Consider the following 54,824-nt stretch of genomic DNA (forward strand, 5'->3'; position numbering starts at 1 on the left):
GGCTGGGCGGGGTCAATGCCCTGGCTCGGCAGATTGCCGACATGTTGGATGTGGCCCCTGCGATCACTACCAGCGGTGAGCTGCGCTTTGGCACGTGCCTGCTCGACCCGCCTGAAGGGTACGTTCTGGCCGATCTGGAACAGGGCAAGCATTTTGTTTCCGATGTGCTGGCCGGCCAGCACGTGCGCGTGGAAGGGGATGCCCCCTGGCTGGCGGCAATCGAACTGCCGCGGGCAAACGACGCCGCGCTAGCGATACGCATAACCCCACGCCAGGTGCAGGCGCCTGGCGACCTGGTGATTCATCCGCGCAGCGTGATTGCGCGGGTGGAAACCGCCGGTGGCGACGTAGCGGCACGGGTAACCGCAGCCATGAACGAAGCAGGGCTGGCGCCAGCAGCGCTGGCCTGCCTGCTCGCCCCTCGGGGCCTGATGGGCGCTGGGGTACTGGCCAGGGCGGCGGAAGCCTTGGGCGCCGAGCTTCGTTTTATTCCTGAAGGCGCGGCCGAAAGCGCCTTCGATCAACTGCCGTCCATCATTCAGGCGGGGGAGCAGGGGGTCGCTCTGGCGATCAGCCCTTCCCCGGTCTGCGCCGATGATGTCGGCCAGCGCCGTGGGCGGCTGGCGGTGGTGGGGCTTGGGCCCGGCGAGCGGGCCTTCATGGTGCCCGCGGTACAGGAGGAGCTTGCACGGGCCGAGGACGTACTGGGGTACGAAACCTATGTGAACATGGCAGGGCCGTTCCGCCCGGATCAAGTGCTGCACCGCACCGACAACCGCGAGGAATTGCAACGTGCCCGGCACGCCCTGGAACTGGCTGCCAGCGGCCGTAATGTGGTGGTGGTGTCCTCTGGCGACCCGGGGGTATTCGCCATGGCGTCGGCGGTGCTCGAAGCGCTGGAGGCTGGGAGCGATGAAGCCTGGCATTCGGTGGACCTGGCCATCCTGCCGGGCGTTTCTGCCTGCCTGGCGACCGCGGCACTGTCGGGCGCGCCGCTGGGCCACGATTTCTGCGTGATCTCCCTCTCGGATAACCTCAAGCCGTGGTCGGTCATCGAAGATCGCCTGGATCTGGCGGGCAGGGCAGACCTGGCCATGGCCTTCTATAACCCGATCTCGCGCTCCCGGCCATGGCAGCTAGGCCAGGCACTTGACGTGGTGCGCCGGCATCGCGCGCCTGACACGCCAGTAGTACTGGGCCGTGACGTGGCGCGGCCTGGCCAGCGGTTGAGCGTGGTTCCGCTGGGCGCCCTCACGCCAGAAATGGTGGACATGCGCACCATGGTGATTGTGGGCTCTTCCACGACCAGGACCATTGCCCGGAGTGATGGCACGTCGTGGGTCTATACCCCACGCTGGTATCCACAGCCGATTAGCCGGGAAGGCGTTCAGCCCTGACCTGCCAGGCCTTTGAAGCTATCTTGCGCGGCGAGCCCACCGAGGGCTCCCCGCCATTCTTCAAAGGACTCGTGGATCATGACGATCAACTCTCAAGACATCAGTCTTCAACAAGCTGCCGTCATCGGCAGCAACCTGCTCGGTTTCGGTAGCGGCATGTCGGCGCAAGAGCAGGACGATGTACGCAATGCGTTCCAGCTCGCCACCCTCGTCGCCAACAAGCTCCACGACAAGGACACACAGGCACAGGCCTGGTTTGGCAAGTTCGCCAGTGTGCTCGTAGACACGGGCTGGCTGCGGCTGACCTCGCGTTACGGCAAGCGCAGCGATGTTTCCCAATCCCTGAAAGTGGCCAATGTGCTTATAAGCCTGGTGCAAGGGGCGGTAGCCACAGCGATGTCCGGCACCCCGCTGGCAGCCGTGCTGGGCAAATTGGCGGGAGATGCACTGAGCAACCTGCCCAAAACGGGGGAGGCATTCAATCTGTTCGAGCGGGTCAGCAAGACGGACCGGGGCTCCATGGTAGGCGTGGCCTCCTGCTTGAAAACGCCGGACGGTGAGATTTTGCTCGCCCTGGGTGTGGTTGACCTCTCCACCGCCCGCCATGACTACGACGTGCTGTTCTTCGACTGGGACAGTAACGACGTGCAGGTGTACGAGGCTGCCGTTGTACTGAGCGTGAATGCCAGCCTTATCGCGCAGAACCGCGACAAGATCATGACCGCCCTGGGCGCGCGCGTGAAAGACAACATCCAGATCTACCTGGACCTGCTGGCCGATTGACCCCCCGCCAGGCCGCCGTTTGGCCTGGCATCCTTTCAAGGACGATTTCGAGATGATCAACGATGCTTCGGTAGCCGGTTCCGGCTTATTGACCTTTGCGCCGGAAATCAGCGAGCGCGAGCGAGTTTCAGTGATTTACGCGTTACGTTTTGCGCAGCAGGCGGCGAGCGATTTGTACGGTGAGCAAGCAGAAGATGATTGGTTTACCCACTTCTATCGCCAACTTCGGTTCATGGGCTGGGATGCTGAACCGCCCACCAGCGTGTACAGGCCAAGCCTGGAGCGCCAAGGCATACTGCATGCTGCATCAGAGGCGGTCGGCCGCGAGCAGCCGCGCTTTCATGACCTGGCGGAGGCGGGAGTGGAGGCGCTGACAGGAGATGGAGAAGGCTTGGTGCTGTTCGAACGCTACGCCAGGCGCCACCAGCATGGGATGTTTCAGCTGTTGCCCTGCGCTCGAAGCCGCCTGGCCAGCGGCGTTGGGGTAGTAGACATGCTTGTGTATCACGAGGAACTGGACATGACGAAGTCAAGCCCGGGATGCTTCGTGACCTATGCTCCGATACCGCATATCCAGTCCCGGATCGGGTTGATCCGCTTTGATACGCGGGCCTTTGAAACCACGCATTTGCCGAAGATCAAGGCGCGGTTCAACAAACCTTGGGAGGACGGTACTTACCTGCGCCTGCTTGGGACTCAAGACGGCAACAAATAACCCCGCACGCCGGTGAAGATAATCTGTGCAGCCAGAGCGCAGACAAATAACCCCATCAGCCGGCTTACGATCTGCAAGCCTTGCTCTCCGAGCAAGGCTTCGATCCGATTGGCTACGTACAGCATTGCGCCTACGGTGAAGGCTGCCAAGGCGATGCTGACAATGGCCAGCAACTTGTCATCCCAGTGAGGCTGCCCAACGCCCATCACCAACAGTGCGCCGATGGTGCCCGGGCCCACGGTGAGCGGGATGGTGAGGGGCACAATAGTCACGTCCTGCTGAACGCTGTCGGTCTGGACCGCCGATTTACCCTGCGCCATGCCCAGCGCGGAAATGAACAGCACGCTACCGGCCCCGATACGGAAGGCATCGGCCGTGATGCCAAACACCGAGAAAATGACCCGGCCGAACAGATAAAGCAGCACGCTGGACACCAGCACGCCCAAGGCCACCCGCCATGCCAGGCGCTTGCGCTCCTTGAGTGAATAGCCCCGCGATAGCCCGATGAAGCAGGACAGCACGAAGAACGGGCTATAGAGCACGAGCATCTTCAGATAAACGCTGAACAACTGATGCAGCATGGCTAACCTCGACCACAGTAGGCGCAGCTGGGCAGGGCGTGAGCTATCAACTGGGTTCAACCTCGTTGCGACGGCTGTCGCGGTGGGCGACCCAATGATCGATCAGCTCCCTCAACTGCGACATTTCCACCGGCTTTGCCATATGGCCATCCATGCCTGCCTGCCGCGCGCGCTCTTTGTGTTCACTGAGAATATGCGCGGTAAGCGCTACCACAGGAGTGCGATCTCGGTGCATACCTTGTTCCCACGCCCGCAATTGTTCGGTTGCGCTGAACCCGTCGAGTATGGGCATTTCGCAATCCATCAGCACCAGATCGTAGCGGTGGCTCTTCATGGCCTTCAGCGCTTCTTCACCGTTGCTGGCGGTGTCAGGTTGCAGGTTGAGCTTGCCCAGCATGCCGCGGATCACCTTGGTGGAAATGCTGTTGTCCTCGGCGACCAGAATCTTAAAATCCGCCGGCACGCCCGGTTGTTCCCCAGCGCGGGCAGGCCCGGGAAGAGGCGGGGGGTTGGCTTCGGCCAAGGTACGGTGGGCCAACTCGTCGGCCAGGGTGGTGCGCAAGGTGTAACCGGCGACCGGTTTGGCCAGGATCCGTTTCACGCCGGCATTGCGTGCGATGATCTTGCTGGGGGCATTGCTGATGCCGGTCAGCATGATGATCAGAATATCGTGGTTGAGGCTGGGGTCTTCCTTGATCTTCGCCGCCAGTTGCATCCCGGTCATCCCAGGCATGTTCTGGTCCAGCAGCACCACGTCGAAGTAGTCCCGCAGGTGCGCCTTGGTACGCAGCATTGCCAGGGCTTCCTTTCCGGAAGATGCCGCGCTCACGTTCAGCCCCCAGGCGCTGCACTGTTGTACCAGCACCTTGCGGCAGGTGTCGTTGTCATCTACCACCAGCACGCGGGCATCCTTGAGGCTACCGTCCAGGTCGGGCAGCGATTGCTCCAGGCGCTGAGGGTCGAGCGGGAGGGTGAGCCAGAAGGTGCTGCCTTGGTGCGCGCCGCTTTTTATCCCGAACTCACCGTTCATCAGGGTGATCAGTTGGCGCGCTATCAGCAAGCCCAGGTGGCTGCTGCCTGGCTTGTTGGTAGTAAGCAGGTCCTGACTGCGCAGCTCGGTGTTCAGTAACGCTTCGCGCTCCTCGGCTGGCAAGGGTTCGCCGCTGTCCTGCACGGCGATGCGCAAGCGTGGTTGCCCGCTGCGCTGGTCCAACGCGGCAGCCACCAGTACTTCGCCTCCCGTGGTCTTTTTCAAGGCATTGTCCAGCATGGCCAGCAGTGCCTGGCGCAGGCGCATCGGGTCGCCGCTGATCACCCTGGGTACCTGTGGCTGGGTAAAGCTGATCAGTTCCACGTTCTGTTGTTCGGCGCGGGCCCGGTAGATGCTCAGGCATTCCTCGATCAGGGCGTTCAGGTCGAACTGAACGTCATCAAGCTCGATCTGGCCAGATTCGATCTTTGAGATGTCGAGGATTTCGTTGATCAGCGTCAGCAGTTCGTTGCCTGCGCTGTGGATGGTCTGGACATAATCGCGCTGTTTTACCGAGAGCGGCGTGCCGAGCAGCAGTTCGGTCATGCCCAGCACCCCATTCATGGGAGTACGTATTTCGTGGCTGAGCTTGGCCAGGAATTCAGCCTTGGCATTGGTTTCAGCGGTGCTCGCCGCCAGCTCACGGCTGGCGCTGTAGCGATCCTCGCTGATACGCCGCAGGCGGGTGGTGAGCGCCAGGTTGAGCATGGCGCCACCACACACGGCGCACCCAAGCATGCCGAAGATCAGCCATTGAACCGGCGTACGGGTGAGGCCCAGCAGCGCGGGCAATACCACCAGGAAGCCCAGGCTGCACAGCCCCATTGCCACGGTGAACAGGCGGGCCGGCGGGTATCCTCTGTACCAATGCCTGGCAGACACTACCAGCATGCACACGCAGGTGACCGCCACAGCGGCGTAGGCGGTGAAATTGAGCGGCAGCGTGTTGAGAAACAGCAACAGCACGCCGGCAAGGGCGATTAACCCGATCAGCGTTACCACCATGCGGTTGAGGCGAGGGGAGGGGCGGGCGGCAAAGAACCGCAAGGTATACATGAGCGCGCACTCAGCCCCCAGCAGCATGGCAAAGTATGCAGCAGGCGTACGCGCCGCGCTCCAGGACGCCATCCAGGCGTTACCGAGGTTGACCAGGATCATCGCGCTGGCCAGCACCATCGCCTGGCATCCCGCCAGCCAGAGGCTGCTTGTAGATCGGGCCAGCGCATAACGCGCAAGGTTGTGAAGGATCAGCATGATCATGCTGCCCAGCAGCAGACCGAACAGCAGCGTCTGGCCCTGGTGCGCTGCGGCTTGGATGGCGGGCTCGAGGATGATGCCTGGGCGAACCTGGTGTTCTGTGACCAGGCGCAGGTAAATGTCTACCGGGGCCTGGCTCATCGAAACCGGCAGCAGCAGGTCACCGCTGCGCGGCAGCGGTGAGTCGGCAAGTGGGTCGTAGCCGCTGCGAAGGTGCTGCAACTGATCGTCACCGGCGAAGGTGTAGAGGTCATAGCGCGAGAGGTCTGGTGCGAACAGGCGGATAACCTGCTCATGCGCCGACGGCATGAGCCTGTAGTGCAGCCACACGGCGCTGTGGGGCGGCGCGGCGTCGAGCTGGCGCAGGTCGATAGGGGCGAACTGGCTCTGGTAGCGATCCGAGCGTACGTCGCTGATCTGCAGGCCGCTCTGGTCATCCACGAGCACGGACCAGCCGCTGCCCTGATCGCCATAAGCCGGGGTAAGGCAGGCGAACAGCAACGCAACGAGAAACAGCAAGGCAGTCCTGAGCCGGTGCACGGGGATGTCCCTGTCCTGAATAAGCATTAGCTGAGTATAACCGTGCCGGAGCCAGACAGGTTGGCGGGGTGCCCGAATACTCGGCATGTGCCCCGAAACCGAAGTAACGGGGCACTATTTACGGTGACAGGCGGTCAGCCCTCGCCGCGCTCCCGGGCGATGGCGCGGTAGCCGATATCGTTGCGATAGAAGCCGCCGTTCCATTCGATCTTGCGGGCCAGGGCATAGGCCTGTGCCTGTGCCTCGCCTACCGTATCGCCCAGCGCGGTGGCGCATAGCACCCTGCCGCCTGCCGTCACGACGTCACCGTCGACCAGCGCCGTACCCGCATGGAACACCTTGCCGGTCAGGCTGGCCGCCGCGGCCAGGCCGTTGATCACGTCGCCCTTGGCGTAGTCGCCCGGGTAGCCACCAGCTGCCAGCACCACGCCGAGGCTGGGGCGCGGGTCCCACTGGGCTTCGATCTTGTTCAACGCCTTGGCCAGCGCGGCTTCGACCAGCAGAATCAGGCTGGACTGCAGGCGCAGCATTACCGGTTGGGTTTCCGGGTCGCCGAAGCGGCAATTGAACTCGATGACCTTGGGGTTACCCGCGGTGTCGATCATCAGCCCCGCATAGAGGAAGCCGGTGTAGGTGTTGCCTTCGTCGGCCATGCCGCGCACGGTGGGCCAGATCACCTGGTCCATCACGCGCTGGTGAACGTCGTCAGTCACTACCGGTGCCGGGGAGTAAGCCCCCATGCCGCCGGTGTTTGGGCCGGTATCGCCGTCACCCACGCGTTTATGGTCCTGGCTGGTCGCCATCGGCAGCACGTTCTGGCCATCGACCATCACGATGAAGCTTGCTTCCTCGCCCTCAAGGAACTCCTCGATCACCACGCGCGAACCGGCGTCGCCGAAAGCGTTACCGGCCAGCATGTCGCGCACGGCCGCTTCGGCTTCTTCCAGGGTCATCGCCACGATCACGCCTTTGCCGGCAGCCAGGCCATCGGCCTTGATCACGATGGGCGCGCCCTGCTCACGCAGGTAGGCCAGCGCGGGCTCGATCTCGGTGAAGTTCTGATAGGCGGCGGTGGGGATGTTGTGGCGGGCAAGGAAGTCCTTGGTGAAGGCCTTGGAACCTTCGAGTTGCGCGGCACCGGCAGTAGGGCCGAAGCAATCCAGGCCACGTTCGCGGAACAGGTCGACCACACCGGCCACCAGCGGCGCCTCGGGGCCAACGATGGTCAGTTGCACGTTCTGCGCGGCGAAGTCAGCCAGTTGCTCTAGCGCCAGCACGTCGATCGCCACGTTCTCGCACTTGGCTTCGGTCGCGGTACCGGCATTGCCCGGGGCCACGAATACCTTTTCAACGCGCGGATCCTGCGCGACCTTCCAGGCCAGCGCATGCTCACGCCCGCCACTGCCGATGATCAAAACCTTCATGTCAAAACCTCGAATTCGGGGGTTCGCGGGCTATGCCCGCTCTCATGGAACAGAGTTGTTCCCGGTGCGACAGCGGACCTGTGGGAAGCGGGCGCTAGCTCGCGAATTGTCGATCTTTTCGCGAGCTGACGCCCGCTTCCCACAGAGTTAGAGGCCTCCTACAGGGGGCACCCTATGAGGTCGCGATGCCTGCGCCAGCGCGGCCGTATCAGTGCCTGAAATGGCGCATACCGGTGAATACCATCGCAATACCGGCTTCATCGGCGGCGGCGATCACCTCGGCGTCGCGCATCGAACCGCCAGGCTGGATCACCGCGCGGATGCCTACCTTGGCGGCATTGTCGATGCCATCGCGGAAGGGGAAGAACGCATCGGAGGCCATGACCGCACCTTCCACCGGCAGCCCGGCGTGTTCGGCCTTGATGGCTGCGATACGGGCGGAGTTCACGCGGCTCATCTGGCCTGCGCCTACGCCGATGGTCTGGCGATTGCGGGCGTAAACGATAGCGTTGGATTTGACGAACTTGGCGACCTTCCAGGCGAAAATCAGGTCGTGGATTTCCTGCTCGGTCGGCGCCCGACGGGTGACCACTTTCAGGTCATCGGCGCTGATCATGCCGATGTCACGGCTTTGTACCAGCAAGCCGCCGTTCACCCGCTTGAAGTCCCAGCCGGAAGAACGCTCGGCTGGCCACTGACCGCAGGCCAGCAGGCGCACGTTGGCCTTGGCAGCCACGACGGCGCGGGCTTCGTCGCTCACGCTTGGCGCGATGATCACTTCGACGAACTGGCGCTCGACAATGGCCTGGGCGGTAGCGGCGTCCAGTTCGCGGTTGAAGGCGATGATGCCGCCGAAAGCCGATTCGCTGTCGGTAGCGTAGGCCAGCTCGTAGGCTTGACGAATGCCGCCTTCGGCGTCAGGGCAAACGGCCACCCCACAGGGGTTGGCGTGCTTGACGATCACGCAGGCCGGCTTGGTGAAGCTTTTGACGCATTCCAACGCGGCGTCTGTGTCTGCCACGTTGTTGTAGGACAGTTCCTTGCCTTGCAACTGAACCGCCGTAGCGATCCCGGCTTCGGCCGGCTTGGCCTCGACGTAGAACGCGGCACTCTGGTGCGGGTTCTCGCCGTACCGCATGCCCTGCGCCTTGATGAACTGGCTGTTGAACGTGCGTGGGAACTCGCCCCGGGACTCGGTGGACAGCGTTTCGGCCTGCTGGTCGAGGGTACCGAAATAGTTGGCGATCATGCCGTCGTAGGCCGAGGTGTGCTCGAAGGCCTTAAGCATCAGGTCGAAACGCTGAGCGTAAGTGAGGCCACCGGCCTTCAGGCCTTCGATCACAGAGGCGTAATCGCTGGCATTCACCACGATCGCCACGTCTTTGTGGTTTTTCGCGGCGGACCGGACCATGGTTGGCCCGCCGATGTCGATGTTTTCAACGGCAGTCGCCAGGTCGCAACCCGGTTTGGCCACCGTGGCTTCGAACGGATAAAGGTTGACCGCTACCAGATCGATCGGGCGAATAGCGTGTTCGGCCATGACTGCGTCATCCATGCCGCGCCGCCCCAGAATCCCACCGTGGATCTTCGGATGCAGGGTTTTCACCCGGCCGTCCATCATCTCGGGGAAACCGGTGTAGTCCGCTACCTCGATAGCGGCCACGCCATTGTCACGCAGCAGCTTGAAGGTGCCGCCTGTGGAAAGGATTTCCACGCCGAGGGCTTCGAGCTCGCGGGCAAACTCCAGGATGCCGGTCTTGTCGGACACGCTGATCAGGGCGCGGCGGATCGGCAGGCGGGTGGTCTGGTCGGTCATTTCAGTTTCCATTCAGAGCGGTTAGCAAAAAAGGCGAGCTGCATGCAGTCGCCTTTTCGGAATGTCGTTTGGTTAAAGCAGATCGTACTGCTTCAGCTTCTTGCGCAAGGTGCCCCGGTTGAGCCCCAGCATTTCGCTGGCCTTGGTCTGGTTGCCCTTGACGTAGTTCATGACGGTTTCGAGCAGAGGGGCTTCGACTTCGGACAACACGAGGTTGTAGACATCGGTGACCGAGGCGCCTTCGAGGTGCGCGAAATAATTGTGCAGCGCCTTCTCGACACTCCCGCGTAGTGTCTGCCCTTCTTCGGAGGGCGTATTGAGGTGCTGCTTGAGGTTGACGTTGTCGCTCACGGGCGTTGTTCCACTCACTAATGTCTCGGTCATCATCGTCATGCGGCCACCCCTTCTCCGTCCTCTGCAACAAGGCTCTCGTAGCGTTCGCGGAAGAATTCGCGAACGTTGGCGCACTGCGCTGCCGTATCGTCCAAACAGTTGAAGCTGGCGCGGAACTCCCTGGCGCCGGGCAGCGTTGCCAGGTACCAGCCCACGTGTTTACGGGCGATGCGAACACCCATCACATCACCATAAAACGCATGCAGCGCGGCCAGGTGATCCAGCAGAATTTGCTCTACTTCTTCGAGCTTTGGCGCCGGCAGGTATTCGCCGGTGCGCAGGTAATGCTCGACCTCTCGGAAGATCCACGGCCGACCTTGCGCGGCGCGCCCGATCAGCAGGCCGTCCGCCCCTGTGTGCCGGAGCACCTCGGCTGCCTTGGCTGGCGAGGTGATGTCGCCATTGGCAAACACCGGTATGGACACCGCCTGCTTGATGGCGGCGATGGTGTCGTACTCGGCTTCACCGGTGTACAGGTCGGCACGTGTGCGCCCGTGTACTGCCAGAGCAGCGATACCCGACTGCTCGGCGATTTTCGCCACGGTCAGGCCGTTGCGGTTGTCGCGGTCCCAGCCGGTGCGAATTTTCAAGGTGACCGGCACATCCACCGCGGCTACCACGGCTTCGAGGATGTCCGCCACCAGGGCCTCGTCGCGCAGCAGGGCAGACCCCGCCGCTTTGTTGCATACCTTTTTCGCCGGGCATCCCATGTTGATGTCGATGATCTGCGCGCCGGCCTCCACATTCGCCCGAGCGGCCGCTGCCAGCATCTGCGCGTCGCCACCGGCGATCTGCACGGAACGTGGCTCCGGGTCGCCCGCATGAACCATGCGCAGGCGGGACTTGCGGCTGTTCCACAGGGACATGTCCGCGGTGACCATTTCAGATACCACGAGGCCCGCGCCCAGCCGCCGGCATAGCTGGCGAAATGGCTGGTCGGTGACACCCGCCATCGGGGCGAGGATCAGGCCATTGCTGAGTGTGTAGGGGCCGATGCGTACCGCCGACATAGGTGTGTTACCCGTGATAAGGCCGGATTCGTACGAAGCCTGAGTTCGAAAAAGGGATCGCATGATACCCGCTCTCGATGACCGGATAAAGGTCAAACTGGATAAAATCTGAGCAGTGACAGGCTTAGACCGAACCGATCGGATAACCGGCTTCACTCCGGAGAATGGAAGGACAAACTGTAGTTCACGGCGCGCTTGCCCGGGTCGAGAATATCGAGTGCGATATGAATAGGGATCTGTGGTGGCATTTCGCTTTGCCCGGCCAGGTCCCCACTGAGGTATTCCGACGGTTTGAACCGCCGACTGGCGATCAGCTTGTTATTGAGGTCGGCGAAGCGCAGCTCCAGCAACGGGAACGGCTGGCTGAAAGGTGCGCGGTTATAAATGATCGCGTCGACCACCAGGGCTCCGGCGAAGGTGGGGTGGCTGCGCACCACAAGATTGCTGCTGCGGATCAGCCTTATGTCCACGCGCGATGGAACGGTGCAACCCAGTGGCGGGCAAAGGCTCACAAACCATGGCCGGTAGGCGTCCTGGCGGGCCAGTTCGTCGAAATGGAACACCACGTACTGGCCCAACAGCGCTAGCGCCGCCAGCAACGCCAGCCCAGCCCAGAGCAGGCGCTTGCCCAGAGAGCGGCGGGGTTTTTCCCATTGCAGCTGGAGCGGGTCGTCTTGCAGGTCCAGCAAATGGTCGTCACGCAGCTCCGGCTCGTTGCGCTTGCCGCGGCGAGCAGGCGGGTGGTCGGCCTGATGGGCCTCATCGTCCTCATTGTAGGTACGCGTTACCGCGTCTTCGCGTTCGGCGGTGAGCCCTTGACGTTCGCTCGATGCCGAACGCTCCGGTTTCGGTGACCGTGCCGGTCGAGCAGGAAACTCGTCGTCATCCAGCGCCGGCTCGCGGTCCAGGCCAAATACAGGCTCCGCTCGTGTGCCCAGAGATGGAACGCTAGCGGGTGCGGTGGCTGGCGCCGTAGCCGGTTCCTCATCCTCATGCTCGCCGAACGGCTTGCCGAACGGCTCGTCGAGCCAGTCTTCGCTCTGGTCACGCTGGGCGCTCAGCCCCGGTGCCTCGCCGTCTCCCGCTCGAGGTGTGCCGGCACGGCGCTCCAGCCGGGCCAGCTCCTGGTCCAGGTCCAGATGCTCAAGGTGCGCATTGGTGGCCTGCCACTCAGCCTGGCTCATGGGCTGGCGGGGCGCTTCGGCGGGAAGGGCAGCCACCGAGGCGGGCACGCCCGGCAGGTTGGGTTGCCCGGTGTGCTGCTCGAGCAACTGACGCGCCGCGTTGAATACCTGCTTGCACGCGCCGCAGCGCACAGCACCACGGGCCACGCTCAATTGATTGTGGCTCACCTTGAAACTGGTGTGGCAATGCGGGCACTGAGTGACGAAGCTTTCGGTCATGCGGGGATCCGGTTCGAGCGAGCAAGCATTCTAGGTTGGAAAAAACGGGGCTGCTATGCGCGGCGACGTCCGCTGATACGCGCCCAGCCCTCGCGCTCTGCGATCGGGTCCAGGTCGAACATGCCGGCGTAGGCCGCGGCGACTTCCTCGCCCTGTTCGGCGAGAATCCCCGAGAGCGCCAGCAAACCGCCTGGGCGCACCCGAGACGCCAGCTCGGGCGCCAGCGAAACCAACGGGCCGGCCAGGATGTTCGCAACCAGCACGTCCGCCTCGAAAGCGGGCAGGTCCTGGGGAAGATACAGAGCGAGCTTGTGCTCGGGAATGCCGTTTCGGCCGGCATTGTCCCGAGAGGCTTCCAGCGCCTGCACGTCGATATCGGTGCCTGTCGCGGATTCGGCGCCAAGCAGCAGCGCTGCGATGGCCAAGATACCCGAGCCGCAGCCGAAATCCAGCACTCGGGTGCCGCTCAATGCCTGGCCATCCAGCCATTCCAGGCAAAGCGCGGTGGTGGGGTGTGTGCCTGTGCCAAACGCCAGCCCTGGGTCCAGCAGCAGGTTTACCGCATCGGGCTGCGGCGCTTCGTGCCAGCTGGGCACGATCCACAGGCGTTGACCGAAACGCATGGGCTGGAAAGCGTCCATCCAGCTGCGCTCCCAGTCCTGGTCTTCGATCACTTCGGCATGGTGTTCGGGCAGGGTGTCGCCAGTCAGCAGGCGCAGGTGCGCAAACACCGCGTCGGCCTCTGTATCGGCTTCAAACAATGCCAACAGGTGGGTATGGCTCCACAAGGGCGTGGTGTTCAGGTCTGGCTCGAAAATCGGCTGGTCTTCGGCATCCATGAAGGTAACCGACACCGCGCCGATTTCCAGCAGGGCATCTTCATAGGTTTCGGCCTGTTCTGGGCCGATGGCCAGGCGGACTTGAAGCCAGGGCATGATTAAGTTCCTTTGGGCTTGCCGCGCGACAGCGTGGCGAATAAAGCGCGCCAGTGTACTGCACCCGCCCGGCCTTGGGGTATCGGGCAGGCGGGGCCTTGCGTTATTTACCCTCATGGTCGTCGGGCTTTCCCTAAGCTTGCGACCTTTGAACCCAAGGAGGGGAACCATGGACGCGCTAAAATCCGCAACGTTGCGAACACCGCCACAGACCAGCGTCACCGAGGGCGCTGTCGAATTGATCGAGCGCCAGCGGCGGTGGGCGCAACTTCTATGTGTACGCAGTCAGGGGCTGCCATCCTTCAGCCAGGTCGCGCGTGGCTTGCTGGTACAGGCAGTACGGGTACATTGCCCGCAGGGGAACGTCGATGAGGGCTTCATCGAGGAGCTGCTGCTCGTGCAGGTACGCCGCCTGCTCAGTGGCACGCCGCTGGGTACGAAGTTGCTCGAAGCCGAAGGGGAGCAGGACGAAGACAGCCTCTACCCAGCGCTTTCCAATGAGCGCTGGCGCACTGTGGTTGAAGTGACTGAAGCCGTGGCCCCAGAGCTCCCCGACCTATGGAAGGCAGTTATCCGGGTGCATCTGCTGGCGCCGACGGACGAGGTACCACACGCTTCACAGTTGCTGAACCTGATCGAAACCGCGCTTGGCGCCTGGGAGGCTGAGCTTGACGCCTTGTTCACTCGACAGCCGCTGCTGAACGCCCACGAAGCACTCGAGGCGCTTGCCACTGCCCACGACACGCTGGTCGATAGCCTGACCCTCAGCAGCTTGCTGCCGCTGGAGGACAGCGAGCGTCTGGGCGACGCCGTGGCGAGAAACCTGCCGCACTGGCTCCGTTTTGCCAGCGCCGAGGATAAGCTGCAGCTTGAACGCCTCGCCCAGCGCTTGTGCGAGCTTGAAGCGGGCCTTGCCATGCTCGACCATGACCAGGATCGCCTGGCATGGTCGACTCAGGCCATTGCCGGGCGGCTGAGCGCCTACTATGGGGGTGCCGTGGATCCTGAGCAGATCAAGGTACAAACGGTGTACTCAACCCCCTACGGTCAGGAAACGGTCATAGCCACCCTTGCGCAAGTGCTGTTCAACGGCCCTTATGCCCCTGACGACGCTATCCAGCGCAGCGTTGTGAAGCTGCCCGAGACGCTTGGGCCAGAGGCCCTGGCGGTGGATTTGAGCCCGTTGTTCGAAGTTTGTGACCCGCGTGTCGAATACAACGAAACGCTGCGCACCCATTACCAGAGCGAGGACCGGCGCTTGTTGGCGTACGACCATGCCGACGCTGCGCTGACGCACAGCGCGCTGGCAGCGCTGATGCAAGGGCATCTGGACGAGGCGTCCTACCAAGCGGTAGTCGCGGTACGCGATCTGGCCCAGGACGAGGGGAGCGGGCAATCGGTCCGGGAACTCGAACTGCCAGGCCTGGGCGGGCTGGGCGTGCTGGTATTCGAAAACCCGGATGAGGCCGCCGCCAAGCCGCTGGTGTTGTACGCCCCGGACAAGTTCGACGGCCAGGAATGGATAGCCCTGCCCAGCATACGGGCGCTCAACCTGGAGCTGGGCGCTTGGGCGAAGGAAGAAACGGGCCGGCTTTACTTGCTCGATCGGCTGCCGCTGCGCCAGCGGGAAGCCGCCGAGGCTTATCTGGCATCGGTTATCCTCAAGCCCATCGTATGGGATGCCAACCGTGACTTGCGCACGAACACACTGTCCTACCGGCATGCTATCGAGCGGTTGGTCGAACTGCATCACGCCAACAAGCTGGACAAGCTTGTGCTGCAGTCCGCCCCTCTCTGGTACATCGAACAGCCTTTGAGGGTACGTCAGGCACTCAACAGTCTGAACGAGCGGCTTACCTTGCTGCGCGGTATCGTCGAGCATAGCGGGGCGAACCCGGAGCCTTTCGTACGTTTCGCCAAGCGTACGGTCACCCAGGCCGTGGCGCCTTATTTTACCGATTGCGGGGTCACCGCCTCGGTAGATCCGGAGACGGTACTGTTCAAGTTCACGCCAGGCGCGGTGTATGAGTTCGGCTTTGGCGAGGCGGCGAAGGCCCAAAGCCCCTGCTTGATGGACTTGGCGGTAACCGGTTACGACGACAACTGGGGCCTGGACAATCCCCAAATGCCTGTTTACTCCTCTATTGGCCAGGACCTGGGCCAAGCCCGTGCGGCGGACCTGGCCCGGTATCTGCGCAGCGCTTACCTGGGCGACAAATACGAGGCATGGATCCGCGCTGAGTTTCTTGGGGCCACCCAGTGGCGCCGCCAGCTATACGCCTGGCGGGCTGCCATGCTGCTGGAGCGTGACGCCCTGGCCGCGCGCCTCAAAGGGCAGCTGGACGAAGCTCAGCACGCCGCCATTGCCGCCGCGCTACCGGCCTTGCAACGGCCTGAAGGCGCGCCGGGGCTGTTGCGCCGAGTTACGCTGCGGGGCTGGGGTATTGCCGGTGTCTATTTGCTGAACCTGCCCGGTACCGAGGGGGCAGACGCGTTGGTCTATTGCCCCGAAGCCCCGGATGGCGTCGCCTTCCGGCCCTACCGGGCAGCATTCGGCGCCGGCTTGCCGACCGAGGTGCAGCTGTATTACCTGCAACGTGTTCCACTGGCTACCCAGAAAGCTGCTCGCACTCGGTTGGGCGATATCCTATGGGGCAGCGCAACGGCAGACGTTCCCGGCACAGGCGAGCCGGTGGTTGGTTTTCAGGTTGAGTATGATCACCAGGTGGAGTGCATGCTTGCCGACGTGGATCACATCACTAAAAGCCGCCGCGAAGTCATTTTCGAGCAGGTACTCAAAGGTGTGGAGCTCGCTGCCGGCCCGCTGGGGGTGATCTTCCCCCCGCTAGGCTTTGTACTCGACACGGTGTTTATCGCCATTTCGGTAAGCCGGGGTTACCAGGCCTACAGGCTGGAAGATACCGAAGAGGCGATAGGCTTTTTCAGCATGGCGTTCGTAGGCACGACGTTTCTGCTAGGGCCGGTGGGATGGCACTGGGGAACCCTGATACGCAAATCACACAAGGTACGCCTGCCCACGCAGGACTACGCGGGCGTTTACCAAGGAGCGCCGGCCCGGTGGCCGGTCAGGCCGCACAGCAGTCGCTATGCCGTTTCCGGGCTAGATCCTCGCTGGGCGGTACGTACGCCCCCTTCCGGTTTGGCCGAGGTGGCCGACCAGGGCCTCACCCAAGGGCTTTACCGCGCCGCAGCCGGTGAAACGCAGCCCCGGCCGCAGTACTTCATCAAGCAGGGAGAACGGTATTTCGAGGCGGTGGTGGACGCAGACGCCGGCGTGATCAGGGTGGTGGACTCACGTCATCCCTTGAATCATTACAAGATGCCTGTGGAGCTGACCCCTGAAGGTCGTTGGGTGTACAAGGCGGGTACCGGGTTGCCCGGTGGCAGGGTTGCCGAGCCCTTGCACCTTGGCGTGATTGCCGATGTGTCGGAGCTGTTCCCCGCCCAGGTTCCGTTCAAGCCCGATCGGGTAGCATTAGCCGGAGAAGCCATAGGCGCCGGGTTCGACCCCGTCCGTGCAGACAATTATCTGCTAGGCCTGGAAACCAGGGGGTCGGTGGTCGCCAGCTTGTATAACCCGGTGACGCGGCGCGGCGCACTGCTGAATATCGACCATGGGATCGCCGCGCCCATAGACGAAACGATCAACCAGGCGCTTGCTTCCCTGGGGGCCGTGAGTGCGGCGCGGCCAGTACAGGGTACCCTGATGGGAGGGGACTGGCTGGCATTGCCGGGCGACATCCTGTCCAAGGTTACTCATGTTTTGGGGCTCAATGCGGTGCTGGCCAAGCCTGTGCGCTGGCTTTGGGGAATGGAGGCGGGAGGAACAGGGGGCTTGCTGCTGGACCTCAAGGATGGCGGGTCGCTCGTGTACCGGCTGGGCAACCAGTCGCGCGCGGCTTTTTATGATACCTACAGAGAGTTGCTGATCGTCGGGCAGGAGCCATTGAGGCAACGGACTGAGCGCTTCTGGTCACGGCTGCGTGAAGGGCGCTGGCAGGAGTTGGAAGACGGCAGCTACGCCAATGCCAGACAAACAGTGGCGGCGCAGGAGGGGAGGGAGGCAGCGCGCATCGTGCTGGAGTTGCTCGACGGCTGATACCAACAGGGCCCGCGTGTGCCAGTGGCGCACGCGGGCTCACGGTTACCTGGCTTTTTCTTCAGCCAGCTTGTGCTCGAGGTAGTGAATGTTCACGCCACCCTTGCAGAAGCCTTCGTCGCGGGTCAGGTCCCGGTGCAGCGGGATGTTGGTCTTGATGCCATCAACCACGATTTCATCCAGGGCATTGCGCATGCGCGCCATGGCTTCGTCACGGTCCTTGCCGTACGTGATCAGCTTGCCGATCAGCGAATCGTAGTTCGGCGGCACTGCGTAGCCACTGTACAGGTGGGAATCGACGCGAACGCCGTTGCCGCCCGGGGCATGGAAGTGCTTGACCGTGCCTGGGCTTGGAATGAACGTGCGCGGATCTTCAGCGTTGATCCGGCATTCCAGCGAGTGGCCACGGATAACGACGTCGTCCTGGGTGAATGACAGCTTGTTGCCTGCGGCAATGCTGAGCATTTCCTTCACGATGTCGATGCCGGTGACCATTTCCGAAACCGGGTGCTCCACCTGAACACGGGTGTTCATTTCGATGAAGTAGAAACGGCCGTCCTCGTACAGGAACTCGAAGGTGCCAGCGCCACGGTAGCCGATCTCGATACAGGCTTTCACACAGCGGGCCAGTACTTCCTCGCGCGCGGCCTCGTCGATGCCCGGTGCCGGTGCTTCTTCGAGTACCTTCTGGTGGCGGCGCTGCAGCGAGCAGTCGCGGTCACCCAGGTGCACGGCATGACCCTGGCCGTCGGACAGTACCTGCACTTCCACGTGGCGTGGGTTGGTCAGGAACTTCTCGAGGTAGACCATCGGGTTGCCGAACGCGGTACCGGCTTCGGTACGGGTCAGCTTCGCCGACGAGATCAGGTCTTCTTCCTTGTGCACCACGCGCATGCCGCGGCCACCGCCGCCGCCTGCCGCCTTGATGATCACCGGGTAACCCACTTCGCGGCCGATCCGCAGCGCTTCGGCTTCATCTTCCGGCAGCGGGCCGTCGGAGCCAGGCACGGTCGGTACGCCGGCGCGCTTCATGGCGTCCTTGGCCGATACCTTGTCGCCCATCAGGCGAATGGTGTCAGCTTTGGGGCCGATAAAGGCGAAGCCGGATTTCTCGACCTGCTCGGCAAAGTCGGCGTTCTCCGCCAGGAACCCGTAACCCGGGTGGATGGCGGTGGCGCCGGTCACTTCGGCGGCGGCGATGATCGCCGGGATATGCAGGTAGGACTTTGCCGCGGGCGCAGGCCCGATGCACACCGACTCGTCGGCCAGGCCAAGGTGCATCAGCTCACGGTCGGCGGTCGAGTACACCGCCACGGTCTTGATCCCCAGTTCCTTGCAGGCGCGAAGGATGCGAAGGGCGATCTCGCCGCGGTTGGCGATCAGAACTTTTTCCAACATCGGAGGCTCTCCGCGGTTCAAACGATGGTGAACAGCGGCTGGTCGAACTCAACCGGCTGCCCGTCTTCCACCAAGATGGACTCGATGACGCCACTGGTCTCGGCTTCGATGTGATTCATCATTTTCATGGCTTCGACGATGCAAAGGGTGTCGCCCTTTTTCACGGTCTGGCCCACTTCAGCGAAGTTTGGCGAGGTCGGCGATGGCTTGCGGTAGAAGGTGCCGACCATCGGCGAGCGGGCCACGGTGCCGTTGAGCTTTGGCGCGGCAGGGGCTGCTTCGGCTGCCGGGGCGGCAACGGGAGCGGCTACCGGAGCGGGAGCGGCTGCCATGGGCGGCGCGGCATAGAACTGCTGCGCAGGTGCCTTGCTGTGGCGGCTGATACGAACGGACTCTTCGCCTTCCTTGATTTCCAGCTCGTCGATGCCGGACTCTTCCAGCAGCTCGATCAGTTTCTTGACTTTACGAATATCCATGAACTTCAACTCCCGCATGGGTCAGGGGTTTTAAGGCAAAAGGGTTCAGGTGATCCTGAATGGCCTGGCAGCCCGGTCGGTTGACATCGGCACTGTTGGCCGCAAGCCCGCCCGCAAGCCATAGGCGCGCGGGAGGCGAATACGTATGTCCTTGATCGCGCATCGGTAATGGCGCATCAGAGTGTGGGATGCTCACCGGCGACGCCGCGTCACTTCTCAACATGGCGTCCACAATATCGAAGCCACGAAGCGCATCGACAGGCGTGCAGGCAATACCACCATCGACAGACCCTTTCAAAGGTTCTTCTAATCATGTGCGGGGCCGACTATGCCCAATCAGCGCCCGGCTGTCCAGTTTGCCGAAGCTGCCAGCACGATTGCCGAGAATGCCGACATTTATTTGACCACTGGGCCGAATCCGGTCATGGAGTGTGACAACGGGCCTTTATCCGGGGAGGCGCGAGAGAAATCCTGCAAGATCGACTTCACCGACTATTCGGGCCGGCAGCACTTCGTTGCCCGCGGCATTGAAGAACTGGATCACAGGCGGGCCGAACAGACCGTACTGATCGAGTAGCGCACGTTGCGCCGGGTCGCTGGCGGTGATGTCAAAGCGGATCTTGCGATAACTGGCTAGCCTGGTTTGGGCTGCGGGTTGGCTCAGCACTTCCCGCTCTATCACCTTGCAGCTGATGCACCAGTCGGCGTACCAGTCGACAACGGCAGGGCTACCGGCCGCTGCAGCGTCGGCCAAGGCGCGTTGAAGGTCCGAGACCTGCGTAACGGTCTGCCAGCTGTCCGCCTTCGTGCCCACCTGTTGTACAGGGGCGGCGCCAGCGAGGGGCCGTAGTAGATCGCTGTTGCCGGAAAACGCGCCGGCCCAGCAGGCAAGGCCATAACAGAAACACAGCAGCCCCAGCAGTTGGCGCAGTTGCGCAATTGCTCCTTTGTGAGGAACGAAGCTCAACGCACCGAGGAACAGCCCGGTACCAACGCTAAGTATGCCGACCAGCATCAAGGTGGCTGCCCCGGGCAGCACGCGGCTGAGCAGGGCGATTGCCAAGCCTAGCAGCAGTACGCCGATGGCGTTCTTTACGGTCACCAGCCACGGGCCGCTTTTGGGCAGCCAGGCCGCGCCGCCCGCGCCCACCACTACCAGCGGAGCGCCCATCCCCAGCCCAAGGGCAAGCAGTTTCAAAGCCCCGCCCAGCGCGTCGCCACTGGTGCTGATATACAACAGGGCGCCTGCCAATGGAGCCGACACACAGGGAGAAACCAGCAGGCTGGAGAGTATGCCCAGCGCTGCGGCCCCTAGCAGCGAACCGCCCTGGGCGCGGCCCGCCAGGCGGTCAAGGCGGTCGCTTAGCCCACGCGGAAGGCGCAGCTCGAAGGCACCGAACATGGCCACTGCGAACGCCGCGAAGAACAGTGAGAACGGCACCAGCACCCATGCGGACTGCAACCGTGCCTGAAGGTTGAGGCCGGCGCCGAACAGGCCCATCAGCGCGCCCAGCAAGGCGAAGCAGATGGCCATGGGAAGTACATAGGCTAATGACAAACTCAGGCCGCGCAACCCGCCCACCTGCCCCCGCAACACTACTCCGGAGAGAATCGGCAGCATCGGCAATACGCAGGGTGTGAAGGTCAAACCCAGGCCGGCCAAAAAGAACAGCGCCAGTTCGCGCCAGGTCCAGTGGCCGCCTGAGCGAGGGGAGGCGGCCTCGGCTGCATTGTTTGCCACACCGGGAATGGCCAGCCGTTCGGTTTCAGGGGGGTAGCACAAGCCTTTGTCGGCGCAGCCCTGGTACGTCACTACCAGCGTAAAAGGGGCGTTGGCGCTGGCGGGGCGAGGGAGGTCGACATCCAGAATATTGTGGTAGACCTCCACGTCACCGAAATACTCGTCGTGCTTGCGCTCCCCGCTTGGCAAGCGAGGTTCGCCCAGGCTGACGGCGGGTTCGGTGTGAAACTGCAGCCTATGCCGATAGAGGTAATACCCCTCTGCCGCGACAAAGCGTAACCGGATGGCCCCGTCAGGGCCGCCTACCTGGCTGAGCTGGAAGGCTTCTCGCACTGGCAGGAACTGTTCGCCACCTGTGGCAGGGCTGCCCAGTACCGCGTTTGGCCGCCCGCCAAGGAGGTCGGCATGCGCGGGCAGGGCGATCATGAACAGGAGGGCGAACAGCAACTGGCGCATGGCAGTCTCAAATCGGAAATTCGAGCGGCATGATAACCATGTGGCGATTCCTGGCCGAACCCCAGATGTTACTAAATCAGTAAATACCTGAAGCGGTATACGCCACTACCCGGTTTCGGCCCTGCTGCTTGGCTTGATACAAGGCGGCGTCGGCACGGGACGCCAGCGAATGCCCCCGCATGCCGGCTTGCAGCGTTGCCAGCCCCGCGCTGAACGTGCAGCGGATATCCTGGGGCTGGGCGGGGTACTGGATTGCGGCGAACCGCTGCCGAATGTCTTCGAGCACGCCCAGCGCCGCCTGGCCCGTGGTGCCAGGCATCACGATAGCGAACTCTTCTCCGCCGTAACGTCCGATCAGGTCACTCGCGCGCAGGCGTTGCTTGAGAAACAAAGACAGGCTCTTGATCACGCGGTCGCCCATCGGATGGCCATAACAATCGTTGATGCGTTTGAAGTGGTCCAGGTCGAGCATCGCAAACGTCAGCGGCCTGCCCTCGCGCTCGGCCCGGGCGCAACTGTCCTCGAGCTCGCTCAGAATATGAGTGTGGTTGTACAGCCCGGTCAGGCTGTCGCGCACCATCCGTGCCCGCAGGCTTCGGGCGCGCCCTGCGCGGTTGCGCACTACCGTCACCAGTTGGCGGGAGCGGATAGGCTTGGTGAGGAAGTCATCGCCGGCTTCGCTCATGGCATCGAGCTGCTTGTCGGTGTCGCCCTCGGCGGAGAGGTAAATGATCGGTACGCTTACGTAGCGTTCATTCTGGCGAATTGCCTGCGCCAACTCGGTGCCGGTGCAACCCGGCATGTACATGTCGAGAATGATCAGGTCAGGCTGAAAATCGGCCAGGGCCGCCATGGTATCGAGTGGATCGGTCAGGCATCGCGTGACCATGCCGACGTTCTTCAGCATGCGCTCGGTGTGCATCACCTGGGCCCGCGAGTCGTCGATGATGAGCACCCTGAACGGCTGCCATGGGCCCTCGTTGAGCAAAGGCTCCAGGGTTTCCAACACGTTCCAGGCTTCGAGCGGCCCACTGATGAAGGCACGGCCACCCGCCTTCACGGCGGCCAGCCGAGTACGGGTATCCGCTGCGAGGGGGCTGTGGAAAACCAGCGGGATCGAAGGGTAGGCATCGGCCTGAAGCATCGACGCCAGTTCAAGCCCGGAGCCGGTGCCTTTGAAATCCACGTCCAGGAGGATCGCCGCCGGTGGGTATTCACGCAAACTCGAGTGCAGGGCAGCAATACTGTCCAGCGCCTGAGCGGTGCAACCGAAGAATTCCAACTGCCGAGCCAGGCGTTGGCTCGCTTCGGCATCCTTGAGCATCAAGGCCACCGGGTGCCGCGCAGGGGGGAGTTCGGCCATGGCCGCGGGATCGTCCAGCGTGCGAAGGCCGGTGGTCGCCAGCCGCTGCATGATCTCGTTGATGCGGCCCAGCGATGGGCTGTCCAGCCTGCCACCGTCAAGCGTGACGGTTGCGAGAGCGTCCCGGGCTTCTATTGCCAGTGACAAATGCGGGCCATGTTCGTACCGTTCTGCAAAGCGCTGCCAGCGGAGCACGGCATCGTCGAGCTGCACCTGAACCTGACGGGTCCATAGTTGATATTGCGAGCGCTGCCAAAACTGCAGCACGTCGCGCGCCTGATGCACCACGCGCTGCGCAAAATGCAGGCGCATCGGGTGCTCGCTGGCGGGTTCTATAGGGCTCATGGACCGGTGATCGGGAAGAGTAGTGGCTCTATGCTAGCAGCGTTTTGGATCTGAAACTGTGTCGCACGTCGTAAAACCGCCGCCATTGGTCTGGCGATCTGGTGGGTGTCTTTGGTACCACGGCTTCCCTTATAGTGAGCATGCCGTGGCGTGGCCCGCCCAATCGGTTGCCCGGTAGCCGGCACCATAGCGAGCCGGCGCGGTCGAATCGTTGACCCGAAAGCCTGAAGGACAGCCCGATGCTCGATTGGAAGAAACGCACCAACACGCCTGAGTCACCTGCGGCGTCCGCAGCCGGGACCCATGCCGGGCCCGCGCCCAAGGGATACTGGCCGAGCCTGCTGCTGAGCCGGGCGGTGATCGGGTTAGTCGCGATCTATCTTCTGGTGGCGCTGATACTGGGGATCTACTGGAGCCGCGAGCCCGACCTGTTCTCGGTGCAGCAGAACGCCCAAGACGCGATCCAGCGCGAAAACCGCCAGATGGTGGTGGGCTATACCACGGTAGAAACCCTCGAAAAGGTTGCCAGCACCCTGCTGACCAAGCCGGGCGGCTACCTCTCCAATGACCGCCTGCCGCCGGGCGTGTGGCTGGATAACATGCCCAGCTGGGAATACGGCGTACTGGTGCAGGTGCGTGACCTGAGCCGTGCCTTGCGCAAGGATTTCGCCCGCTCGCAGTCGCAATCCACCGAAGACGGCGACCTCGCCCGCGCCGAGCCGCGGTTCAACTTCGACAACAAGAGCTGGGTGCTGCCTTCGAGCGAGTCGGAGTTTCAGGAGGGGTTGAAGTCGCTGAACAATTACCAGCGCCGCCTGACCGACCCTAATCCGAACGCCTTCTTCTATGCGCGCGCCGATAACCTCAACAACTGGCTGGGGGATGTGTCCACTCGCCTGGGTTCACTGTCCCAGCGCTTGTCTGCCAGTGTCGGGCGGGTGAAGCTCGATACCACGGTCAAGGTCGAAACCTTCGCCCCGGGCAGCGCCCCGCAACTCGAAGAGCAGTTCGTGGAAACGCCATGGCTGCAGATCGACAATGTGTTCTATGAAGCCCGCGGTGAGGCCTGGGCACTGTCGCATCTGCTGCGCGCCATCGAAGTGGACTTCGCCGACGTGCTGGCCAAGAAAAACGCCACGGTCAGCGTGCGCCAGATCATTCGTGAACTGGAGGCATCGCAGGAGCCGCTGTGGAGCCCCGTAGTGCTCAACGGCAGCGGTTTCGGGATCTTCGCCAACCATTCGTTGGTGATGGCGAACTACATTTCCCGCGCCAACGCTGCGGTACTTGACCTTCGTCAGCTGTTGTCCCAGGGGTGAGTGCCGGCGAGCGGTATTCCCCGTCCGAAGCTGCCCATCGAGCAGCGTCGGACAGGGAGTCGATTGCCTGGGTTGATGAGCAGGATCAACTGCTTGGCAGTTTGCCCCGGGCCGTGCTGCGCGAGCGCGGCCTGATCGGGCGCGGCACGTTCATTCTTGTGTTCGACAGCCAGGGCAGGCTGTGCGCTCAGCAGCGAACTCTGAGCAAGGCGGTATATCCGGGGTATTGGGATGCTGCGGCGGGCGGCATGGTGCAGGCTGATGAAAGCTATGCGTTGTCCGCCCAGCGTGAATTGGCCGAGGAGCTGGGAATCACTGACGTACCGCTACAGGAACACGGGCGATTCTTCTTTGACGCACCGGGCAATCGGCTCTGGTGTGGCGTGTTTTCTGCCGTGTGGGATGGCCCGTTGCGGCCTCAGCCCGAGGAGATTGCGCAGGTGTGTTTCCTGAGCCCCGATGAGCTCGTGCAACGCTGCGCCAACGAGCCATGGTGCCCGGATTCACTTGAGGCGTTGCGCCGTTATTTTCCCCGATTTGCCGGTTAGCGGGGGTGTGAAGCAGCCAATGTTCGCCAGATGATTCGACAGGCCGACGAATTTCTGCAATTTGCTCGGCAGCAGCCCTTAGCACGCGGCGTTTTTGCCGTTAAACTGCGCGACCTTTTCGTCCTCCCCCTGAGGATTGCCATGGCCAAGAAAGCTACCTCCTTCGCCTCCCTGGGCGGCCTTGTGTATTCAACCGATAGCGGCCGCCACTGCCCCGATTGCGGCAAGCCGGTGGACGAATGCGTGTGCAGCAAGGCCGTGATTCCCGAAGGGGATGGCATCGCCAGGGTGCGGCGCGAAAGCAAGGGGCGTGGCGGCAAGACCGTGACCACGATCACCGGCGTACCTTTGCCGCTGGAGGCGCTCAAGGAACTGGCCAGCACCCTGAAACGCCGCTGCGGCACAGGGGGTGCCCTCAAAGACGGGATCATCGAGATCCAGGGGGATCACGTCGAGCTGCTGCTCGGCGAGCTGATCCGGCAAGGCTTCAAGGCGAAGAAGTCCGGCGGCTGAGGCCGCTTCTTTCTAAACTCGGCGCCGTGGCTGGGGTCTACCCCGGCAGGTGTCGCTACCACCTTTTTCCACTCTCCTGGCGGGTCACATACCCGCTGGGCTGGATTCATTACAGGGGACCTCGATGTCCGTACGACGCACTCGCAAAGACGATGGCAGCCAATGGACCGTTGCGGATAGCCGCGGTGTTTACGGGATCCGGCATTGGGGCGCGGGTTATTTCGCGATCAACGAAGCCGGCCGCGTGGAAGTGCGGCCCAATGGGCCCGAGAGCCCGGCCATCGACTTGTTCGAGCAAGTGCAGCAGCTGCGCAAGAGTGGGCTGTCGCTGCCATTGCTCGTGCGTTTCCCGGACATTCTTCAGCACCGTGTGCGGCAGCTGACCGGCGCCTTCGACGCCAACATCGAGCGGCTGGAATACCAGAACCGTTACACCGCGCTGTACCCGATCAAGGTGAATCAGCAGGAAGCCGTGGTGGAGAACATCATCGCCACCAAGGACGTGTCCATCGGCCTGGAAGCGGGCTCCAAGCCTGAGCTGATGGCCGTGCTGGCGCTGGCGCCCAAGGGCGGCACCATCGTGTGCAACGGTTACAAGGACCGTGAGTTCATCCGCCTGGCGCTGATTGGCCAGAAGCTCGGCCACAATGTATTCATCGTGATCGAGAAGGAATCCGAGGTTCAGCTGGTCATCGAAGAAGCCGCTGAAGTGAAGGTCAAGCCGCAGATTGGCCTGCGCGTGCGGTTGTCTTCCCTGGCGTCGAGCAAGTGGGCAGACACCGGCGGGGAGAAGTCCAAGTTCGGGCTGTCCGCAGCTCAGCTGATTTCGGTGGTGGAGCGCTTCCGCGAAGCGGGCCTGGAGCAGGGCATTCGCTTGCTGCACTTCCATATGGGCTCGCAGATCGCCAACCTGGCCGACTATCAGCACGGCTTCAAGGAAGCGATCCGCTATTACGGCGAGCTGCGTAACCTCGGCCTGCCGGTGGACCATATCGACGTGGGCGGTGGCTTGGGCGTGGACTACGACGGTACCCATTCGCGCAATGCCAGCTCCATCAACTACGACATGGACGACTATGCTGGCGTAGTGGTGGGCATGCTCAAGGAGTTCTGCAACGCTCAGAACCTCCCGCACCCGCACATTTTCTCGGAAAGCGGCCGCTCGCTCACGGCGCACCACGCCATGCTGGTGGTGCAGGTCACCGACGTGGAGCGCCACAACGACGAAATCCCGGAGCTGCCGGACCGCGACACCCTGCCCGAAACGCTGCAGTGGCTGGCGGACCTCCTGGGCCCGACCGACCCGGAAATGGTCACCGAAATCTACTGGCGCGCTACCCACTACATCGGTGACATAGCCGCCCAGTACGCCGACGGCAAGGTAACCCTGGCGCAGAAAGCCCTGGCCGAGCAGTGCTACTTCGCGGTGTGCCGCAAGCTGCATAACGCGCTGAAGGCGCGCCAGCGCAGCCACCGGGCTATCCTCGACGAGCTCAACGACAAGCTCGCGGACAAGTACATCTGCAACTTCTCGGTGTTCCAGAGCCTGCCAGACACTTGGGCCATCGGCCAGGTACTGCCGATCCTGCCGTTGCAGCGGCTGGACGAAGAGCCCGTGCGGCGCGCGGTACTGCAGGATCTGACCTGCGACTCCGACGGCAAGATCAAGCAATACGTGGACGAGCAAAGCATCGAGACCAGCCTGCCGGTTCATCCGGTCGCCCGGGGCGAAGATTACCTGCTCGGGGTGTTCCTGGTGGGGGCCTACCAGGAGATTCTGGGGGACATGCACAACCTGTTCGGCGACACCGACTCGGTGAACATCTACCAGACCGCCAGCGGCAGCGTGTATCACGCGGGTATCGAAACCCATGACACCATCGAGGACATGCTGCGCTACGTGCACCTGTCGCCCGAGGAGCTGATGACGCACTACCGCGACAAGGTGGCCAGCGCGAAAATCAGCCCGCGTGAGCGTACGGTGTTCCTGGACGCGCTGCGCCTGGGGCTTACCCGATCGTCCTACCTGGCGTCCTGAGTCACCCATCGGTTCTGGCGCGCCAGCCGCAGGGCAATGTACCCCAGGGTCATTGCCCTCAACGCCATGAAGGCCAGGAAACTCAGCCATAACCCCTGGTTGCCCCAGCCCCGGGTCAACCAGGCGATCGGCAGCGCCAGCGCAAGGCTGGCAAGCATGCCGTCGCGCATCTCCCGCGCTCGGGTAGCCCCGATGAACAGTCCATCGAGCAGGTAGCTCCATACTGCGATCAGTGGAAGTACTGCCAGGTAAGGCAAGTATTCGCCGGCAGTGGCTTGTACGCCGGGAATATCCGTTTGCAGCCGAACGAACACCTCTCCGAACGCGCCGAAGAACACCACGAATACCATGCTGGCCAGCAACGACCAGCCAGCGGAGACTACCAGCGAGCGCCGCAACTCTCGCCGATTCCCCGCGCCTATCGCATGCCCGCACAAGGCTTCCACGGCGTGGGCCAGCCCATCCAGCGCGTGGGCGGTGAGCAGCAGGCCATTGAGCAGCAGGGCATTGGCGGCCACGGTGGCATCGCCCAGGCGAGCACCTTGTACCGTAATCAGGAAGAACACGGCCTGAAGCGCAAGGCTGCGAATGAAGATGTCCCGGTTCACGCTCAGCAGCGGGCGCCAGTTGGCCCACTGGCGCAGGCGGGCCCATGGAACCTGCCCGGCGTTGGCGCGCAGTGCCGGGCGGGCCAGTGCCAGGCCCAGCGCCAGTGCAACCCACTCCGAAATCACCGAAGCTTTGGCCGAACCGACCACGCCCCAGCCCAGCCCAAGTACGAACCACAGGTTGAGCACGATATTCAGCGCGTTTGTGAGCAGCAGCATGGCAAGCGGCGCCCGGGCGTTCTGGGTTCCCAGGAACCATCCCACGAGGGCAAAGCCACCCAGCGCGGCGGGCAGGCCGAGCAAGCGAACGTGGAAAAACGCGAGGGTGCTGCCTTCCAGTTCGGCCGATGGCGACATCCAGCTCAGCGCCAACCGGCTGAACGGGACCGCCAACAGCCATAGCAACAACGAGAAACCCGCGGCCAGCATAAGCCCTTGTGCCAGCACCTGGCGTAACCCGTCGCCATCGCCACGCCCGGCGGCTTGAGCGGCAAAGCCCGTGGCGCCCATACGCAGGAAGCCGAACGCCCATGCCAACAGGCTGAACAAGCTGGCGCCTACAGCCACAGCGCCCAATTGGTGGGCATGAGGCAGGTGGCCGATGACTGCGGTATCAACCAAAGCCACCAGCGGCACGGAGAGATTGGAAAGGATCATCGGCGCCGCAAGGGCCCACACCCGGCGGTGAGTAGGGCGATGCCGCCAGTCTTGCAGGAAAGGAATCATTGTTGGACAGCCGGTGGCGGTACGCGATTGCAATACGGGGGCGCCACCATAGCCCAAAGCCGCTTGAGAGGGCTAATGGATGATCCAGCTCAACAGCCACAGGCCGAGGATCGCCCAGATGATCCCGAGCACGATCGACGCCCGCATGAAAGCTCGCACGGCGGAATAGAGCAAAATCAGGCCCAGTATCAGCGCGATGATGCTAATCAGGGAGGAGTCCATGCCGAGTGTGCGGGACAGGCCCTCGATGAAGTTTCCACCTGCATGGGCAAGGGTGCCGAAGATCCAGTCAAGGCCATCGACGATAAAGCGGATGACCGCGCCGAGCGCCTGGCCCAGCCATTCGAAAAAGCCGTCTACCTGCATGGTGTGCATCCAGTGGCCGGCGTGTGCCGGGGTTCGTGGCGTTGGTCAGCGCGCACGCCCCGGAGGTTCCCCTGCCGCCTCGCTTTCATCCCGCTCTTGAGCAACGCAACCAGGCTTACCGCACCCAGGTAAGTGCGGCGAGAAAACCCATCAGCAGAAACGGCGCCAGGGGCGGTGCGAGGGAAGCGTCGGGTGCAAGGTTTGCCAGACGGGCGCGTAGCTTGCGGTCGAGCTGAATCCATACCCGTCGACCAAACATCAGCCAGGCCAGCCCTACCACCAGTGCCGCGCCAAGCGTACCTAGCCAGTGCAGGCGATCCGTGGCCAACGCAAGGGTGCCCAGCAGCTTGACCTCTGCGTCGGTCAGCCGACCGGCCCAGTACGCGGGGAGGGTAAGGGCCATGCTGAGTGCCAGGGCGAATGCACCTTCGCTCGCGCTTGCGCCCAGCCAGGTGTGGCCGGTGGAAAAGAGGTACCACAAGGCAAAGCAGCCGCCGCCAAGGGTGAGGCTGTCATCGATGTGCCGCTGGCGAAGGTGCTGTTCGGCACAAAGGGTGAACCAGATCAGTAATACCAGGCATTGCATCTGCACATTACTTCCCTTCAGCGCCACTTCCATGCCGGAACTCCCTCCGGCCGCCCGCTTTCCTTCTGCAAAGTGCAGCCCCGAAACGGCTTCGCGTCAAGGCTGCCTACCGATTATGGAGGCGATGAAGTACAGAAAGGTTTCACCGGGGTGGGTACTGTTGCAGCAACTGAGCCACGGCTTTGCGCAGGCTTTCGGCCCGCTGTGAGGGGCTGGCATTGTCGTCGGCCAGGATGCGTTCCTGGCTGGCGCGCCACACCAACTTGCCGTCGCGGCCATCCAGCAGGTCCAGTTGCAAGGTAGCGACCTTGTAGTCCACGTTGCGGGTCTCGTTCCACCCCGGGCTCATCCATGGCCCGCCCCAGCCCGGGCCCCAGGGGCCGCCGTAACTGGTGGTTATCTGCTCGCGCCGGTTGTCCACGATCAGCCACGCCTGAACCTTCAGGTCGGGCGAACTGCTTTGCGCCGGGCGCAGGCCGCGCTGATCAAGCTGCTCGGCCACGGCCTGGCGCAGGCGTTGCTCGGTAAGGTCGCTGCGAATGCGCGGGTCGTCCGGCCGATATTGCAACGCGGGCTCTTGCCAGGCCCAGCTTCGATAAGCTGCAAAGTCGCGGCTGGTATCGTAGTCGCGGTTCGGGCTGGCGCTTTGACAACCCGAAAGCACCAAGGCCAGGGCGCCGGAAAGCAAAAGTTGAGCACGCATAGAGAACCTCCAAAGGATCAGCTTGGGGGAAAGGTCGACAGGGCTCGGCCAAGCGCGACGCGCAGGGCATCGGTACGCTGGCTTTCAGAACCCTGCGCCGACGTATCCGCAGCGGCGTTCCAGACCTCTTGCCCGGTGATGCCATCGAACAGATGCACCCGAACGACCATCACCTGTATCTCGTAGGTACGCACGATCGGTGGCCCACCGTAGTAGCCGTAAGGTCCATAACCCCGATAGCCGGGCCCATAACCCCCGCCGTAACCCCCGCCATAACCATAGTCGTCCTGCACCTGCTGCAGGCGCCGTTCCTGGCGCAGTTCAACAGCCACGCGAAGGTCGGCCGGGGTGGAACGGGCAGGGCGCAGGCCGCGCTGATCAAGGCCAGCACTTACCGCCTCGGCGATTTGTTCTGGCGCTGCCCAAGGTGTGCCTGCGGGCAGGCGATCGTTTACCCATGCCCAGCTGCGATAACGTGCGTAATCCCGTGGCGCGGCAGGGTAGGCGCTGGCGTCGATGGCTTGCGCGGCAAGTGGCGGCGCGGGGGGTAGCGGCAGTGAACTGGCAACATACGGGTTAGGCGCCTGGCAGGCGGCCAGGCCCAGGCAACACAGTAGCGCGGCAATGTGGCATCGCATGGTGCTCTCCAAGGCGATTACGCCCGTTCAGCGGGGCCTGCAAATCCAGTGAAGGTAGCGCCCCAGGCCCGCAAAGGCCGGATGGCGTCGGTATTCCAGTTCCATGGCCAACAAGTCCTCGAGGCCGGCCTTGGCTTGGAAATCCGCTGGCATGTAGTCGTGAAACACCCGCACCCCGCTACGGCTTTCGACTCGCCAGGCGGTGGCGAGTTGCGCGTCCAGCGTGCGCGGATCGAGCGGCGTCTGGGGGGTGAGGCTTTGTTTCTCGCCAGCGAGGGTATCTTGCCGAAGTTTGCGAAAGTGCCCCTTCAACAAGTTGCGGTACACCAGCGCATCGCGGTTGTAAAACGCCAGCGACAGCCAGCCACCAGGCGCTACCCACTGCTCGAGCGCTGGAAAAATCGCGCCGGGGTCGGCCAGCCACTCGAGCACCGCGTGGCAAACCACCAGGTCATAGGGTTGGGTGGTGAGGGAGGATAGCTCCTGCCAGGAGGCCTGAACAAACGTACCCTCCAGCCCTTCTTCAGCGAAACGCTCTCTGGCGCCTTCCAGCATGGGGGCCGCAGGCTCGGCGAGCGTGACGTCATGCCCTTGCGCCGCCAGCCAGCTACCCATGTGGCCCAGCCCCGCGCCTACGTCCAGTACGCGCAGCCGTCGCTGTGGCAGGGCTTCGAGCAGATCGGCCTGGAGCACAGCGAGCCGGATGGCGCCTTTGGCCCCGCCATATATCTTGTTGGCGAAGCGGGCAGCGAGGGCGTCGAAATGGCGATCCTTCATCGGGCGAACCGCGCTTCGCTGTGCGCCAGCTTGGCCCGCACCACGTCATCCATGTTCAGCCCCAGCTCACTGCACAGCAACAGCAGGTACAGCACTACGTCACCGATCTCCTGGCCGGCGTGCGCCAACTGTTCGGGAGCGAGGGTGCGCGACTGCTCTTCGGTCAGCCATTGGAAGATCTCCACCAGCTCGGCCATTTCCACGCTGGCAGCCATGGCAAGGTTTTTCGGGCTGTGAAAGGGCTTCCACTGGTTGGTGTCGCGGATGCGATGCAGGCGCTCGGTCAGTTCTTGCAGGTTCATGGGCCACTCCTAAAGGCCCATAGCTTCATCGGGCGCGGGGCAGGAATCAAGCGCGCAGCAAGGTTGCAGCCGATGAAACCACCAGCAGCACCGCCAGCGCGCGGTTCATCCAGCGCACGCGGGCAGGGCTGCCCAGCCACCGGGCTGCGGCAACGCCCATTACTGCCCAGCTGCCAAGGCAGGGCAACGCCACGAGGAAAAAGACCAGGCACAGTTGCTCCAGCGACTGGCCATTGGCAGTGAACACGCTGATGACCGCGAGTGCCATAAGCCACGACTTGGGGTTCACCCATTGCAACAGCAGGGCACCCAGCAGCCCCATTTCGCGTGTGTTCTCGGCAGCTGCGGCGCTCAACGAAACGATGGGAGCGGTGAAGATCTGCCACGCCAGCCACAGCATCCAGCACAGACCCAGCGCTGTCATCACAGGGCGCACCCCCGGGACCAGCAGCAGGGCAGTACCGGCCCCGGTGCCGGCGGCCCACACCACCATCGCCGCGCCCGCGCCGGCACCCACGATGATGGGCACGCAGGCCCGCCAGCCGCGGCGGGCACCGGTACTGAGCACGATCAGGTTGGTAGGGCCTGGCGTAATGGACGCAACAAATGCAAAGAGGATAAACGCAAGCATGGGCAACCCTGCGACAGGAATGGATGCCCATAGTGTGAAAGGTGGTAAGGGGTGGGTCTTGAAGGTGCGTGCAGCCTAAAAGGGCCGGTTGGCGACGTGCTGCTGGTAAGCGCCCGGGCTGATGCCATAGGCGCGACGGAACCAGCGGCCGAGGTGGCTTTGATCGGCGAACCCCAGCCGGGCGGCGACATCGATGGGCGCGACACCCGCGGCCAGCAGCCTACGGGCGCGGCTCAACCGCAACTGGATAAGCCAGGCGTGCGGCGCCAGGCCATAGGTGGCCTTGAATGCCCGAGTGAGGCGGAAGCGGTCGGTGCCACACACAAGTGCGAGGGTTTCCAGGCTGATGTCTTGCTCATGGTGAGCCATCAGGTAGTCGCGTGCGCGCCGGGCCACTGCCGGCGCGCGTGGGTCGCCCTGGCAATGCCGCTGCCAGCGTACTTGCCGGGCAAGGCATTCGAGCAGGCCGTCCAGGGCGGCGTCGCGCACCAGCCGTACTTCGTTCTGATGTAAGGCGTTGAAGGCAAATACCGTGGCCCGGGCGAGGGCGGGGTCGTTGTGCAGTACCGCGCCAATACCGGGCATACCGCTGCCGGGAAGGTCGCCGAACAGGCCGCCCAGCGCACGTTCGAGCCAAGCTGGTTGCAGGTACAGCATGCGGTAGGTGAAACCGTCCGGGCTGGGTGCATCGCCATCGTGTATGTCGCCGGGCTCCAGCATGAATACCTGGCCCGGGGTGCTGTCGTGGCGTGCGCGGCGGCTGTTGAAACGCTGCACCCCCTGCTCGGTGAACCCGATCAGGTAGGTATCGTGCCAGTGTGGGTCGTAGGCATGCGCATGCCCCTGAAAATGGGCATGCAGGGTTTCGATACCGGTGTCCCGGTCCTGGGCGAGGTTGATCCAGTTGCTCATGGTTGCCAAGGTAGTAGCGGCCGGCGTTCAGTAATCCACACCCGGCCACGGTTGGCTAGAAGGTTTGTGCAGCAGGCGGCGGCGCCCATTCGCCTTGCAGGTAGACGGTACCGTCCCGGCCAGCCAGTTGGAACTGCCCGCTCGAGCCTGGGGCGGTTGCGCTTAACAAGGCCTCGCCGGGCAGTGGCAGCGGCTTTTCGAACGCCACACGGATATCCAGAGGGGCTGCCGGCAGGTGCCCTTCAAGGGCGGCCAGTGCGCGGGCTTCACTCCACATGCCGGGGGCGATGGCCTGGTCGAAGCCGAACAGGCGGGCGGTCACGCCCGCAAGGTGGATGGGGTTGAGGTCGCCGGCTACGCGTGCATAGCGCAGGCCAACGTCCCTGCCCACGGGCCATTGGGTCACGGCCTCCATCGGGGCAGGTGAAGCGGGGACGAGCTCGGCGTCCGGCACGCCTTCAAGGTGCAGGTCGCGGCACAACAACAGGCTGCGTTCCTCCCACAGCATGCCCAAGGCGTCGTCTATCTGGGTAACCAGCGTAAACGTTGCGCCCTGTGAGTGGGCTTGCAGTTGTTCCACGTGCACGCTTGCACACACCCGAGTAACCCCTCCCAGAGGGCGCAGGATCCGGATGTCGTTACGCAACTGCACCAGCCCGAGGAGCGGCAACGGGAAGTCCGGGTCTGTGAGCAAGGCCAGCTGCAGGCTGAACGCCAATACGTGAGGGTACGTGGGCGGTAGCAGGGCGCTGTCAGCGTAGCCGCACAGGGTTCGGTAGGCGGCCAGTTTGCGCGGATTGGGTTCGAGCCAGGCTCGCAACCCCTGGTTGGGCAACTGCTGGCCAGTCACCTTGTTTCGGCGTAGCGCCGCACGGCTGTAGAGCGTGGCGGCAGGAGGAGGGCTATCGAGTAGTTGCCAGGAAAGGGTCATGGTCAGGCTCCCAGGAAGCTTTGGCCGCACACGCGCAACACTTGGCCGTTCAATGCGGCGGCGCCGGGCTGCGCCAGCCAGGCGACGGCTTCGGCGACATCCTGCGGTTGCCCGCCCTGGCCAAGCGCGCTCATGCGCCGGCCGGCTTCGCGCAGCGCGAAGGGCATACGCTCGGTCATTTGCGTTTCGATGAAGCCCGGCGCCACGGTCGCAATACTGCCACCCCGTGCTGCCAGCGGCGCTGCCATCGCCTCGGCGAAACCGATCAGCCCGGCTTTGCTGGCTGCATAGTTGGCTTGGCCTCGGTTACCACCGATCCCTGTGACTGAGCCCAGCAGCACGATTCGCGGCGCGGCACCGAGGGCGTTGTGCTCCAGCAACGCCTGGGTCAGGCGCAGCGGGGCCTCAAGGTTGACTGCCATGACTGGGTCCCAGTATTCCGGGGTCATGTTGGCCAGCGTTTTGTCCCGGGTTACGCCGGCGTTGTGTACAACGATATCCACCCCGTCGGGGAGGGCGGCCAACAGCTCTGTGGCGGCCTCGGTGGTGGTGATGTCCAGGCACAGCGAGGTACCGCCCAGCCGCGCCGCGAGGGCCGAGAGCTCCGCCCGGGCTTGTGGAACATCCAGAAGCATCACTTTGGCGCCGTCGCGCGCCAAGGTTTCGGCAATGGCAGCGCCGATGCCCCGTGACGCGCCGGTCACCAGCGCGCGCTGCCCTTCGAGCGGCCGCGGCCATTGTCGGGTCGCCACGGGAGCAGGGCGCAGGGTGAGGACCTGGCCGCTCACGTATGCGCTTTTTGGCGAGAGGAGAAAGCGCAAGGCGCCTTCGAGCTGATCCCTGGCGCCCTCGGCTACATAAAGCAGCTGTGCGGTACCGCCCTTGCGAAGCTCCTTGGCCAGCGAGCGGCTGAAACCCTCCAAGGCGCGTTGTGTGGCCTTTGCCAAAGGTGCTTCAAGTTCGGCTATGGGGTGGCCGAGAATCACCACACGGGCACAGGATTCCAGCGAGCGCAGCAGCGGCTGGAAGAACACCATCAATTGCTGAAGCTCGGAGGGCTGGCGCAGCGCGGAGGCGTCGAAGACAACGGCCTTCAGCCGAGGCCCGCTATCGGGGGACCAGCCTGGCGCGGAGGCGTCCAGTGAAGGCGAAGCGTGCACGGATTCGGCGAACCCTGCCGCCAGGCTGGCGACTTCGGCCGCCAGTGGGCCACCGCCTACCAGTAACGCGCCTTCGACCTCGCGTACCCGCTGGCTATGCCACCGCTCAAGGCGCGCCGGGCTGGGCAAGCCCACCGCGCCAACGAGGCGCCGCCCTATTTCGGAATTGGCGAAGCGGACATAGGGATCGGCCATGGTGGTTCTCCACGCTGAGGTACAGCATGGGACCGAAGCGAAGCCCCGGGCGTTCGATCCGTCAAGCGAACCCGCGCCCCGTTGGTCGAGTGTTTCAGCGAGCGGCCGCCGGCGTTGGCGCGCTCAGCCTCGCGGCCCTCTGGTTGTAGGTTTCCGCCATGATCGAGCACACCACCAGCTGCATGGGGTGGTAGATCATGATGGGCAAGAGGATCAAGCCCAGGGCTGGGTGTTGGCCGAAGATCAGCGCTGCCATGGGCGCCCCGGCGGCCAACGATTTCTTGCTGGCACAGAACACGCCTGCTACCTGATCGCCATGATCGAACCCTGCCCATCGAGTGACTCGGGTTGTGAGCAGCAATACCACCGCCAGCAGCACGGCGCTGCCAAGGAACGCGGCGAGGATCACGGTACCGCTTTGCTGATTCCACAGCCCTGACAACATCGAATTGCAGAAGGCCGAGTACACCAGCAAGAGAATCACGCATTTATCCAGAATATTGGTATAGCGCTTGTGCCGGGCCAGGAAGGCGCCCACCCAGCGGCGAGCGATCTGCCCCAGCACCAGCGGGGCCAGCAACATCAGGCTGAGGTTGAGGAGGGTAGGGCCCAGGTCGATCCCGCCTTTGCCAGTCCCGATGGCCAGGCTTACCAGCCAGGGTGTGATGAAAATGCCCAGTACGCTCGACAGGCTGGCATTGAGGATAGCCCCAGGCACGTTGCCCTTGGCACTTCCGGTGAGCGCGACCGACGACGAAATGGTGGAGGGCAGCGCGCAGAGGTACAGGAAGCCAAGCATCAGCATGGGGGGAAGCGACCCGCCGCCGAGCTGCTTCGCGGCCAGCCACAGCAGCGGAAACACCACAAAGGTGAACCCTTGAACCATCACGTGAAGCCGCCAGTTGCGCAGGCCACGGCCAATCTGCTCGCCGGACAGGTTCGCCCCGTGGAGGAAGAACACCAGGAAGACACCCACGTTGATGACCTTGTCCAGGTGCAATACCCCGCCGCTGCCGCCGTAGCGCGGAAAAACCCACGCCAGCACGGTAGCCAGCACCATGCCGCAGAGGAACCAGTCGGTAACGAGTTTCTTCAGATGTTTGAGCAAAGGCATAAATGACCATCGGTAAGTGACGTTGCTGACGTAGGAAGGTAACGTGAAGGCCATTAACCGTCTTGCGACAATAAGCCAGCCGATGACGCCGAACGGACACTTTGCACCACGCCCCATTCCGGACCTTGTCCAGCTCCCCCGGCCCCTCTTCGCCCGTGCGGAACAGTTGGGGGCGGGCGCCTGGACGCCACGCCACAGCCATCCGTGGGTTCAGTTCTCTTACGCCATCAGCGGCGTGCTTGCGGTGCACACCGAGCAAGGCAGTTATTTTGCGCCGCCCCAATGGGGCGTATGGATCCCCGCGGGTGTAGAGCACTGGGTTAACAACGCCGGCGAGGCCCAGATGCGCAGCCTTTACGTCGATGACAGCGTGGCGGGCGTACCGTCGGCGCGCTGCCGGGTACTTGAAGTCACGCCGTTGACGCGAGAGCTGATCAAGTCGTTTTCCTGCTATGAGCATGACTACCCGCTGGGGAACAGCGCCGAAGCACGCCTGAGCGCGGTCTTGGTCGATCAATTGCAAGGCTTGAACGAAGTGGCGTTCTCGGTACCGCTGCCCCGCCATGCCGGCCTGCTGCGCCTGTGCGAAGCGCTGATTGCCCAGCCGGATGCCGCCTGCTCGCTCACGGCCTGGGCCCTGGCGTTGAACGTTTCCGAGAAAACCCTGGCGCGGCTGTTTCAGCGAGAAACCGGCCTCACCTTCCGCACCTGGCGCCAGCGGGTACGGCTGCTGGCGTCCCTTGGCACGCTCGAAGCGGGAAGCAGTGTTACCCAGGCAGCGCTTGCCTGCGGCTACGAATCCACCTCGGCCTTCATTGCATCGTTCAAGGCTTTGTTTGGTTCAACACCAGGTGAGGTGTTCCGGGGGAATTAGCCTGAGCCGTGTCGGTCTTGTTGCAATAAGTCGCAAAACTGGCGAGGCGTTTGCATTCGTGACGCTGCTGGGAGAGCATCCTGCGCTGCGAGGCACGATTTGCCTTCCACCCTTTTGCTGTTCGGTTAAAAAAGGACCCTTGAGCAACCGATGAAGACGCCAAAACGCCTTGAACCCTTGATCGAAGATGGCCTTGTCGATGAGGTGGTGCGCCCACTGATGAGCGGCAAGGAGGCAGCGGTGTACGTGGTGCGCTGTGGCAATGCCCTGCGCTGCGCCAAGGTCTACAAGGAAGCGAACAAGCGCAGCTTCCGCCAGGCCGCCGAATATCAGGAGGGCCGCAAGACACGCAACAGCCGGCAAGCACGCGCCATGGCCAAGGGCAGCCGCTACGGGCGCAAGGAAACCGAAGACGCTTGGCAAAACGCTGAAGTGGCCGCGCTCTTCCGCCTGGCCGGCGCCGGTGTGCGGGTGCCCAAGCCTTACGACTTCCTGGACGGTGTGTTGTTGATGGAAATGGTGGCCGACGAGTACGGCGAAGCCGCGCCTCGGCTCAACGATGTGGAACTGGATGCCGACCAGGCCCGCGAATACCACGCGTTCATCATTCGCCAGATCGTGCTCATGCTATGCACCGGCCTGGTTCACGGGGACCTGTCGGAGTTCAACGTGCTGCTCGGGCCAGACGGGCCGGTGATCATCGACCTGCCTCAGGCAGTGGACGCGGCGGCTAACAACCATGCCTTCAGCATGCTCGAGCGCGACGTGAACAACATGGCGCAGTATTTCGGTCGCTTTGCTCCGGAATTGAAAGCTACCCGTTATGCCAAGGAAATGTGGGCCTTGTACAAGGCGGGCACGCTGCTGCCGGAAACCCCGCTGACCGGTGTGTATCGAGAAGAAGAAGTAAGCGCGGATGTACGCGCGGTAATGCGTGAGATCGAGGCGGTGAAGCGCGATGAAGCCAGGCGCCAGGCCGCGCGCGCCGAACAGGATGCCCCTGCCGATGCCACGGAAGAACCTACGCCGCCCTGGCTTCGCTAGCCTGCGGGCGTGGTAAGGCGGTCGAGGATCGCGCATTGCGGGGCTGCATTGCCCTGACATTGGTCTGCCAGGGCCCGCAGGCTGTCGCGCAGGGCAATCAAGCTACCGATGCGCTCATCGAGCTCGTTGATATGCCGCCGCGCCACGGTTTGCACGTCGGCACTGGCACGGCCCGGGTCGCGTTTGAGCGCCAGCAGCGCGCCCACGGCGTCCAGGCTGAAGCCCAGGTCGCGCGCCCGCTTGATGAACGCCAGCGTTTCCAGGGCTTCAGGGCCATACAAGCGGTAGCCGCTGTCGCTTCGCATGGCAGCAGGGAGCAGGCCGATCTGCTCATAGTGGCGGATCATCTTTGCACTGAGCCCGCTGCGCTTCGCGGCCTGGCCGATATTTACGGGTGACATTTCAGCGCTCCTTCAGGGTGGGCGGCACCCATGTATTCAATAGCAGGGCGTTGCTCACCACGCTCACGCTCGAGAGCGCCATGGCGGCGCCTGCCAATATCGGGCTGAGCAGGCCCAGGGCGGCGAGGGGAATGCCCACCAGGTTATAAGCGAAGGCCCAGAAGAGGTTTTGATGGATCTTTCGCTGAACCTTGGCAGCGATGTTCAGCGCGGCCGGTACCAGCCTGAGGTCGGCCCGCGCCAGCACCACCGCGCCAGCTTGAGCCGCCACGTCCGTGGCGCCCGCCATGGCGATGCCGATTTGCGCGGCAGCCAGCGCGGGTGCGTCATTGATACCGTCGCCTACCATCGCCACGGGCCCGCTGGCCGCGAGCTCGGTCACCCGCTGGGCTTTCTGGGCAGGTAGCAGGCTGGCCTGGACGTCAGTGATGCCTACCAGGCTTGCCACCCGCGCCGCGCTTCCAGGGTTGTCGCCGGTCAGCATATGGCAGGTGATACCGTGCTGCGTAAGCGCTTCGATAGCCGCCCTGGCTTCGGGGCGCGGGGTGTCGGCGAACGCCATCGCACCGAGTACCCGCGGCTGCGGGCTCTGCTCCAGCAGCCAGGAGACGCTCATACCCTGTGCCTCCCACTCGGCAGCAGCGGTTCGCAGTGCTGGTGGGCAGGCGACATCGGGCTCAAGCAAGCGGGTGCTGCCTAGTACAAGCTGACGGCCGTTGACCTGGCCCGCCACGCCGCGCCCTGGCAACGCCGTGACCGTTTGTGCTTTCCCAACCTGGATACCGCTCGCCACGCAGGCACGTTGCACGGCTTGCGCCAGTGGATGCGTGCCGCCTGAAGCGAGGGCGCCGGCCAGGGCCAGTACCGAGAGGTCGCCGAGTGTCGCTGGCAGCAGGGCCGTCAGCTCGGCCTTGCCCTCGGTAAGGGTGCCGGTTTTATCGAACACTACGTGGCGGATCCGGCCAGCGGTTTCGATCACGCCCACATCCCGGATAAGCAGCCCATGCCTGGCCGCCACCCCAGTGCCCGCCAGGATCGCCGCCGGCGTAGCCAGCCCAAGGGCGCACGGGCAGGCTATTACCAATACGCTCACCGCCGTCACCAGCGCATGCTCTATCGAACCCTCGATCAGGTACCAGGCGATGAATGTTGCCAGTGCCAGTAGCAGGATCGCAGGCACGAATACCCGGCTGACCCGGTCAACGAGACGCTGCACGGGCGCTTTTGCCGCCTGGGCCGTTTCTACCAGGCGAATGATCCCTTCCAGCAGTGTTTCATGCCCGGTAGCCTCCACCTCCACGACCAGCACGCCTTCGCCATTGAGTGTGCCGCTACTGACCCTGTCGCCGGTGGCTTTGCCCACAGGCAGCGCTTCGCCCGAAAGCAGAGATTCGTCTGCCGAGCTGTGGCCTTCTATCACCCGGCCGTCGGCGGCAAAGCGCTCACCGGGTTGTACTTGAAGGTGATCGCCCTTGCGCAAGCTCGCCAGCGGCACCTCGAGGGCGACGCCACCCTCCAGCCGCGTGGCCGTGGCAGGCCGCAGGGCCTCAAGTGCGCGAATGGCCCCTGCCGCCCGGCGCTTGGCGCGGGCTTCCAGGTGTTTGCCCAGCAGCACGAGCGCAATCACCACTGCAGCGCTTTCAAAGTAAAGGTGTGGCGCCTGGCCCGGCGTGGCCTGTGCCCAAAGAAACAGGCTGAGGGCGTAAGCAGCGCTGGTGCCCAACGCCACCAGCAGGTCCATGTTGGCGGCCCGGGCACGCAGTGCTCGCCACGCTGCGGTATAGAAGCGCGCGCCCGCCAGAAACTGCACGGGGGTGGCCAGCGCGAACTGCACCCAAGGCGGCAACATGAGCGTTACACCCAACGGCATCAGCAGCATCGGCAGTACCAGGGGGATGGCGAGGGCAAATGCCAGCACAAGCTCGATGCGTTGCTGAAGCTCAAGGCGCTGCCGGGCACGTTGTTCGGCGGCCGAATCCGCTGCGATTTGCGCCTGATAGCCCGCTCGGCTGACGGCTTCAATAAGCCTGGCTGGCCCCACGCTGGCGTCCACGTGAACCCGTGCTCGCTCGCTGGCCAGGTTCACGCTGGCGCTGTGCACGCCTGTCGTTTTTTGCAATGCCCGTTCCACGCGCCCGGCGCAGCTGGAACAGGTCATGCCGTGGATCGAAAGCTCAAAGGTTGCGGGGTGCGCCATGGTTCATGCCTCCTCGGAAGCATGAAGCCTCAACCTTACCCCGCTGGCAAGGTCAAGGGGCGTAGTCGAGCGGGGCGGCTTTCAGGAAAAGCCCCTCCGGGCCAGTAGCGATACGGTACTTACGAATGTCACCTGCCTGCAGGGTGAGTGTGGTCGAGCGCTGATCGCCAACGATGCCCGGGTTACAGCCCGGAGCATTGCCCGGCAGAATCTGCAAGCGGACTACCAGCGGCCCAGGCGGCAAGTTGTAGGACACCGTCTGTTCGGGGAACAGCCGGCCGACCAGCTGGTCTTGCATGTACAGGCCGATCTCACAGGGCGTGCCCACTTCGAGACGCTCTCGCGAAATGATCAATACCCCATAGCCCTGCGGCCCATCGGCGAACGCCGGCGCCAGCGGCAACAAGCCGAGCAACACAAGAAGGAAAAGGAACGGCCTGCGCATGGTAATGGCTCCTGGGCGAGAACGACCCTCCAAGCTTGGCGGAGCCCGCCATGGATTACCAGCCCGGCAGATTAACGAAAAACTTGACCTTGCCACGGGGTAAGGCGCGAGGCTTTTCTCTTTACCCAAGGAGGTTATATGCAGTATTTCAACGTTCAAGGCATGACCTGCCAGCACTGCGTGAAGGCAGTGGGCGAGGCGATTCGAGAACTGGATGCCGATGCCCGGGTTAGCGTGGACCTTACCGCCGGCCAGGTGGCCATCGACAGTGAACTACCGGTGGAACGCCTGCTGCGTGCTATCCAGGACAGCGGCTATGACGCCCAGCCTGCTGGGGAAGTGCGGTAGGCACCGGGGAGTTTTTCGGATTGTTCCGGTGAGCTCGCGCTACACTAGCGAGCTACCTATACAACTGATTGCCCCATGAACCTTCGAATCATTCTGATCCTCGGCGCGCTCAGTGCCTTCGGCCCGTTGGCCATCGATTTCTATCTGCCCGGCTTTCCGGCCATGGCGGCCGCCTTCGGGACGGACGAAACCCGCATCCAGAGCACACTCGCCTCCTACTTTCTGGGGCTGTCTTTCGGCCAGCTGATCTACGGCCCCGTCGCCGACAGGTTCGGTCGGCGGGTTCCGCTGCTCGTCGGTGTAGGCGTGTTCACCGTCGCATCGCTGGGCTGTGCCTTCGCGCCTTCGCTCGAAGCACTGGTATTGCTGCGCTTCCTGCAGGCCTTGGGAGGGTGTGCAGGCATGGTGCTTTCCCGCGCCATCGTGACGGACTCCTGCGACACCATTGGCGCCGCCAAGGTGTTCTCGCAATTGATGCTGGTGATGGGGCTTGCGCCTATTCTCGCGCCAGTGCTGGGTGGCTTTCTGGTCAATACCACCGGTTGGGAATCCATCTTCCTGGCCCTTACCCTGTTCAGCGGTTGCTGCGCGGTTGCGGTGTACCTGGGGTTGCCGGAAAGCATGCCGGCCGATCGGTCGCGTTTGCCTTTGAGTGGTGCGCTGACCCAGTACGCTCGATTACTCGGTGACCTGGGCTTCGTAGGCCATGCGCTCACCGGCGGTATCGCCATGGCCGGCATGTTCGCCTATATCGCCGGCTCACCGTTTGTGGTGATCAAACTCTATGGCGTGCCTACCGAGCATTTCGGCTGGGTATTCGGGGCCAACGCGGCGGGCTTCATTCTGGTTGCGCAAATCAATGCACGGTTGCTCAGCAGGCTCGGCCCACACGCTTTGCTCAAACGGATGGTGTGGGCCTACCTCGCCGCCGGGGTTGTGTTGCTGGCCGTGGCTGCGCTGCGGCCCGTACATCTGTGGCCTTTGCTGGTGCCCTTGTTCGCCTGTATCGCAAGCCTTGGGGCCATCCTGCCTAATGCTTCGGCGTGCGCCATGGCCGGGCAGGGCCCTCGTGCGGGGAGCGCTTCGGCCATGCTGGGCTTTCTGCAGTTCGTGATTGCCGCGGTATCGTCCACGCTGGTAGGCGCCTTGGCGGACGGCTCCGCTGTACCCATGGCGTTGGTGATCGCCACCTGTGGCGCCCTTACCGTGGTGGCGTCGCTGATGACTCAGAGAATTGTGGCGGCTCGGGCCCGGGCCTGACGCCCGGCAAACACGCAAGCATTGGTCGACGGCAGATCACCGACTGGTGGCGTAGGCTTTTTTACCGGGCAGTGTCATCCGTTTCCCATCCCGTTAAGGCGACGCAAGATCAAGAGGCCTTGATTCGCTGGCTGGATCATCAAAAGTCCGCTGGCAGGAAGCGCGCGCGCTCGCGCGGTGTGTACATGAAGCACTGTGCTCGTTCGCTGCAAGCGCTTCCCTTGGCCAATTTTCCCCCTGAATGCCGTGCTTATAATGCGCTGGATTCGCTGGCGTCCCAGTGGCGGCCGGCCCTCATACAGGGAGTGAATGAACATGGAATACGTACCTCGCATCAGCCGAATTGCCACGTTACTGGCCGACCCGAAGCGAAGCGCCATGCTATGGGCCCTGATCGACGGCGCTACGCGAGGGGCCGATGAGTTGGCGAACCTGGCGGGCCTTACCCCCTCTTCCGCCAGCGCGCACTTGTCCAAACTTTCCGCGGCGGGGCTGCTCAAGCGCGAAGCCCGAGGACGCAAGCGCTTCTTTCGGCTTGCCGCGCCGGAAGTGGGCATGGCCGTAGAGGCACTGGCGTCGGTACCGGCTGTTGCCCGTGGGGCGGAACTGCTAGGCGAGAACACGCTCGTTGCCGAGCAGTTACCGGGTACCTGCGAAGCGCTGCGCAAGGCGAGGATCTGCAAGGATCATCTAGGCGGGGAAGTTGCCAGCGCGTTGTATCAGCGGTTCATCGAGGCAGGGTGGATCGACACCGCAACCGGCTCCAGCCTCACGCCAATGGGCGTAGTCGGCCTCGCCAGCAGCGGCATCTACGTTCAGGCGTTCGCCCAGCGCGGCTGCCTGCAGGTAACCACATGCTGCGACTGGTGTAATGGGGCGCCGCATTTGAGCGGTGCCTTGGGCGCCAGCCTGTTGCAGCTTTGTTTGCAGAAAGGCTGGGTTCGCAAGGCCGATGACGGCAGGGGGCTGCGGGTGACGCGGGTGGGGCAGAGCGAGTTGGCCCAGCTGGGACAGCCGACAGCCAACCGCAGGCTGATCTCCGTGTAAGGTTATTTCACCAGGCGCGCGTCCAGGCTGTTTTGTGCCAGGCGGCGTGCCTGATCTTCGGTCATGCCCAAGTGCGTGTGCAGGGCATGGAAGTTTTCCGTTACGTAGCCACCGAAATAGGCCGGGTCGTCAGAGTTGACCGTTACTTTCACGCCCCGCTCCAGCATGTCCAGGATGTTGTGGTTCGCCATGTCATCGAACACACAAAGCTTGATATTGGACAGCGGGCACACCGTGAGCGGGATCTGCTCGTCGATGATCCGCTGCATCAACCGCTCGTCTTCGATCGCTCGCACACCATGGTCGATGCGCTGGATATGCAGGAGGTCCAGGGCTTCCCAGATGTATTCGGGCGGGCCTTCCTCACCGGCGTGGGCAACGGTAAGAAAGCCTTCCGCCCGGGCGCGATCGAATACACGCTTGAATTTGCTGGGCGGGTGACCTTTTTCAGAGCTGTCCAGCCCTACCGCTACGAAAGTGTCCCGGAACGGCAACGCCTGGTCGAGGGTACGTTCGGCTTCTTCTTCGCTGAGGTGGCGAAGGAAGCTCAGGATCAGCCCGCTGCTTACGCCGAGCCTGGTCTTGCCATCGCGAAGAGCAGCGTTGATGCCGTTCAGCACCACTTCGAACGGAACACCTCGGTCTGTATGGGTTTGCGGGTCGAAAAACGGTTCGGTGTGCACCACGTTCTGGGCCTTGCAGCGCTCCAGGTACGCCCAGGTGAGGTCGTAGAAATCCTGTTCGGTGCGCAACACATCGGCACCCCGATAATAAAGGTCCAGGAACTCTTGCAAGTTGTTGAAGGCATAGGCCGAGCGCAGGGCGTCGACATCAGCCCAGGGCAGGGCAATGCGGTTACGTTCGGCCAGGGCAAACAGCAGCTCAGGCTCCAGGGAGCCTTCCAGGTGCATATGCAGTTCAGCCTTGGGAAGGGTGTTGAGCCAGTTGTACATAGGGAAATCTCTTGAAGTCATGACCGGGCATTTTACGCGCGTAATGCGTGGCACGCACGGTCGCGGATGTCGCGGCGAAACCATCGCGGCGGTGTAGCAGTCAGTACTACTTCCACGCCGTTAATGAAAGGACTGCCATGCTCAAGCACATCATCGAGGAAAAGTTTCTGTTGCTTGCACTGGTGGCGGCGATCGTGGCCTATCCGCTTGAACCATTGATGGTGCATAGGGGCCAGGGCGTAGCCTTGCTCAGCGCCGGCTTGCTGGTGGTTGCGATCATCTGCGCTTCGCTCCGGGTGGCGCACCATGCCGAAATGCTGGCCGAGAAGGTAGGGGACCCCTACGGCACCATGATCCTTACCTTGGCGGCTGTACTGGTGGAGGTTGTGATCCTTGCCATCATGATGAGTAACACACCCTCGCCAACGCTGGTGCGCGACACTATTTACTCCGCAGTAATGCTCGATATCAACGGCATTCTCGGGCTCGCGGCGCTGATGGGCGGGCTCAAACACGGGGAACAGAGCTACAACGATGATTCCGCTCGCACTTACAGTGTGATGATCCTCACGGCGATGGGCGTATCCATGGTGGTGCCGGAATTCATCCCGCAAGGGCGCTGGGCGTTGTATTCCGGGTTCACCATTGGCGCGATGCTGGTGCTGTACAGCCTTTTCCTGCGCATGCAGGTAGGGCCGCACAGTTACTTCTTCAGTTACAACTACCCGGAAAAAAAGCGTCGCAAACCTTCCGCTGAAGTCGAAGAAGCGCCCGTTAGTACCGGGTTTTCCATCGGTGTACTGGTGTTTGGCGTTGTGGTCATCGGTGCCTTGGCCGAGGTGATGTCCAAAGCCATGGACGTTGGCCTGGAAGGCAGTGGCGCGCCGCCAGTATTGTCGGCAATTCTTGTGGCGGCCATTTCTGCCGCTCCGGAGATACTGACCGCGCTTCGAGCCGCCCTGGCTAACCGTATGCAATCTGTAGTGAATATTGCCCTGGGCGCATCGCTGTCCACGGTAATCCTTACGGTACCGGTGATGGAGGCGATGGCCCTCTACACCGGGCAGCCTTTCCAGATGGCCATGACGCCAGTGCAAACCGTAATGGCCTTCATCACGCTGCTGGTGTGCGCCATCAACCTGAATGACGGGGAAACCAATGCCATTGAGGGCATGACGCATTTTGTGTTGTTCGGCACCTTCGTGATGCTCTCCCTGTTAGGGCTTTAACCTTACCAGGCAAGGGTTTCGCCTTTGTAGTTGATGAAGTGAAGCCCGCCCCGCCCGGAAAACGCCTCAAGCTGCTTCACCATGCCTTGGGTGCTGGTATCCACGTCGATGTCGGCCTGGGGGCCGCCCATGTCTGTCTTCACCCAGCCCGGGTGCATGCACAGCACGGTAGGCCGTGGCGTGGGCAGCTGGTTCACGAAGGAATTGACCATCGAATTGAGCGCAGCCTTGCTGGCCTTGTACAGCGGGACTTCGAGGGCGTCAGGAGAAGTAACGGTACCCAGCGTCGAACTCATGAACGCCAGCACGCCGCTTTCGGGCTTCACGTTTGCCGCGATCCGCCGGGCCAACCTGATCGGCGAGAGCACGTTGGTAGTGAACAACGCGGCGATATCCTCAGGGGACACTTCATCCAGCGCGGTAGTGGGCCCCATCACGCCAGCGTTCACGAAAATCACATCAAATACCTGGCCTGTCAGCTTCTCGGCAAAGGCGTCAAGGCTCGCAAGATCGTTCAGTTCAAGCTCGAGTACGGTGGCGGCTTTGCCCAAGGCGGCGGGTGCCTGTGCCCTTACGGTTGCCGTCACGCCCCAACCCTGCGCAGCGAGGCGTTGCGCAAGGCCCAGCCCCAGCCCTCGAGAGGCGCCGATGATAAGTGCTTGCTTGGTACTGGCCATGATAGTGATCTCCGAATGGGGAAGGGGAAAGCATACCCTCGATAAGGGTAGCTTTTGCTGATCATAAAATAACCGAAGGCTTGGAAGCCCCGCGAGCATTGGGCTTCAGCGACCTACACAGAGTTTATCCACAGGCGGGCGCACAGTGGATGTGCACAAATCAGGCTGGGGATAAGCGAATGCGTCCGCGGCTCAACTGCGCCAGGTGATCGCCTAATTCAAGTGCCCGAGCCGGCGGCACGGCCAGCTGCAGGGATACACAGTTGGCTTCAAAGGATTCACTCAGTACTTCGCCGCCTGCTTCAGCGACACGCAGGCGCACAAGGGCCAACTGGCTGAACGTGCATTCACACGTGAAGGCAGAGCGGCTGATCAAAGGTTGCTTGATGGCCTGCTGCAGGCACTTGTTGGCGCAGCCGCCATAGGCGCGGGCCAGGCCACCGGTGCCCAGCTGAATGCCACCATACCAGCGCGTGACAACCACCATGACCTGATCACAGTCCTGGGCTTCGATGGCGGCAAGGATGGGTCGCCCGGCGGTGCCGCCGGGCTCGCCGTCGTCGCTGCTTCTGTACTGCGTGCCGATTTTCCATGCCCAGCAGTTGTGGGTGGCCTGAGGGTCGCCATGGGTTCGCAGGAAGGCCGACGCATGCTCCGGATTCTCGACGGTACCTGCGATCGCCAGAAAGCGGCTTTTGCGGATTTCCTCCTGGTATTCACTCACCGCCAGCAATGTGAATGACATCAGCGGGGAATACCTGCCGATGCCGGGATGGTAATACCGCAGCCTGTGAGAATGATATGGATCAGGTTATCCGCAGCCTGGTCGAAATCCACCCGAGTCAGCCGGGCCTTGCCTGTCACCCGGCAGATCTGGCTGGCGAAGTCTGCGTAGTGTTGCGTGCTGCTCCATAGCAGGAAGATCAGGTGCACGGGATCTACCGCGTGCATTTTCCCTTCTGCAATCCATTGTTCGAACACCGCCGCCCGGCCCTTGAACCATAATTGATAGTCTTGGCTGAAGTACTCGCTCAAGCATTGCCCGCCACTGATGATCTCCATGGCGAAGATACGGGAGGCCTGAGGATGGCGGCGAGAAAATTCCATCTTGGCGCGTATGTAACGGATGAGCGCTTCGCCCGGGTCGTCGGCGCTGGTGAGGTTGTTGAAGGTGCTGTCCCATAGCTCGATGATATTGCTCAGTACAGCGATATAAAGGCCAAGCTTGTTAGTGAAGTAATAATGCAAGTTGGCCTTGGGAAGGTTGGCCTTGGCCGCGATCGTGTTCATGCTCGTGCCTTTGAAGCCATGCCGGGCGAATTCATCCTCCGCCGCCTTGATGATCGCTTCTTCGTTCTTCTGGCGAATGCGGCTGGGCGGCTTGCCGTCGGGCTGAGCGCTGTGGGCGGGAACATGCAGGGGCATAGGTCTTCCAGGGTTACCTGTGGGGCGTTGAGCTGCGTTGATAACGCACCCACAGGCAACAGACAAGCGTTAAAGGCGCTTTTCCACCGCAGCGGCGGCACCCGCGGGATGAAGCGGCGCGATCGCTTCGCCTTGACGGGGCAAGATCAGGCTGAGCAATAGTGCGGTTACCCCGCCACTGGTGATGGCTGAGTCGAACAGGTTGCGCACCAATGCAGGCATATGGTGCAAAAGCTCGGGCTGGGCGGCGATGCCAAGGCCTACGCCGAAAGAGGTAGCGACAATCAGCATGTTGCGCCGGTCGAGGGCGTTCTGCGCAATGATCCTCACTCCCGCCGCGGCAACGCTACCGAACATCACCAAGGTGGCCCCGCCCAGCACCGGTTTTGGAATCTGCTGCAATACAGCGCCAATGGCTGGCACCAGCCCCAGGATGAAAAGAATGGCCCCGATGTACAGCCCCACGTAGCGGCTGGCGACGCCGGTAAGCTGGATCACACCATTGTTTTGCGCAAAGGTGGTATTGGGAAAGGCACTGAAGGTTGCCGCAATCATGCAGCTCACGCCGTCCCCAAGTACGCCGCCCTTGAGCCGGGCAACGTACGAGGGCCCTTGCAACGGCTGGCGTGAGAGCATGCAGTTGGCCGTAAGGTCGCCGACCGTCTCGATACTGCTGATCAGATAGATCAGAGCGATGGGCAGGAAGACCGTCCAGTCGAAAGCAAACCCGAAGCGGAACGGTATCGGCAGGGTCACCAGGGGCAAGGCAGGCAACGCATGAGGTACCAGCTTGCCGCTGAACCATGCCGCTATGCTGCCGGCTACCAGGCCGATGACGATCGCCGACAAACGTAGCCATGGTGATTCCGAGCGGCTGAGCACCACCACGATCACGAGCACCAACCCACCCAGCGCCAGGTTGCCTGGGGCGCCAAAATCGGCGGCACCGAAGCCACCACCCAGGTCGGTGATGCCGACCTTGATAAGGCTGATGCCAATCAGCGTGATGACAATGCCTGTCACCAAAGGCGTGAGCACTCGGCGCATTTGCCCTATGAAGCGGCTGAGCACTACCTGTACCAACGAGCCGAAGAAGCAGATCCCGAAGATCATCGCCAGGATGTCCTCCGGGCTACCTCCGCGCTGCTTGACCATGAAGCCTGCCGACAGGATTGCACCCAAGAACGCGAAACTGGTGCCTTGCAGGCAGATCATGCCAGCGCCTATGCCCCAAGGCCGGCGCGCCTGGATGAACGTTCCTACACCGGAAACCATCAGCGCCATGCTGATCAGGTAGGGCAAGTGCTCACCCAGCCCAAGCGTTGAGCCGATGATCAACGGCGGCGTGATGATCCCGACGAAGCTGGCGAGCACGTGCTGCAGTGCCGCAAGCATGGCTGGCAGGGGGGCGGGCCGATCCTCGAGGTTATAGAGCAGGTCCGGGTTGACCGATTCTTCAGGTGGCATGCTGCATGGCTCCAGTGCGGGCGCGCGAGTAAGCGGCCGATGAATCCATCGTTGCAAGAACCTGTCCAACTGCTCAGTTTTTTAGGTCGGGCCTTCGCGCAGCCCCAGGCAGGCCAGGGGGTTCGCGGTTTGTGCAGGAAATCTACCGGGTAGCCGCCAGCTGCTCGAGAAAGCTTTCCAGCACCAAATGTGGGCGCCGCCCCTTTCGGGTGACCCATGAAAGGCTTAAGTCGTAGAAGCGCTGTCGAGCTTTCAACGCACGTAGCCGCCCTTGCTGCACCCACGCTTCGGCGTAGTGATCCGGTAGGTAACCGATGTATCGGCCGGTGAGGATAAGGAACGCCATGCCCTCCCGGTCCGAGGCGCTGGCGCTGCAGTTCAGCACCTGGTAGTGAGCCTGGATTTCGCCGGGCAATCGAAACGTCGGCGCAATGGCTTCCTGGCTATTTAGCCGATCGTCATCGAAGGTGGTGTCGTCGGCATAAAACAAGGGGTGGCCCACCGCGCAATAGAGTGAAGAGCGCTCACTGTACAAGGGCTGGTACTCCAACCCCGGCAGCGCACTGGCTTGCGGCACTACCCCCACGTGAAGGCTGCCGTCCAGTACGCCTTGTTCCACCTGGCTGGGAGCAATCATGCGGATGTTGATTCGCACATCCGGCCCTCGCTCCTTGAGTTGCGCCAAGGCATGGGTAATACGCATATGCGGCAGCGTGACGAGGTTGTCGGTCAACCCAATGTTCAGCTCCCCACGCAAATGCTGGTGCAATCCATTCACTTCCGTGCGGAAGTTTTCCAGCGCGCCTAATAACTGCAGCGAGGACTGGTATACCTCACGCCCTTCTTCGGTCAGCGAGAAGCCTGCCCGGCCGCGCTGGCACAGCCGCAGCCCGATACGCTGCTCCAGGTCGCTCATTTGCTGGCTAATGGCGGAGCGGCCTATGCCGAGCACGTTCTCGGCCGCTGAAAACCCGCCGCATTCCACAACACTACGGAAGATCCGCAACAGTCTGATATCAAAATCGCTGACCTGCGCCAGAGGCTCTCGACGGCTCATTGTTTAGTCCCGCTCAGCCTGAAGATTGGAAAAACAAGGTTTTTCGGACTTTATCCGCGTGCGAACGTAGCCGCAATCACCAACGCACGCTGCCATCCTCAAAGAGGTCTCAGATGAACATGCCAGAGAATGCACCCGCCGGGCTGGCGAGCCAGCTCAAACTGGACGCCCACTGGATGCCGTATACGGCCAACCGTAACTTCCAGCGCGACCCTCGGATGATCGTGGCGGCGCAGGGGCGTTACCTGACCGACGACCGCGGCCGCCAGATCTACGACAGCCTCTCTGGCCTGTGGACCTGCGGTGCCGGCCATACCCGTAAGGAAATTCAGGAAGCAGTTGCCCGTCAGCTAGGCGTGCTGGACTACTCGCCTGCATTCCAGTACGGCCATCCGTTGTCGTTCCAGTTGGCCGAAAAAATCATCGACCTCACCCCCGGTGACCTCAATCATGTGTTCTTCACCAACTCGGGTTCCGAGTGCGCCGATACGGCGGTGAAGATGGTGCGTGCCTACTGGCGGCTCAAAGGCCAGGCCACCAAGACCAAGCTGATCGGCCGCGCGCGTGGCTACCATGGTGTGAACATCGCCGGTACGAGCCTGGGCGGCGTGAACGGTAACCGGAAGATGTTCGGGCAACTGATGGACGTCGATCATCTGCCTCATACCCTTCTGCCGGCCAACGCCTATACCCGCGGCTTGCCCGAGGAAGGTGGAATCGCCCTGGCTGACGACCTGCTGCGGCTGATCGAGCTGCACGACGCGTCCAACATCGGCGCGGTGATCGTGGAACCCATGGCGGGTTCGGCGGGGGTACTGCCGCCGCCCAAGGGCTACCTCAAGCGCCTGCGCGAGATCTGCGACCAGCACAACATCCTGCTTATCTTCGACGAGGTGATCACAGGTTTCGGCCGTACCGGCAGCCTGTTTGGCGCAACGACCTTCGACGTAACGCCAGATTTGATGTGCATCGCCAAGCAGCTCACCAATGGCGCTATCCCAATGGGTGCGGTGATCGCTCGCAGCGAGATCTATCAAACCTTCATGGCGCAGCCCACGCCTGAATACGCGGTGGAATTCCCGCACGGCTATACCTATTCCGCTCACCCCGTAGCGTGCGCTGCCGGTATTGCTGCCCTGGATTTGCTGCTCAAGGAAAACCTTGTGCAAAGCGCGGCCGAGCTGGCGCCGTCATTCGAAGCGGCGATCCACGGGGTTAAAGGCGCAAGGCACATTGTGGATATCCGCAACTTCGGCCTGGCCGGCGCAATCCAGCTCACCCCGCGGGATGGGGATGCCATCGTGCGGCCGTACGAAGCAGCGATGAAACTATGGCAAAAAGGCTTCTATGTTCGTTATGGCGGCGACACCCTGCAGTTCGGCCCGACCTTTAATGCTACCGCCGAAGAAATGAGCAGCCTGTTCGACGCAGTGGGCGAAGCCCTCAACCAGATCGACTGATAACGGAGCACGTAATGAGCACCATCCAACACCTGATCAATGGCGACCTGGTAAGCGCGGGTGATCGTACCGCTGACGTATTTAACCCTTCTACGGGCGAAGTCAGCGGGAAGGTACACCTGGCCGACGTGGCTACGGTCCAGCGCGCCATTGATGCTGCCAAGGCAGCATTTCCGGCCTGGCGCCGCACGCCCGCAGCCAAGCGTGCCCAAGTGATGTTCCGTTTCAAGCAACTGCTTGAGCAGAATGAAAGCAAGATCGCGCAGTTGATCAGCCAGGAACACGGCAAAACTCTGGAAGATGCCGCTGGCGAGCTCAAGCGCGGTATCGAGAACGTTGAGTTCGCATGCGCCGCACCTGAACTCTTGAAAGGTGAATACAGCCGTAACGTAGGGCCGAACATAGATGGCTGGTCCGACTTCCAGCCGCTAGGTGTAGTGGCAGGGATCACCCCGTTCAACTTTCCGGCGATGGTTCCTCTGTGGATGTATCCACTGGCCATAGTGTGCGGCAACTGCTTCATCCTCAAGCCTTCGGAGCGCGACCCCACGTCCACGCTGTATATCGCGCAACTTCTTCAGGAAGCTGGGCTGCCGGCCGGCGTGATGAGCGTGGTGCACGGCGACAAGGTCGCAGTGGATGCATTGATCGAAGCGCCTGAAGTGAAAGCGATCAGTTTCGTAGGCTCCACCCCGATCGCCGAGTACATCTATAAAGAAGGCGCTGCCCGTGGCAAGCGGGTACAGGCGCTGGGCGGGGCTAAGAACCACGCCGTGCTGATGCCCGATGCCGACCTGGATAACGCGGTCAGCGCCTTGATGGGCGCGGCATATGGCTCCTGTGGTGAGCGCTGCATGGCGATCTCCGTCGCCGTATGCGTGGGCGACCAGGTAGCCGATGCACTGGTGGCCAGGCTGGCGCCGCAGATTCAGGAGCTGAAGATTGGCGCGGGTACCAGCTGTGGGTTGGATATGGGGCCACTGGTTACCGGCCAGCATCGGGACAAGGTCCGCGGGTATGTAGATGACGGCGTTGCGGCCGGCGCGCAGCTGGTAGTGGACGGCCGTGGGTTGAGCGTCAGCGGAAACGAAAACGGCTTCTTCCTTGGTGGGTGCCTTTTCGACCGCGTAACGCCCGACATGCGTATCTATAAAGAAGAGATCTTCGGGCCGGTGTTGTGCATCGTCCGGGTAAACAGCCTGGAAGAAGCCATGCAACTGATCAACGATCACGAGTATGGCAACGGCACCTGCATCTTCACCCGTGACGGTGAAGCGGCGCGGCTGTTCTGTGATGAGATCGAAGTGGGCATGGTAGGGGTCAACGTGCCGCTCCCGGTGCCGGTGGCCTATCACAGCTTTGGCGGCTGGAAGCGCTCCTTGTTTGGAGACCTGCACGCCTACGGGCCTGATGGCGTCCGCTTCTATACCCGGCGCAAGGCAATCACCCAGCGGTGGCCGCAGCGCGCCAGCCATGAAGCTTCGCAGTTCGCGTTCCCCAGCCTTTAAACCTGTTGAAGAGGGTGTTCACACGGATGTAACAAATAAGTGTTGACGCCCTCTCGAAAGCCCTTATAATGCGCCCCACTTCCAGCGACAACGGAACGGCAAACTTCTTGAGAATCAACGAGTTAGCAGTTCGGGTAAGCGGGAAGTGGCTTCGATCTCCGGATCGGATGCGGTGAAAAAGG

General features: G+C 62.7%; 49 protein-coding genes. 16 read left to right on the forward strand and 33 right to left on the reverse strand.

From position 1 onward, the window contains the following. The 3 genes from cobJ to G7016_RS22920 all read left to right on the forward strand — a co-directional run. Nucleotides 1–1,397 (forward strand): precorrin-3B C(17)-methyltransferase (cobJ, locus tag G7016_RS22910; protein WP_181118021.1); only part of this gene is annotated, 1,397 nt, incomplete at its 5' end. 78 nt (nt 1,398–1,475) lie between these two features. Further along, entirely contained in the window at nt 1,476–2,180 is a 705-nt protein-coding gene (locus G7016_RS22915; protein WP_181118023.1) for a hypothetical protein, read from the forward strand. A 19-nt stretch (nt 2,181–2,199) separates the two neighbouring features. Beyond that, a complete protein-coding gene (locus tag G7016_RS22920; protein ID WP_181118025.1) occupies nt 2,200–2,895 on the forward strand; it encodes a hypothetical protein in 696 nt (231 codons plus the stop codon). Here the strand turns inward: G7016_RS22920 and G7016_RS22925 are convergent. From G7016_RS22925 to prmA, 8 genes are all read right to left on the reverse strand, one after another. Next, nucleotides 2,877–3,473 (reverse strand): MarC family protein, encoded by a 597-nt coding sequence (locus G7016_RS22925; RefSeq protein WP_181118107.1) that lies wholly within the window; start codon nt 3,471–3,473, stop codon nt 2,877–2,879. The two genes, G7016_RS22920 and G7016_RS22925, sit on opposite strands and share 19 nt — an antisense overlap. 49 nt (nt 3,474–3,522) lie before the next feature. After that, nucleotides 3,523–6,303, reverse strand: coding sequence for a hybrid sensor histidine kinase/response regulator (locus G7016_RS22930; protein WP_181118027.1), 2,781 nt, complete (start codon nt 6,301–6,303; stop codon nt 3,523–3,525). Nucleotides 6,304–6,437: 134 nt separating this feature from the next. Next, nucleotides 6,438–7,727 (reverse strand): phosphoribosylamine--glycine ligase, encoded by a 1,290-nt coding sequence (gene purD / locus G7016_RS22935; protein ID WP_181118029.1) that lies wholly within the window; start codon nt 7,725–7,727, stop codon nt 6,438–6,440. Between the two features lie 208 nt (nt 7,728–7,935). Continuing rightward, a complete protein-coding gene (purH, locus tag G7016_RS22940; RefSeq protein WP_181118031.1) occupies nt 7,936–9,543 on the reverse strand; it encodes a bifunctional phosphoribosylaminoimidazolecarboxamide formyltransferase/IMP cyclohydrolase in 1,608 nt (535 codons plus the stop codon). Nucleotides 9,544–9,615: 72 nt separating this feature from the next. Further along, a complete protein-coding gene (fis, locus tag G7016_RS22945; RefSeq protein WP_181118032.1) occupies nt 9,616–9,936 on the reverse strand; it encodes a DNA-binding transcriptional regulator Fis in 321 nt (106 codons plus the stop codon). After that, nucleotides 9,933–10,946, reverse strand: coding sequence for a tRNA dihydrouridine synthase DusB (dusB, locus tag G7016_RS22950; RefSeq protein WP_181118035.1), 1,014 nt, complete (start codon nt 10,944–10,946; stop codon nt 9,933–9,935). The genes fis and dusB overlap by 4 nt, the downstream gene beginning before the upstream one ends. A gap of 152 nt (nt 10,947–11,098) precedes the next feature. Then, a complete protein-coding gene (locus G7016_RS22955; protein WP_181118037.1) occupies nt 11,099–12,349 on the reverse strand; it encodes a DUF3426 domain-containing protein in 1,251 nt (416 codons plus the stop codon). Between the two features lie 53 nt (nt 12,350–12,402). After that, a complete protein-coding gene (gene prmA / locus G7016_RS22960; protein WP_181118038.1) occupies nt 12,403–13,284 on the reverse strand; it encodes a 50S ribosomal protein L11 methyltransferase in 882 nt (293 codons plus the stop codon). Between the two features lie 169 nt (nt 13,285–13,453). Here prmA and G7016_RS22965 point away from each other — a divergent pair, with 169 nt between their 5' ends. Next, nucleotides 13,454–17,404 (forward strand): dermonecrotic toxin domain-containing protein, encoded by a 3,951-nt coding sequence (locus G7016_RS22965; RefSeq protein WP_181118040.1) that lies wholly within the window; start codon nt 13,454–13,456, stop codon nt 17,402–17,404. 45 nt (nt 17,405–17,449) lie between these two features. Here the strand turns inward: G7016_RS22965 and accC are convergent, their stop codons facing one another. The 4 genes from accC to G7016_RS22985 form a co-directional block, all read right to left on the reverse strand. Continuing rightward, the gene (accC, locus tag G7016_RS22970) at nt 17,450–18,802 is read right to left on the reverse strand and encodes an acetyl-CoA carboxylase biotin carboxylase subunit (RefSeq protein ID WP_181118043.1); all 1,353 of its coding nucleotides are present in this window, start codon (nt 18,800–18,802) and stop codon (nt 17,450–17,452) included. 17 nt (nt 18,803–18,819) lie between these two features. Beyond that, complete coding sequence (accB, locus tag G7016_RS22975) at nt 18,820–19,278, reverse strand: acetyl-CoA carboxylase biotin carboxyl carrier protein (RefSeq protein ID WP_181118045.1); 459 nt, start codon at nt 19,276–19,278, stop codon at nt 18,820–18,822. Nucleotides 19,279–19,723: 445 nt separating this feature from the next. Beyond that, nucleotides 19,724–21,475, reverse strand: coding sequence for a protein-disulfide reductase DsbD (gene dsbD / locus G7016_RS22980; protein ID WP_181118047.1), 1,752 nt, complete (start codon nt 21,473–21,475; stop codon nt 19,724–19,726). Between the two features lie 76 nt (nt 21,476–21,551). Then, nucleotides 21,552–23,183, reverse strand: coding sequence for a diguanylate cyclase (locus G7016_RS22985; protein ID WP_181118049.1), 1,632 nt, complete (start codon nt 23,181–23,183; stop codon nt 21,552–21,554). A 239-nt stretch (nt 23,184–23,422) separates the two neighbouring features. Between G7016_RS22985 and G7016_RS22990 the strand changes: the two genes are divergently transcribed. The 4 genes from G7016_RS22990 to speA all read left to right on the forward strand — a co-directional run bounded on the left by G7016_RS22990 (nt 23,423) and on the right by speA (nt 27,601). Next, a complete protein-coding gene (locus G7016_RS22990; protein ID WP_181118051.1) occupies nt 23,423–24,502 on the forward strand; it encodes a DUF2333 family protein in 1,080 nt (359 codons plus the stop codon). After that, nucleotides 24,499–25,050 (forward strand): NUDIX hydrolase YfcD, encoded by a 552-nt coding sequence (gene yfcD, locus G7016_RS22995; RefSeq protein WP_181118053.1) that lies wholly within the window; start codon nt 24,499–24,501, stop codon nt 25,048–25,050. Before G7016_RS22990 ends, yfcD begins: the two co-directional genes overlap by 4 nt. Before the next feature lie 141 nt (nt 25,051–25,191). Further along, on the forward strand, nt 25,192–25,563 hold the full coding sequence (locus tag G7016_RS23000; RefSeq protein WP_181118108.1) for a translation initiation factor Sui1: 372 nt from the start codon (nt 25,192–25,194) through the stop codon (nt 25,561–25,563). 124 nt (nt 25,564–25,687) lie between these two features. Further along, nucleotides 25,688–27,601 (forward strand): arginine decarboxylase, encoded by a 1,914-nt coding sequence (gene speA, locus G7016_RS23005; protein WP_181118055.1) that lies wholly within the window; start codon nt 25,688–25,690, stop codon nt 27,599–27,601. Here speA and G7016_RS23010 read toward each other — a convergent pair. From G7016_RS23010 to G7016_RS23065, 12 genes are all read right to left on the reverse strand, one after another. Continuing rightward, complete coding sequence (locus G7016_RS23010) at nt 27,586–28,935, reverse strand: MATE family efflux transporter (RefSeq protein ID WP_181118057.1); 1,350 nt, start codon at nt 28,933–28,935, stop codon at nt 27,586–27,588. The genes speA and G7016_RS23010 overlap by 16 nt on opposite strands. Nucleotides 28,936–29,007: 72 nt before the next feature. Continuing rightward, on the reverse strand, nt 29,008–29,301 hold the full coding sequence (locus G7016_RS23015) for a hypothetical protein (protein WP_181118058.1): 294 nt from the start codon (nt 29,299–29,301) through the stop codon (nt 29,008–29,010). Nucleotides 29,302–29,416: 115 nt separating this feature from the next. Continuing rightward, nucleotides 29,417–29,920, reverse strand: coding sequence for a prepilin peptidase (locus G7016_RS23020; RefSeq protein ID WP_308812207.1), 504 nt, complete (start codon nt 29,918–29,920; stop codon nt 29,417–29,419). 109 nt (nt 29,921–30,029) lie between these two features. Further along, nucleotides 30,030–30,590 (reverse strand): DUF4136 domain-containing protein, encoded by a 561-nt coding sequence (locus tag G7016_RS23025; RefSeq protein WP_181118060.1) that lies wholly within the window; start codon nt 30,588–30,590, stop codon nt 30,030–30,032. A gap of 17 nt (nt 30,591–30,607) precedes the next feature. Next, the gene (locus tag G7016_RS23030) at nt 30,608–31,228 is read right to left on the reverse strand and encodes a DUF4136 domain-containing protein (RefSeq protein WP_181118061.1); all 621 of its coding nucleotides are present in this window, start codon (nt 31,226–31,228) and stop codon (nt 30,608–30,610) included. Between the two features lie 27 nt (nt 31,229–31,255). Further along, nucleotides 31,256–32,005 (reverse strand): methyltransferase domain-containing protein, encoded by a 750-nt coding sequence (locus G7016_RS23035; protein ID WP_181118062.1) that lies wholly within the window; start codon nt 32,003–32,005, stop codon nt 31,256–31,258. After that, on the reverse strand, nt 32,002–32,307 hold the full coding sequence (locus G7016_RS23040) for a MazG-like family protein (protein ID WP_181118064.1): 306 nt from the start codon (nt 32,305–32,307) through the stop codon (nt 32,002–32,004). The genes G7016_RS23035 and G7016_RS23040 overlap by 4 nt, the downstream gene beginning before the upstream one ends. A gap of 46 nt (nt 32,308–32,353) precedes the next feature. Continuing rightward, a complete protein-coding gene (locus tag G7016_RS23045; RefSeq protein ID WP_181118066.1) occupies nt 32,354–32,938 on the reverse strand; it encodes a LysE family translocator in 585 nt (194 codons plus the stop codon). Nucleotides 32,939–33,013: 75 nt separating this feature from the next. Further along, nucleotides 33,014–33,850 (reverse strand): AraC family transcriptional regulator, encoded by an 837-nt coding sequence (locus G7016_RS23050; protein WP_181118068.1) that lies wholly within the window; start codon nt 33,848–33,850, stop codon nt 33,014–33,016. 55 nt (nt 33,851–33,905) lie between these two features. After that, nucleotides 33,906–34,781: a MaoC/PaaZ C-terminal domain-containing protein gene (locus tag G7016_RS23055; protein WP_181118070.1), complete on the reverse strand. Its 876-nt coding sequence runs from the start codon at nt 34,779–34,781 to the stop codon at nt 33,906–33,908. A gap of 2 nt (nt 34,782–34,783) precedes the next feature. Then, nucleotides 34,784–36,136, reverse strand: coding sequence for a 3-oxoacyl-ACP reductase (locus tag G7016_RS23060; RefSeq protein ID WP_181118071.1), 1,353 nt, complete (start codon nt 36,134–36,136; stop codon nt 34,784–34,786). Nucleotides 36,137–36,230: 94 nt separating this feature from the next. Then, nucleotides 36,231–37,250 carry a bile acid:sodium symporter family protein gene (locus tag G7016_RS23065; protein ID WP_181118073.1) on the reverse strand — a complete coding sequence of 340 codons (1,020 nt, stop codon included), beginning with the start codon at nt 37,248–37,250 and terminating at the stop codon, nt 36,231–36,233. An 82-nt stretch (nt 37,251–37,332) separates the two neighbouring features. Here G7016_RS23065 and G7016_RS23070 point away from each other — a divergent pair, with 82 nt between their 5' ends. Next, nucleotides 37,333–38,124 carry an AraC family transcriptional regulator gene (locus G7016_RS23070; protein WP_181118075.1) on the forward strand — a complete coding sequence of 264 codons (792 nt, stop codon included), beginning with the start codon at nt 37,333–37,335 and terminating at the stop codon, nt 38,122–38,124. Nucleotides 38,125–38,274: 150 nt separating this feature from the next. Beyond that, entirely contained in the window at nt 38,275–39,168 is an 894-nt protein-coding gene (locus G7016_RS23075; protein ID WP_181118076.1) for a PA4780 family RIO1-like protein kinase, read from the forward strand. On the opposite strand, the gene cueR is transcribed toward G7016_RS23075, so the two are convergent. From cueR to G7016_RS23090, 3 genes are read right to left on the reverse strand one after another with little or no spacing between them, the layout of a single operon-like run. Beyond that, nucleotides 39,165–39,569, reverse strand: a complete 405-nt coding sequence (gene cueR / locus G7016_RS23080; RefSeq protein WP_181118078.1) for a Cu(I)-responsive transcriptional regulator — start codon at nt 39,567–39,569, stop codon at nt 39,165–39,167. The genes G7016_RS23075 and cueR overlap by 4 nt on opposite strands. Before the next feature lies 1 nt (nt 39,570). After that, complete coding sequence (locus G7016_RS23085; RefSeq protein ID WP_181118080.1) at nt 39,571–41,766, reverse strand: heavy metal translocating P-type ATPase; 2,196 nt, start codon at nt 41,764–41,766, stop codon at nt 39,571–39,573. 52 nt (nt 41,767–41,818) lie between these two features. Further along, on the reverse strand, nt 41,819–42,211 hold the full coding sequence (locus tag G7016_RS23090) for a hypothetical protein (RefSeq protein ID WP_181118082.1): 393 nt from the start codon (nt 42,209–42,211) through the stop codon (nt 41,819–41,821). A gap of 138 nt (nt 42,212–42,349) precedes the next feature. On the opposite strand from G7016_RS23090, the gene G7016_RS23095 reads away from it, so the two are divergent. The 3 genes from G7016_RS23095 to G7016_RS23105 all read left to right on the forward strand — a co-directional run bounded on the left by G7016_RS23095 (nt 42,350) and on the right by G7016_RS23105 (nt 44,866). Beyond that, nucleotides 42,350–42,559 (forward strand): heavy-metal-associated domain-containing protein, encoded by a 210-nt coding sequence (locus G7016_RS23095; protein ID WP_181118084.1) that lies wholly within the window; start codon nt 42,350–42,352, stop codon nt 42,557–42,559. A gap of 75 nt (nt 42,560–42,634) precedes the next feature. Further along, nucleotides 42,635–43,819, forward strand: a complete 1,185-nt coding sequence (locus tag G7016_RS23100; RefSeq protein ID WP_181118086.1) for a multidrug effflux MFS transporter — start codon at nt 42,635–42,637, stop codon at nt 43,817–43,819. Between the two features lie 315 nt (nt 43,820–44,134). Further along, nucleotides 44,135–44,866, forward strand: a complete 732-nt coding sequence (locus tag G7016_RS23105) for an ArsR/SmtB family transcription factor (protein WP_181118088.1) — start codon at nt 44,135–44,137, stop codon at nt 44,864–44,866. Nucleotides 44,867–44,868: 2 nt separating this feature from the next. Here the strand turns inward: G7016_RS23105 and G7016_RS23110 are convergent, their stop codons facing one another. Continuing rightward, nucleotides 44,869–45,819: an adenosine deaminase gene (locus G7016_RS23110; protein WP_181118090.1), complete on the reverse strand. Its 951-nt coding sequence runs from the start codon at nt 45,817–45,819 to the stop codon at nt 44,869–44,871. Between the two features lie 137 nt (nt 45,820–45,956). Here G7016_RS23110 and G7016_RS23115 point away from each other — a divergent pair, with 137 nt between their 5' ends. Further along, entirely contained in the window at nt 45,957–47,048 is a 1,092-nt protein-coding gene (locus G7016_RS23115) for a calcium:proton antiporter (RefSeq protein WP_181118092.1), read from the forward strand. 2 nt (nt 47,049–47,050) lie between these two features. Here G7016_RS23115 and G7016_RS23120 read toward each other — a convergent pair whose 3' ends face one another. From G7016_RS23120 to G7016_RS23140, 5 genes are all read right to left on the reverse strand, one after another. Continuing rightward, complete coding sequence (locus tag G7016_RS23120) at nt 47,051–47,725, reverse strand: SDR family oxidoreductase (protein ID WP_181118094.1); 675 nt, start codon at nt 47,723–47,725, stop codon at nt 47,051–47,053. Nucleotides 47,726–47,885: 160 nt separating this feature from the next. Then, nucleotides 47,886–48,470: an IMPACT family protein gene (locus tag G7016_RS23125; RefSeq protein WP_181118096.1), complete on the reverse strand. Its 585-nt coding sequence runs from the start codon at nt 48,468–48,470 to the stop codon at nt 47,886–47,888. After that, complete coding sequence (locus tag G7016_RS23130) at nt 48,470–49,150, reverse strand: TetR/AcrR family transcriptional regulator (protein WP_181118098.1); 681 nt, start codon at nt 49,148–49,150, stop codon at nt 48,470–48,472. The genes G7016_RS23125 and G7016_RS23130 overlap by 1 nt, the downstream gene beginning before the upstream one ends. A gap of 69 nt (nt 49,151–49,219) precedes the next feature. Then, complete coding sequence (locus tag G7016_RS23135; protein WP_181118100.1) at nt 49,220–50,617, reverse strand: uracil-xanthine permease family protein; 1,398 nt, start codon at nt 50,615–50,617, stop codon at nt 49,220–49,222. 142 nt (nt 50,618–50,759) lie between these two features. Further along, a complete protein-coding gene (locus tag G7016_RS23140) occupies nt 50,760–51,674 on the reverse strand; it encodes a LysR family transcriptional regulator (protein WP_181118101.1) in 915 nt (304 codons plus the stop codon). A 113-nt stretch (nt 51,675–51,787) separates the two neighbouring features. Here G7016_RS23140 and G7016_RS23145 point away from each other — a divergent pair, with 113 nt between their 5' ends. Both G7016_RS23145 and G7016_RS23150 read left to right on the forward strand, forming a co-directional pair. Next, nucleotides 51,788–53,134 carry an aspartate aminotransferase family protein gene (locus G7016_RS23145; protein ID WP_181118103.1) on the forward strand — a complete coding sequence of 449 codons (1,347 nt, stop codon included), beginning with the start codon at nt 51,788–51,790 and terminating at the stop codon, nt 53,132–53,134. 14 nt (nt 53,135–53,148) lie between these two features. Continuing rightward, nucleotides 53,149–54,642, forward strand: coding sequence for a CoA-acylating methylmalonate-semialdehyde dehydrogenase (locus G7016_RS23150; RefSeq protein ID WP_181118105.1), 1,494 nt, complete (start codon nt 53,149–53,151; stop codon nt 54,640–54,642). The last annotated feature ends 182 nt before the right edge of the window (nt 54,643–54,824 follow it).

Source organism: Pseudomonas japonica, from assembly GCF_013522925.1.
Taxonomy (GTDB): domain Bacteria; phylum Pseudomonadota; class Gammaproteobacteria; order Pseudomonadales; family Pseudomonadaceae; genus Aquipseudomonas; species Aquipseudomonas japonica_A.

Excerpts from the sequence above, each read along its gene's own strand:
- cueR (WP_181118078.1), bottom strand. The coding sequence starts at position 39,569 with ATGTCACCCGTAAATATCGGCCAGGCCGCGAAGCGCAGCGGGCTCAGT.
- accB (WP_181118045.1), bottom strand. The coding sequence starts at position 19,278 with ATGGATATTCGTAAAGTCAAGAAACTGATCGAGCTGCTGGAAGAGTCC.
- G7016_RS23145 (WP_181118103.1), top strand. The coding sequence starts at position 51,788 with ATGAACATGCCAGAGAATGCACCCGCCGGGCTGGCGAGCCAGCTCAAA.
- G7016_RS22955 (WP_181118037.1), bottom strand. The coding sequence starts at position 12,349 with ATGACCGAAAGCTTCGTCACTCAGTGCCCGCATTGCCACACCAGTTTC.
- G7016_RS23090 (WP_181118082.1), bottom strand. The coding sequence starts at position 42,211 with ATGCGCAGGCCGTTCCTTTTCCTTCTTGTGTTGCTCGGCTTGTTGCCG.
- G7016_RS23125 (WP_181118096.1), bottom strand. The coding sequence starts at position 48,470 with ATGTCATTCACATTGCTGGCGGTGAGTGAATACCAGGAGGAAATCCGC.
- G7016_RS23135 (WP_181118100.1), bottom strand. The coding sequence starts at position 50,617 with ATGCCACCTGAAGAATCGGTCAACCCGGACCTGCTCTATAACCTCGAG.
- accC (WP_181118043.1), bottom strand. The coding sequence starts at position 18,802 with ATGTTGGAAAAAGTTCTGATCGCCAACCGCGGCGAGATCGCCCTTCGC.
- G7016_RS23025 (WP_181118060.1), bottom strand. The coding sequence starts at position 30,590 with ATGCGTGCTCAACTTTTGCTTTCCGGCGCCCTGGCCTTGGTGCTTTCG.
- G7016_RS23010 (WP_181118057.1), bottom strand. The coding sequence starts at position 28,935 with ATGATTCCTTTCCTGCAAGACTGGCGGCATCGCCCTACTCACCGCCGG.
- G7016_RS23105 (WP_181118088.1), top strand. The coding sequence starts at position 44,135 with ATGGAATACGTACCTCGCATCAGCCGAATTGCCACGTTACTGGCCGAC.
- G7016_RS23045 (WP_181118066.1), bottom strand. The coding sequence starts at position 32,938 with ATGCTTGCGTTTATCCTCTTTGCATTTGTTGCGTCCATTACGCCAGGC.
- G7016_RS23075 (WP_181118076.1), top strand. The coding sequence starts at position 38,275 with ATGAAGACGCCAAAACGCCTTGAACCCTTGATCGAAGATGGCCTTGTC.
- dsbD (WP_181118047.1), bottom strand. The coding sequence starts at position 21,475 with ATGCGCCAGTTGCTGTTCGCCCTCCTGTTCATGATCGCCCTGCCCGCG.
- G7016_RS23115 (WP_181118092.1), top strand. The coding sequence starts at position 45,957 with ATGCTCAAGCACATCATCGAGGAAAAGTTTCTGTTGCTTGCACTGGTG.
- G7016_RS23015 (WP_181118058.1), bottom strand. The coding sequence starts at position 29,301 with ATGCAGGTAGACGGCTTTTTCGAATGGCTGGGCCAGGCGCTCGGCGCG.
- purD (WP_181118029.1), bottom strand. The coding sequence starts at position 7,727 with ATGAAGGTTTTGATCATCGGCAGTGGCGGGCGTGAGCATGCGCTGGCC.
- G7016_RS23095 (WP_181118084.1), top strand. The coding sequence starts at position 42,350 with ATGCAGTATTTCAACGTTCAAGGCATGACCTGCCAGCACTGCGTGAAG.
- G7016_RS23055 (WP_181118070.1), bottom strand. The coding sequence starts at position 34,781 with ATGACCCTTTCCTGGCAACTACTCGATAGCCCTCCTCCTGCCGCCACG.
- G7016_RS23140 (WP_181118101.1), bottom strand. The coding sequence starts at position 51,674 with ATGAGCCGTCGAGAGCCTCTGGCGCAGGTCAGCGATTTTGATATCAGA.
- G7016_RS23035 (WP_181118062.1), bottom strand. The coding sequence starts at position 32,005 with ATGAAGGATCGCCATTTCGACGCCCTCGCTGCCCGCTTCGCCAACAAG.
- G7016_RS22965 (WP_181118040.1), top strand. The coding sequence starts at position 13,454 with ATGGACGCGCTAAAATCCGCAACGTTGCGAACACCGCCACAGACCAGC.
- dusB (WP_181118035.1), bottom strand. The coding sequence starts at position 10,946 with ATGTCGGCGGTACGCATCGGCCCCTACACACTCAGCAATGGCCTGATC.
- G7016_RS23100 (WP_181118086.1), top strand. The coding sequence starts at position 42,635 with ATGAACCTTCGAATCATTCTGATCCTCGGCGCGCTCAGTGCCTTCGGC.
- G7016_RS22990 (WP_181118051.1), top strand. The coding sequence starts at position 23,423 with ATGCTCGATTGGAAGAAACGCACCAACACGCCTGAGTCACCTGCGGCG.
- G7016_RS23000 (WP_181118108.1), top strand. The coding sequence starts at position 25,192 with ATGGCCAAGAAAGCTACCTCCTTCGCCTCCCTGGGCGGCCTTGTGTAT.
- G7016_RS23050 (WP_181118068.1), bottom strand. The coding sequence starts at position 33,850 with ATGAGCAACTGGATCAACCTCGCCCAGGACCGGGACACCGGTATCGAA.
- G7016_RS23150 (WP_181118105.1), top strand. The coding sequence starts at position 53,149 with ATGAGCACCATCCAACACCTGATCAATGGCGACCTGGTAAGCGCGGGT.
- purH (WP_181118031.1), bottom strand. The coding sequence starts at position 9,543 with ATGACCGACCAGACCACCCGCCTGCCGATCCGCCGCGCCCTGATCAGC.
- fis (WP_181118032.1), bottom strand. The coding sequence starts at position 9,936 with ATGACGATGATGACCGAGACATTAGTGAGTGGAACAACGCCCGTGAGC.
- speA (WP_181118055.1), top strand. The coding sequence starts at position 25,688 with ATGTCCGTACGACGCACTCGCAAAGACGATGGCAGCCAATGGACCGTT.
- G7016_RS23060 (WP_181118071.1), bottom strand. The coding sequence starts at position 36,136 with ATGGCCGATCCCTATGTCCGCTTCGCCAATTCCGAAATAGGGCGGCGC.
- G7016_RS23040 (WP_181118064.1), bottom strand. The coding sequence starts at position 32,307 with ATGAACCTGCAAGAACTGACCGAGCGCCTGCATCGCATCCGCGACACC.
- G7016_RS23120 (WP_181118094.1), bottom strand. The coding sequence starts at position 47,725 with ATGGCCAGTACCAAGCAAGCACTTATCATCGGCGCCTCTCGAGGGCTG.
- prmA (WP_181118038.1), bottom strand. The coding sequence starts at position 13,284 with ATGCCCTGGCTTCAAGTCCGCCTGGCCATCGGCCCAGAACAGGCCGAA.
- G7016_RS23065 (WP_181118073.1), bottom strand. The coding sequence starts at position 37,250 with ATGCCTTTGCTCAAACATCTGAAGAAACTCGTTACCGACTGGTTCCTC.
- G7016_RS23110 (WP_181118090.1), bottom strand. The coding sequence starts at position 45,819 with ATGTACAACTGGCTCAACACCCTTCCCAAGGCTGAACTGCATATGCAC.
- G7016_RS23130 (WP_181118098.1), bottom strand. The coding sequence starts at position 49,150 with ATGCCCCTGCATGTTCCCGCCCACAGCGCTCAGCCCGACGGCAAGCCG.
- G7016_RS23030 (WP_181118061.1), bottom strand. The coding sequence starts at position 31,228 with ATGCGATGCCACATTGCCGCGCTACTGTGTTGCCTGGGCCTGGCCGCC.
- G7016_RS23020 (WP_308812207.1), bottom strand. The coding sequence starts at position 29,920 with ATGGAAGTGGCGCTGAAGGGAAGTAATGTGCAGATGCAATGCCTGGTA.
- G7016_RS23085 (WP_181118080.1), bottom strand. The coding sequence starts at position 41,766 with ATGGCGCACCCCGCAACCTTTGAGCTTTCGATCCACGGCATGACCTGT.
- G7016_RS23070 (WP_181118075.1), top strand. The coding sequence starts at position 37,333 with ATGACGCCGAACGGACACTTTGCACCACGCCCCATTCCGGACCTTGTC.
- G7016_RS22915 (WP_181118023.1), top strand. The coding sequence starts at position 1,476 with ATGACGATCAACTCTCAAGACATCAGTCTTCAACAAGCTGCCGTCATC.
- G7016_RS22985 (WP_181118049.1), bottom strand. The coding sequence starts at position 23,183 with ATGAGCCCTATAGAACCCGCCAGCGAGCACCCGATGCGCCTGCATTTT.